The sequence below is a fragment of the Arthrobacter sp. V1I7 genome (genome assembly GCF_030817015.1).
Classification (GTDB): Bacteria; Actinomycetota; Actinomycetes; order Actinomycetales; family Micrococcaceae; genus Arthrobacter.
The window spans coordinates 847,887-903,514 of record NZ_JAUSYS010000001.1; the positions used below are offsets into that span (position 1 = coordinate 847,887).

Below are 55,628 nucleotides of genomic sequence, written 5' to 3' on the forward strand. Positions count from 1 at the left end.
CCGGCGACATCCTGGTCGGAAAGGTCACACCCAAGGGCGAGACCGAGCTGACTCCGGAAGAGCGCCTGCTGCGCGCCATCTTCGGTGAGAAGTCCCGCGAAGTGCGCGACACCTCGCTGAAGGTTCCGCACGGCGAGTCCGGCACCGTGATCGGTGTCCGTGTCTTCGACCGCGACAACGACGACGAGCTGCCCCCGGGCGTCAACCAGCTGGTCCGCGTCTACGTCGCTGCCAAGCGCAAGATCACCGACGGCGACAAGCTCGCCGGCCGTCACGGCAACAAGGGCGTCATCTCCAAGATCCTCCCGATCGAGGACATGCCCTTCCTTGCCGACGGTACCCCCGTTGATATCGTCCTGAACCCGTTGGGTGTTCCGGGCCGTATGAACGTCGGCCAGGTGCTGGAAACGCACCTCGGCTGGGTTGCCAAGACCGGCTGGAAGATCGAGGGCGAGCCCGACTGGGTCAAGCAGCTGCCGAACCTGCCGCGCGAGAGTGGCTCGACCACTGTTGCAACGCCGGTCTTCGACGGTGCCCGTGAAGAGGAAATCACCGGCCTGCTCGACTCCACCAACGTCACCCGCGACGGCGACCGCCTGATCAACTCCTCGGGCAAGACCCGTCTGTTCGACGGCCGCTCCGGCGAGCCGTTCCCGGATCCGATCTCGGTCGGCTACATGTACATCCTGAAGCTCCACCACCTGGTGGACGACAAGATCCACGCACGCTCCACCGGCCCGTACTCCATGATCACGCAGCAGCCGCTGGGTGGTAAGGCACAGTTCGGTGGCCAGCGCTTCGGTGAAATGGAAGTGTGGGCGCTCGAAGCTTACGGTGCCGCCTACACGCTCCAGGAACTCCTCACGATCAAGTCGGATGACATCCATGGTCGTGTGAAGGTCTACGAAGCCATCGTCAAGGGCGAGAACATCCCGGAGCCGGGCGTTCCTGAGTCCTTCAAGGTCTTGATCAAGGAAATGCAGTCGCTGTGCCTGAACGTGGAAGTGCTTTCCACGGACGGAACCACAATTGAAATGCGTGACTCTGATGACGCAGTCTTCACGGCTGCGGAAGAACTGGGCATCGATCTGTCTCGTGCAGAGCCCAGTTCCGTAGAAGAGGTCTAGCAGGGGCCCGGAGGAAGGCAGCCGGCCAACCGGCCCAGCTGTCTTCCTCCGGACCTCCTCCCTCTTCCCGTAACCCAAGACTTCAGAATTTAGAGAACAAGAGAGAACAGGGACCATATGTCCAGCGAATCCTCCTTCGGCCTCATGCAGATCGGCCTCGCCACCGCGGAAGACATCCGTGGCTGGTCTTACGGCGAGGTTAAGAAGCCGGAAACCATCAACTACCGCACGCTCAAGCCCGAGAAGGACGGCCTCTTCTGCGAGAAGATCTTCGGCCCGTCCCGCGACTGGGAGTGCTACTGCGGTAAGTACAAGCGCGTGCGCTTCAAGGGCATCATCTGCGAGCGGTGTGGCGTTGAGGTCACCCGTGCGAAGGTGCGTCGTGAGCGCATGGGCCACATCGAGCTGGCCGCCCCGGTTACGCACATCTGGTACTTCAAGGGTGTTCCGTCCCGTCTGGGCTACCTTCTTGACCTGGCACCGAAGGACCTCGAAAAGGTCATCTACTTCGCCGCCTACATGATCACGAGCGTCGACGCCGACAGCCGCCACGAAGAACTGCCCAACCTGCAGGTTGAGCACGACATCGAGAAGAAGCAGCTGATCGACAACCGCGACTCGGACATCGCCACGATTGCCCGCGACCTCGAGAACGAGCTTGCCCGTCTCGAAGGCGAAGGCGCCAAGGCTGCCGACAAGAAGAAGGCCCGCGACTCTGCTGACCGCCAGATGGCTAATGTCCGCAAGCGCGCGGATGCCGAAATCGAGCGCCTCGAGCAGGTCTGGGACCGCTTCAAGAACCTCAAGGTCGCCGACCTCGAAGGTGACGAAGGCCTGTACCGCGAACTGCGCGACCGCTACGGCATGTACTTCGAAGGCTCCATGGGTGCCGAGGCCATCAAGAAGCGTCTTGAGAACTTCGACATGCAGGCCGAGTCCGACATGCTGCGCGACATCATCGCCAACGGCAAGGGCCAGCGCAAGACCCGTGCCCTGAAGCGGCTCAAGGTGGTCAACGCCTTCCTGACGACGAACAACAGCCCGCTCGGCATGGTGCTGGACGCCGTCCCGGTGATCCCGCCGGAACTGCGCCCGATGGTCCAGCTGGATGGTGGCCGCTTCGCGACCTCCGACCTCAACGACCTCTACCGCCGCGTGATCAACCGCAACAACCGCCTCAAGCGACTGCTTGATCTCGGTGCCCCGGAGATCATCGTCAACAACGAGAAGCGCATGCTTCAGGAAGCTGTTGACAGCCTCTTCGACAATGGCCGCCGCGGCCGTCCGGTCACCGGACCGGGCAACCGTCCGCTGAAGTCCCTGAGCGACATGCTCAAGGGCAAGCAGGGCCGTTTCCGCCAGAACCTCCTCGGCAAGCGCGTCGACTACTCCGGCCGTTCGGTCATCGTCGTCGGCCCGCAGCTGAAGCTGCACCAGTGCGGTCTGCCGAAGCAGATGGCGCTGGAGCTCTTCAAGCCGTTCGTGATGAAGCGCCTGGTTGACCTCAACCACGCGCAGAACATCAAGTCGGCCAAGCGGATGGTCGAGCGTTACCGCCCGCAGGTCTGGGATGTCCTCGAAGAGATCATCACCGAGCACCCCGTGCTGCTGAACCGTGCACCCACCCTGCACCGTCTCGGCATCCAGGCGTTCGAACCTCAGCTTGTTGAAGGTAAGGCAATCCAGCTTCACCCGCTGGTCTGTGGCGCCTTCAACGCTGACTTCGACGGCGACCAGATGGCAGTGCACCTGCCGCTGAGCCCCGAAGCCCAGGCTGAGGCCCGCATCCTGATGCTGTCCTCGAACAACATCCTGAAGCCGTCTGACGGCCGCCCGGTGACGCTGCCTTCGCAGGATATGATCATCGGCCTTTACCACCTGACCACCAAGCGTGTCGGTTCAGCTGGCGAGGGCCGGATCTTCTCCTCCGTCGCGGAAGCCATCATGGCGTACGACCTGCACGAGCTGCACCTGAACTCCCAGGTCAAGATCCGTCTTGAGGGCTTCGTCCCGTACGCCGGCTGGGAAGCTCCGGAAGACTGGGAGCCGGGCCAGACCGCTCTCGTCCAGACCTCCCTGGGCCAGGTTCTCTTCAACGAGACCCTGCCCGCGGACTACCCGTGGGTCGAGGATGTTGCCGACAAGGGCGAGCTGTCCCGGATCGTCAACGACCTTGCCGAGCGCTACCCGAAGGTGATGACGGCGGCAACGCTGGACAACCTCAAGGACGCCGGTTTCTACTGGGCCACCCGGTCCGGCGTCACCGTCGCGATCTCCGACATCGAGGTGCCCCAGGACAAGCCGAGGATCCTCGCCGGTTACGAGACCATGGCCGCCAAGATCCAGGGCCAGTACGACAAGGGCCTGATCGACGACGACGAGCGTCGCCAGGAACTGATCGAGATCTGGAACAAGGCAACGAACGAGATCGCCCAGGCGATGCGTGACAACCTGTCCCCGATGAACACCATCAACCGCATGGTGTCCTCCGGTGCGCGTGGTAACTGGATGCAGGTCCGTCAGATCGCGGGTATCCGTGGCCTGGTGGCCAACCCTAAGGGCGAGATCATCCCGCGTCCGATCAAGTCCTCCTACCGCGAGGGCCTGTCGGTGCTGGAATACTTCATCGCCACGCACGGTGCCCGTAAGGGCCTGGCCGACACCGCGCTGCGTACCGCCAACTCGGGTTACCTCACCCGTCGTCTGGTGGACGTCTCGCAGGACGTCATTGTCCGTGAAGAGGACTGCGGCACCGAGCGCGGCCTGGTCACGGCGATCGCCGTGGCTGACGCCAACGGCGAGCTGGTCCTGGACGAGAACGTCGAGAACAGCGCCTACGCCCGTACCCTGGCCGTGGATGTCGTTGACTCCAAGGGCAACGTCCTGGCGGCCGGCGGCACTGACTGCGGCGACGTCGTCATTGCCGAGCTGTTCGCAGCCGGCATCACCGAGGTCAAGGTCCGCTCCGTACTCACCTGTGAGTCCGGCGTCGGCACCTGCGCCCTGTGCTACGGCCGTTCGCTGGCCACGGGCAAGACCGTCGACATCGGCGAGGCAGTCGGCATCATTGCCGCGCAGTCCATCGGTGAGCCGGGCACCCAGCTGACCATGCGTACCTTCCACACCGGTGGCGCTGTTTCCTCCAGCGGTGGAGACGACATCACCCAGGGTCTGCCCCGTATCCAGGAGCTCTTCGAAGCCCGTACTCCGAAGGGTGTCGCGCCGATTGCGGAAGCAGCCGGCCGCATCACCATCGAAGAGTCCGAGCGCCAGATGCGCCTGGTCATCACCCCGGATGACGGATCCGAAGAGATTGCCTACCCGGTGCTGCGCCGTTCACGTCTTCTGATCGAAGACGGCGAGCACGTCAGTGTCGGACAGAAGCTCATCAACGGTCCGGTCGATCCCAAGCAGGTTCTGCGCATCATGGGCCCCCGTGCCGCGCAGAAGTTCCTGGTGGACGAAGTCCAGGGCGTGTACCGCAGCCAGGGCATCGGTATCCACGACAAGCACGTCGAGGTTATCGTCCGCCAGATGCTGCGCCGCGTCACGGTCATCGAATCCGGCGATTCGGATCTGCTGCCCGGCGAGCTCGCCGAGCGCAGACGCTTCGAGGATGCCAACCGCCGCGTTGTCTCCGAGGGCAAGACGCCGGCTTCCGGCCGTCCTGAGCTCATGGGCATCACGAAGGCGTCCCTGGCGACCGAGTCCTGGCTGTCCGCGGCTTCCTTCCAGGAGACCACCCGCGTCCTGACGCAGGCGGCCATGGAAGGCAAGAGCGATCCGCTGCTCGGCCTCAAGGAGAACGTCATCATCGGTAAGCTCATCCCGGCCGGCACGGGTCTCCCGCGCTACACCGAGATCACGGTGGAGCCGACTGAAGAAGCAAAGGCCAATCTGTTCACCGGCCCCAGCGCCTTCAGCGACTTCTCCTACGACTCCCTGGGCGGCGACGGAGCTCCTGAGTTCCACGCCATCCCGCTGGATGACTACGACCTGGGCAGCGACTTCCGCTAACGGGCAGGGCGGGCCCTTTCGTGTCGCGTTCCGCGCCACGTAGGGACCCTGCCGCCCAGCCCTTAGCCTGAGGAGAGGCCCCGTTTCCACGCTGTGGAGGCGGGGCCTTTCCCGTGGTAAACCCCGCCGATTAAGGGCTGGGAGCCGTCCGTGTTAGACTTGAGACTAATTGTTATTGTGGCAGTGGATGAGTGCGCCGGTTGAAGCTGAAAGGCTTGGCCAGGACGACGTTTCCGGTTTGCAGGGTTCTTGTGCAACGTATGCCACATTTTCGCATGCCTAGGGGAAGTCCGGATGGAAGTCCATGGATCCCGGCGTGCGGTCCGACTATTAAGGCTTCGCCTCAGCCGCTATGGAGAGATCTTCACAGCTCGAGCGGCGAGGCGCAGCGACAAGAGAGCGGCCGCCAACGGCCGCTCCGGATAAAACGGAGAACACGAGAGTGCCTACGATTAACCAGCTGGTCCGTAAGGGCCGCACGCCGAAGGTCAAGAAGACCAAGGCCCCCGCGCTTAACGGCAGCCCGATGCGCCGCGGTGTTTGCACCCGCGTATACACCACGACCCCGAAGAAGCCGAACTCGGCTCTGCGTAAGGTCGCCCGTGTGCGCCTCAACGGTGGCGTTGAAGTCACCGCTTACATCCCCGGTGTAGGCCACAACCTCCAGGAGCACTCCATTGTGCTCGTACGTGGCGGCCGTGTTAAGGACCTTCCGGGTGTCCGCTACAAGATCGTCCGTGGCGCCCTCGATACCCAGGGTGTCAAGAACCGTAAGCAGGCTCGCAGCCGCTACGGCGCAAAGATGGAGAAGAAGTAATATGCCTCGCAAGGGTCCGGCCCCCAAGCGGCCGCTAGTTCTAGATCCCGTTTACGGCTCCCCGCTGGTCACCCAGCTGATCAACAAGGTGCTGGTTGACGGCAAGAAGTCCACCGCAGAGCGCATCGTCTACGGTGCCCTCGAAGGTGCTCGTGCCAAGTCCGGCGGCGACCCGGTTGCAGCCCTCAAGAAGGCCATGGAGAACGTCAAGCCTTCCCTCGAGGTCCGCTCCCGTCGTGTCGGTGGCGCCACCTACCAGGTTCCGGTTGAGGTCAAGCCGGGCCGCTCCACCGCCCTCGCGCTGCGCTGGCTGGTCGGCTACTCCAAGGCCCGCCGCGAGAAGACGATGACCGAGCGCCTCCAGAACGAGATCCTGGATGCCTCCAACGGTCTCGGTGCCGCTGTGAAGCGTCGCGAAGACACCCACAAGATGGCCGAGTCCAACAAGGCCTTCGCACACTACCGCTGGTAATACTTCCCGGACGCCGCCGGCTCAACCGAGCCGGCGGCGAACGTGCAGTCCATCCGAAAGGGAGACACCGTGGCACAGGACGTGCTTACCGACCTTAGCAAGGTCCGCAACATCGGCATCATGGCCCACATCGATGCCGGCAAGACCACTACTACCGAGCGCATCCTGTTCTACACGGGTGTGAACCACAAGATCGGCGAAACGCACGACGGCGCGTCGACCACCGACTGGATGGAACAGGAAAAGGAACGCGGCATCACCATCACGTCTGCCGCCGTGACCTGCTTCTGGGAAAACAACCAGATCAACATCATCGACACCCCCGGACACGTGGACTTCACGGTTGAGGTCGAGCGCTCCCTGCGCGTCCTCGACGGTGCAGTTGCCGTGTTCGACGGCAAGGAAGGCGTGGAGCCGCAGTCCGAGACTGTCTGGCGCCAGGCTGACAAGTACAACGTTCCGCGCATCTGCTTCGTCAACAAGATGGACAAGCTCGGCGCTGACTTCTACTTCACCGTCGACACCATCATCAGCCGCCTCGGTGCCAAGCCGCTCGTCATGCAGCTGCCGATCGGCGCCGAGAACGACTTCATCGGCGTCGTCGACCTGCTCTACATGCGTGCGCTGGTCTGGCCCGGCGATGCCAAGGGTGACGTCACCATGGGCGCCAAGTACGAGATCCAGGAGATCCCGGCTGACCTCCAGGCGAAGGCCGAGGAGTACCGCGCGAACCTCGTTGAGGCCGTTGCTGAGTCCTCCGAGGAACTCATGGAGAAGTACCTCGAAGGCGAAGAGATCACCGTTGACGAGCTCAAGGCCGGCATCCGCAAGATGACGATCAACTCTGAGCTGTACCCGGTCTTCTGCGGTTCTGCCTTCAAGAACCGTGGCGTCCAGCCGATGCTTGACGCTGTTGTCGACTACCTGCCGAACCCGCTCGACGTCCCGCCGATGATCGGTCACGATCCCCGCGACGAAGAGAAGGAACTGACGCGCAAGCCTTCCTCCGAAGAGCCGTTCTCGGCTCTGGCGTTCAAGATTGCCACGCACCCGTTCTTCGGCCAGCTCACCTTCATCCGCGTGTACTCCGGTCACGTGGAAGCAGGCTCCCAGGTGGTCAACTCCACCAAGGGCAAGAAGGAGCGCATCGGCAAGCTGTTCCAGATGCACGCCAACAAGGAAATGCCGGTTGACGGCGCTACCGCCGGCCACATCTACGCAGCGATCGGTTTGAAGGACACGACCACGGGCGACACCCTGTGCGACTCCAGCAACCAGATCGTCCTCGAGTCCATGAGCTTCCCGGAGCCCGTGATCTCTGTTGCGATCGAGCCGAACACCAAGGGTGACCAGGAGAAGCTCTCCACGGCCATCCAGAAGCTCTCCGCCGAGGACCCGACCTTCCAGGTCTCCCTCAACGAAGACACCGGCCAGACCATCATCGCCGGCATGGGCGAGCTCCACCTGGACATCCTGGTGGACCGCATGCGCCGCGAATTCAAGGTCGAGGCAAACGTCGGCAAGCCGCAGGTTGCTTACCGCGAAACCATCAAGCGTGCTGTAGAGCGTCACGACTACACGCACAAGAAGCAGACCGGTGGTTCGGGCCAGTTCGCAAAGATCCAGATTGCGATCGCGCCATTGGACACCGCCGATGGCGAAATGTACGAGTTCGAGAACAAGGTCACCGGTGGGCGCATTCCTCGCGAATACATCCCGTCGGTTGACGCCGGGATCCAGGATGCCCTGAACGACGGCGTCCTGGCCGGTTACCCGGTTGTCGGCATCAGGGCCACGCTGATTGATGGCGCGTACCACGATGTTGACTCTTCGGAAATGGCATTCAAGATCGCCGGCCGGATGGCGTTCAAGGAAGCCGCACGCAAGGCGAACCCTGTCCTGCTTGAACCGCTGATGGATGTCGAGGTCCGCACCCCTGAGGAATACATGGGTGAAGTTATCGGTGACCTCAACTCCCGCCGTGGCCAGATGCAGTCCATGGAAGATGCCCAGGGCGTCAAGGTAATCCGTGCGCACGTCCCGTTGTCCGGCATGTTCGGCTACATCGGTGACCTGCGCTCGAAGACCCAGGGCCGCGCTGTGTACTCCATGACGTTCAACAGCTACGCCGAGGTCCCGAAGGCAGTTGCCGACGAGATCATCCAGAAGAACCGCGGCGAATAGTCCCCAGGACGCTCGCAGCGGCAAACTCGGGTGCGTTTCCGATTTCGGAGATTCGCCTGGTGCAGACGGCCGGTCACCGGTTAGACGCAATCCGGTCAAGCCGGGCCCGGCCGTCCGCACCGACAGACTCGAGGGACTAGTATTAGTTCCTGAATCTGCAATTTCACCAATCCAAAGCCCCCCAAGTAGACTTACTGGAGTTTCTGCCGCGACAAGCGCGGTCGAAGGGTAAGTCATTTGAAAACGTTCTAGGAGGAACCTGTGGCAAAGGCAAAGTTCGAGCGGACTAAGCCGCACGTTAACATCGGTACCATTGGTCACGTTGACCACGGTAAGACGACGTTGACGGCCGCCATTTCCAAGGTGCTGTACGACAAGTACCCGACTCTCAACGAGCAGCGCGACTTCGCGTCTATTGACTCTGCTCCCGAAGAGCGTCAGCGCGGCATTACCATCAACATCTCCCACGTTGAGTACCAGACCGAGAAGCGCCACTACGCACACGTAGACGCTCCGGGTCACGCTGACTACATCAAGAACATGATCACCGGTGCTGCACAGATGGACGGTGCAATCCTCGTGGTTGCCGCCACTGACGGCCCGATGGCTCAGACCCGTGAGCACGTTCTGCTCGCCCGCCAGGTTGGCGTTCCCTACCTGCTGGTCGCGCTGAACAAGTCGGACATGGTTGATGACGAAGAGCTCCTCGACCTCGTCGAAATGGAAGTTCGCGAGCTGCTTTCGGCTCAGGGCTTCGATGGCGATGAGGCTCCGGTTGTCCGCGTCTCCGGCCTGAAGGCTCTCGAAGGCGACCCGGTTTGGGTCAAGTCCGTCGAGGACCTCATGGCAGCTGTCGACGAGTCCGTTCCGGACCCGGTACGTGACCGTGACAAGCCGTTCCTGATGCCGATCGAAGACGTCTTCACAATCACCGGCCGTGGCACCGTTGTAACGGGCCGCGCCGAGCGTGGAACCCTCGCCATCAACTCCGAGGTCGAGATCGTCGGCATCCGCCCGGTCCAGAAGACCACGGTGACCGGTATCGAGATGTTCCACAAGCAGCTCGACGAAGCATGGGCCGGCGAGAACTGTGGCCTCCTGCTCCGCGGCCTGAAGCGCGACGATGTCGAGCGTGGCCAGGTTGTCGTCAAGCCGGGTTCCATCACCCCGCACACCGACTTCGAGGCTAACGTCTACATCCTCTCCAAGGACGAAGGCGGGCGTCACAACCCGTTCTACTCCAACTACCGCCCGCAGTTCTACTTCCGCACCACGGACGTAACCGGCGTTATCACCCTGCCGGAAGGCACGGAAATGGTTATGCCTGGCGACAACACTGAGATGACCGTTGCGCTCATCCAGCCCATCGCCATGGAAGAGGGCCTCGGCTTCGCTATCCGCGAAGGCGGCCGCACCGTTGGTTCGGGACGCGTCACCAAGATCAACAAGTAACTGTTTGCTGATCTTTGCTGGATCCCTGATCGGTTTGGCCGTCTGACGGTCCCCGTGAAGTAAGGAACAGCCCCGCTGCATCGCAGCGGGGCTGTTCTTTTTTTGAGCAGGTTCCGGCCGTGCCCTGCGATACGGTGTCCGGGATGGTCTTTCCTGTTAAGGTTGCAGGATCAGCCGTGCAAGAAGTGAAGGGAGTCCGGCATGGAATGGCTAATATTCCTCGTGGTGGTGGTGGCCGTCGTCGCAGGTGTCTTTGGGGTGCGTAAGCACTTCCGCCAGGAGATTGAGCGGGCAAAGCGGATCAACCGCGCTAACAAGAACCAGTAGGTCCGGGCGTCAGTCCGGCCGGGCCCGGCTGAGCGCCTGGTACCAGTAGTAGGAATCCTTGGGCGTGCGCCGGAGTGTCTCAAAGTCCACATGCACCAGGCCGAAGCGCTGTGAGTAGCCGGCCGCCCACTCGAAGTTGTCCATCAGGGTCCAGACGTAATAGCCCAGGAGCTTGACGTCCTCGGCGATGCCACCGGGACCCGTCGCTTCGAGGGCCTGGCTGAGGTGGGACGCAAGGTAGCTGATCCGCCGGCTGTCCTGGATGGGACCCGTGACATGGTCCGGTTCCGGGAAACTGGCGCCGCTTTCCGTGATGTACACCGGAGGCAGGGCTTCCCGGTACCGGTCTTTGAGCTCCCGCAGCAGAATCCCCAGGTGATCGGGGGCCACCGGCCAACCGAACCCGGTGGTTCCATTTTCGGGGTAGCCCACCTCGTGGAAGGGCAACCGCGCTACGGCCTTGTGGGGATTCGCCGGGATGGTAATCGCGCCCCGCCCCAAGGCGACCCTGACCGGGAAGTAGTAGTTGAGGCCGTAGAAGTCCAGGGGCTGGTGGATGGTCCTCAGGTCATCGTCGGAAATCCTGCCGAGTGAGCGGAGCCACGGACGGGCCACTAGGGGCAGGGAGGGATAGCGCCCCAGTAACACCGGATCCGCGTAGATCCTGTTCATGAGCAGGTCATAGAGCTTCGCAACGATCCTGTCCCCGGGCTTTCGACTGGCCGGGCGAACGGGGGAGTGCAGATTCGTAACCCCCACGGCGCCTTTGACTCCTGCCGTGCGCAGCGCCTGTACAGCCAGACCGTGGGCCAGGAGCTGATAGTGGATTGCAGGGACCGCGTCGAACATCAGGGCCTTCCCCGGCGCGTGGACCCCCAGCGCGTAGCCGTTGAGGGTCACGGAGACCGGCTCGTTGAGAGTCACCCATTGCGCGACCCGGTCACCGTAGCGCTGGCCGGCGGCCGCGCTGTACTCCGCGAAGCGTTCCGCCGTCGAACGGTTCAGCCAGCCGCCCCGGTGCTCCAAGGGCAGCGGCGTGTCCCAGTGGTAGAGCGTGGCCATGGGGGAGATGCCCGCCGCGAGCAGCTGGTCAATCAGCCGGTCGTAAAAGTCGAGTCCTTCCTTGTTGTACGGGCCGGTACCGTCAGGCTGGATGCGGGGCCAGGAGATCGAAAAGCGGTAAGAGTCGATGCCGAGGTCCCGCATCAGCTCGACGTCTTCCGGCGTCCGGTTGTAGTGGTCGCAGGCCATTGCGGGGGAGTGCCCGTCGAGGATGCTCCCGGGCTTCTCTGCGAAGGCGTCCCAGCCTGAGGGGCCGCGGCCGCCTGCCGAGAGGGCACCTTCGATCTGGAAGGCGGCGGAGGCCACTCCGAGTTTGAACCCGGGGCTCAGGCGCGCGGCAAGGGCCTGAACTGCAACAGAGTCCTGCACAGTCATGTCCTTAATCATCCATTCACCGATTACTGAAGGCAATGACCAGGAATCCGGCCGTGTGAGTTTCGCCACTGTCCGGTTTCGCGCGGGGGCGCCGCGTGGTTCCTGATTCGCTTCTGCCCGATAATTCCGGCATACTAGATGAGTTGTTCAAGCGCTCCTTCGCGTCCCGATCCGGATAATGCCGGGTGTCAGGGTCCAGGTAGGAGACCAAACATAACCCACTCCCCATGGAACTGCGGACGAGTACGCGGGCAAACCGCGACACGCCCGACCGCGGGGGTCGGTTACGCCGGCAGGTTGAGGAACCCGGATTCTTCCGGATTCAGCTTGTGCGGCGGGTGGTAGTTACGACTTCAAATGCTTCGGCAGCCACATGCAACACGCAAGTAAACAGAGCAGCCCGAACTGGAGCAGCACTAACTGAAAGAGAGTCAGGCGACATGGCGGGACAAAAAATCCGCATCCGGCTGAAGTCATATGACCACGAGGTCATTGACGTTTCAGCACGGAAGATCGTTGAGACGGTCACGCGCGCAGGCGCCACGGTTGTAGGCCCCGTGCCGCTTCCGACGGAGAAGAACATCTACTGCGTAATCCGCTCTCCGCACAAGTACAAGGACAGCCGTGAGCACTTCGAAATGCGTACTCACAAGCGTCTGATCGACATCATCGATCCCACGCCGAAGGCAGTTGACTCGCTCATGCGTCTCGACCTGCCGGCCGACGTGAACATCGAAATCAAGCTGTAGGGAGGTGCTGAGAGACTATGACCGCAACCCGTAACGTAAAGGGCCTGCTGGGCACGAAGCTCGGCATGACCCAGGTCTGGGACGAGAACAACAAGCTCATCCCCGTCACTGTGGTCCAGGCTGACTCGAACGTCATCACGCAGCTGCGCAATGCAGAGACTGATGGCTATGTCGCCGTTCAGATCGGCTACGGCCAGATCGATCCCCGCAAGGTCACCAAGCCGCTGGCTGGTCACTTTGAAAAGGCGGGCGTCACGCCCCGCCGCCACGTCGTAGAACTGCGCACTGCAGATGCTGACTCTTACGAGCTGGGCCAGGAGCTCTCCGTAGAGCTCTTCGAAGCCGGCCAGAAGATCGACGTCGTTGGCACCACCAAGGGTAAGGGCTTCGCCGGTGTTATGAAGCGTCACGGCTTCCACGGCGTTGGAGCCTCCCACGGTGCCCACAAGAACCACCGTAAGCCCGGTTCTATCGGTGGCGCATCCACCCCGAGCCGCGTCTTCAAGGGCATGAAAATGGCCGGCCGCATGGGCGCCGTCCGTCACACCACGCTGAACCTCACGGTCCACGCGGTTGACGTCGAGAAGTCGCTGCTCCTGATCAAGGGCGCCGTTCCCGGTGCCCGCGGCCAGGTCGTACTCGTACGCACCGCCGTGAAGGGAGCCTAGTTCAATGACTAGCACTGTCAAGGTTGACCTGCCTGCAGAGATCTTCGACGTACAGACCAACGTGCCGCTGCTGCACCAGGTCGTCGTTGCCCAGCTCGCTGCTGCTCGCCAGGGTACCCACAAGACCAAGACCCGCGCCGAGGTTTCCGGTGCAGGTCGCAAGCCGTTCAAGCAGAAGGGCACCGGCCGCGCCCGTCAGGGTTCAATCCGTGCTCCTCACATGACCGGTGGTGGCGTTGTCCACGGCCCCACGCCGCGTGACTACAGCCAGCGCACCCCCAAGAAGATGATTGCTGCTGCACTGCGCGGCGCTCTCTCTGACCGCGCCCGTAACGGCCGCATTCACGTTGTCGCTGAACTGGTGGCCGGCACCAAGCCGTCCTCCAGCGCCGCACTGGCAACGCTGCGCGGTGTCTCCGAGCGCAAGAACCTGCTCGTCGTCATCGAGCGCGCCAACGATGTTGCCGCACTCTCCGTGCGCAACCTCACGGATGTTCACGTTCTGTACGCAGACCAGCTGAACACCTACGACGTACTCGTTTCCGATGACGTCGTCTTCACCAAGGCTGCCTACGAAGCATTCGTTGCTGACAAGGCAGTGGCAAAGAACGAGGAGGATGCCAAGTGAGTGCAGCCACCATCAAAGACCCGCGCGACGTCGTGCTTGCACCTGTCGTCTCGGAAAAGAGCTACGGCCTGATCGATGAGGGCAAGTACACCTTCCTGGTGGACCCCCGCTCGAACAAGACCGAGATCAAGCTGGCCGTGGAGAAGATTTTCTCCGTCAAGGTCGAATCGATCAACACCATCAACCGTGCCGGTAAGCGCAAGCGGACCAAATTCGGATGGGGTACCCGCAAGAACACCAAGCGTGCAATTGTGAGCCTCAAAGAAGGCACTATCGACATCTTCGGCGGTCCGCTCTCGTAGCGGAGACCACTTTAACGAGGAAATAAATTATGGGAATCCGTAAATATAAGCCGACTACCCCGGGCCGTCGCGGCTCGAGCGTAGCGGACTTCACCGAAATCACGCGGTCGACGCCGGAAAAGTCGTTGGTACGTCCCCTCCCGAAAAAGGGTGGCCGTAACAACACCGGTAAGATCACGACCCGTCACAAGGGTGGTGGCCACAAGCGCCAGTACCGTCTGATCGACTTCCGTCGCCATGACAAAGACGGCGTCAACGCCCGCGTTGCTGAAATTGAGTACGATCCGAACCGTACGGCTCGCATCGCCCTCCTGCACTACGTTGATGGCACCAAGCGTTACATCATCGCCCCGAACAAGCTGGCCCAGGGTGACGTCGTAGAGGCAGGTGCCGACGCTGATATCAAGCCCGGCAACAACCTGCCGCTGCGCAACATCCCGGTCGGTACCGTAATCCACGCAGTTGAACTGCGTCCGGGTGGCGGCGCCAAGATGGGCCGCTCCGCCGGCGCGTCGATCCAGCTCGTGGCAAAGGAAGGCCGTTTCGCCCAGCTGCGTCTGCCTTCCGGCGAAATCCGCAACGTTGACGTGCGCTGCCGCGCAACCGTCGGCGAGGTCGGCAACGCCGAGCAGTCGAACATCAACTGGGGTAAGGCCGGCCGCATGCGCTGGAAGGGCGTCCGCCCGACCGTCCGTGGTGTCGCCATGAACCCGGTCGACCACCCCCACGGTGGTGGCGAGGGTAAGACGTCCGGTGGACGTCACCCCGTCAACCCGAACGGCAAGCGCGAAGGCCGCACCCGCCGTCCCAACAAAGAGAGCGACAAGCTTATTGTTCGTCGCCGTCGTACTGGCAAGAACAAGCGATAGGAGCCTGGACACATGCCACGCAGCCTGAAAAAAGGTCCTTTCGTTGACCAGCACCTCTTTGTGAAGGTAGCAAGGGAAAACGAAAAGGGCACCAAGAACGTCATCAAGACCTGGTCCCGCCGCTCGATGATCGTCCCCGACATGCTCGGCCACACGATCGCCGTGCACGACGGACGCAAGCACATCCCGGTGTTTGTCACCGAGTCGATGGTCGGGCACAAGCTCGGCGAATTCGCTCAAACGCGGACATTCCGCGGCCATGTCAAGGACGACCGTAAGGGCAAGCGCCGCTAGGCGCCTGCACTTACGTCATAGACGAGAGAAGGAAAGCAATGGAAGCCAAGGCAATTGCGCGTCATATCCGCGTAACGCCTATGAAGGCCCGGCGCGTCGTCAACCTTGTTCGTGGTAAGCAAGCGAATGAGGCTCTGGCAATTCTGAAGTTTGCCCCCCAGGCAGCTTCGGAGCCGGTATTCAAGGTAGTACAGTCAGCAATCTCCAACGCCCGGGTCCTCGCGGACCGCGACGGTGTGGCGTTTGACGAAGGTGACCTCATCATCAGCGAAATGTATGTTGATGAAGGCCCGACCATGAAGCGGTTCCAGCCGCGGGCCCAGGGTCGTGCATTTCAGATCAAGAAGCGCACGAGCCACATCACCGTGGTAGTCGCTACCCCGGAGAAAGAGGAGGCTCGCTAAGTGGGACAGAAAGTTAACCCGCACGGGTTCCGACTCGGTATCACCACCGATCACGTATCGCACTGGTTCGCCGACAGCACCAAGGCCGGCCAGCGGTACAAGGACTTCGTCCGCGAAGACATCCGTATCCGTCAGCTCATGTCCACGGGCATGGAGCGCGCCGGTATCGCCAAGGTCGAAATCGAGCGCACCCGTGACCGCGTCCGTGTGGATATCCACACGGCACGTCCGGGCATCGTCATCGGCCGCCGCGGCGCAGAAGCAGACCGCATCCGCGGCGAGCTTGAGAAGCTCACCGGCAAGCAGGTCCAGCTGAACATCCTCGAGGTCAAGAACCCCGAGATGGAAGCGCAGCTTGTTGCCCAGGGCGTTGCTGAGCAGCTGACTTCCCGCGTGGCGTTCCGCCGTGCGATGAAGAAGGCCATGCAGTCCGCACAGCGTGCCGGTGCCAAGGGCATCCGGATCGCTTGCTCGGGTCGACTGGGCGGCGCAGAAATGTCCCGCTCGGAGTTCTACCGCGAAGGCCGTGTGCCCCTGCACACCCTCCGCGCGAACATCGACTACGGCTTCTACGAGGCCAAGACCACCTTCGGCCGCATCGGCGTGAAGGTGTGGATCTACAAGGGTGACGTTACCGCCAAGGAACTGGCTCAGCAGGCAGCTGCTGCGCCGTCCCGCGGCCGTGGTGCCAGCGACCGCCCGGGCCGCCCGGGTGGCGCCGGCGGCGCTGACCGTGGTGACCGTCGTCGTCGTACCGACCGTCCGGCAGCGGAGGCAGCTCCGGCTGCCGAAGCTCCGGCAGTTGAGGCTGCACCTGTTGCAGTAGAAGGAGGACAGGCTTAAATGCTTATCCCACGTCGAGTCAAGCACCGTAAGCAGCACCACCCGGGTCGTTCCGGCGCTGCTACGGGCGGCACCAAGGTCTCCTTCGGTGAGTGGGGCATCCAGGCGTTGAGCCCGGCATACGTCACGAACCGTCAGATCGAATCTGCCCGTATCGCAATGACCCGCCACATCAAGCGTGGCGGCAAGGTCTGGATCAACATCTACCCGGACCGTCCGCTGACGAAGAAGCCTGCCGAGACCCGCATGGGTTCCGGTAAGGGTTCTCCGGAATGGTGGGTCTCAAACGTCAAGCCGGGCCGGGTTCTCTTTGAGATCTCCGGTGTCGAGGAGTCGGTTGCTCGCGAGGCACTGCGCCTGGCAATCCACAAGCTCCCGTTGAAAGCACGCATTCTGCGTCGCGAAGGTGGTGAATAGAAATGGCAGTAGGATCCAAGGAACTTGCATCCGCACAGCTGGACGGTTTCGACAACGAGCGCCTCGTTGAAGAACTCCGTAAGGCAAAGGAAGAGCTGTTCAACCTGCGTTTCCAGTCCGCCACCGGGCAGCTGGAGAACCACGGTCGTCTGCGCGCGGTAAAGAAGGACATCGCACGCATCTACACCGTTCTCCGTGAGCGCGAGCTGGGCATTCGTGCCGAGGTTGCCGCACCGGTTGTGGAAGCCAAGGAAGAAAAGAAGTCCAAGAAGTCCGCAGCCAAGGCTGAGAAGGCTGAACAGCCGGCCGAGGCCGAGGCTGAGGAGGACGCCAAGTGAGTGAAAAGGACGAGAACGTGACGGAAACTGTTTCCGACGCAGCTACGGCTGACGAGCGCGGTTACCGTAAGACGAAGCGCGGCTATGTGGTCTCGGACAAGATGGAAAAGACCATCGTTGTCCAGGTCGAGGACCGTGTGAAGCACGCCCTCTACGGCAAGGTCCTTCGCCGCAACACGAAGATCAAGGCTCACGACGAAGAGAACAGCGCCGGCATCGGCGACCTCGTTCTCCTCGCCGAGACCCGCCCGCTCTCCGCTACCAAGCGGTGGCGCCTGGTGGAGATCCTCGAGAAGGCCAAGTAACACCTGCTGCTCCGCTCAGCGGATGCTGTACGGAAACCCCCGGTCCCCTTGTGGGAGCGGGGGTTTCTCCGTGTCCGGTGAGCCGCCGCGGCGCCGTCGTCTGTGGTATGGGCTGATTCTGCCTGAGGGCCCAACCGTGCTAGGATATTGAGTTTGTATGGCGCCCCCTGTGCGCCATCGTCAACCTCGTAAACAATCGTGCCACGGCATAGTGCCCCCTTGCGTCCCGACTCGTCGGGACTGGCCTGGGATGCAAATGTTTTTGGCACGGGAGTTTAGGCCTGGTCTGGCAAAATCCAGGCAGGTCAAGAGACACCCCGATCAACCGTTCCGCAAGGCTCATTCCGTAGGAAGATTTTCGGTCTGAGAACCAGCGCGACGCAAGGAGTAAATAGTGATTCAGCAGGAGTCGCGACTCAAGGTCGCCGACAACACGGGTGCTAAGGAAATCCTTACCATTCGCGTTCTCGGTGGATCTGGCCGTCGCTACGCAGGCATTGGCGACGTAATCGTCGCTACCGTCAAGGATGCAATTCCGGGCGGCAACGTAAAGAAGGGCGATGTCGTCAAGGCTGTCATCGTCCGTACCAAGAAGGAACGCCGCCGTGCGGATGGTTCCTACATCAAGTTTGACGAGAACGCAGCTGTGATCCTGAAGGCTGACGGTGACCCCCGCGGTACCCGTATCTTCGGACCGGTTGGTCGTGAACTTCGCGACAAGAAGTTCATGAAGATCGTTTCTCTGGCTCCGGAGGTGCTCTAGTCCATGGCTAAGATCAAAAAGGGTGACCTGGTTCAGGTCATCACCGGCGCCAAGGCTGAGCGCGGCGGCGACCGTGGCAAGCAGGGCAAGGTTCTGCGCGTATTCCCGGAGACCAACCGCGTGTTGGTTGAAGGCATTAACCGCGTGACCAAGCACTCCAAGGTCGGTCAGTCGCAGCGCGGCACCAAGACCGGTGGCATCGAGGTCGTCGAGGCTTCAGTCCACATCTCCAACGTGGCTCTGGTTGACCCGTCCACCAAGAAGCCCACCCGCGTCGGTTTCCGCACCGAGACCGTTGAGCGCGATGGCGTGAAGCGTGAAGTGCGCGTCCGCGTGGCCAAGAGCTCCGGGAAGGACATCTAATGACTGAGACTCTCGAGACTCCGGCAAGCAAGATCGTTCCTCGTCTGAAGACCAAGTACGCCGATTCCATCAAGGGCTCGCTCACCGAGGAATTCAAGTACCAGAACGTCAACCAGGTTCCCCGCCTGGTGAAGGTCGTTGTGAACATGGGTGTTGGAGATGCCGCCAAGGACTCCAAGCTGATCGACGGCGCTGTCCGCGATCTGACCCTGATCACCGGCCAGAAGCCGATGGTAACGAAAGCCCGCAAGTCGATCGCACAGTTCAAGCTGCGCGAAGGCATGCCGATCGGTGCACACGCTACTCTGCGTGGAGACCGCATGTGGGAATTCCTGGACCGTCTGGTCACGCTGGCCCTGCCGCGTATCCGTGACTTCCGTGGCCTCAGCGGCAAGCAGTTCGATGGCAACGGCAACTACACCTTCGGTCTGACCGAGCAGGTTATGTTCCACGAGATCGACCAGGATTCCATCGACCGCGTACGCGGCATGGACATCACTGTCGTGACCACTGCCAAGACCGACGACGAAGGCCGCGCGCTGCTCAAGGCGCTTGGCTTCCCGTTCAAGACCGAAGATTAATCTAGCTACGTAAAAGGTCCGTTGCGCTCGTTCCCAATTTTGTTTGGGAAACAGTACGACGGAAACCGTTATGAGGAAGGGCAAGAGCCCACCATGACAATGACAGATCCCGTCGCAGACATGCTTACGCGTCTGCGCAACGCAAACTCGGCATACCACGATTCCGTGTCTATGCCGTACAGCAAGCTCAAGGCACGCGTTGCCGACATCCTGAAGGCCGAGGGTTACATCGCCTCCTGGAAAGAAGAAGACGCTGAGGTCGGCAAGAAGCTGACCCTCGAGCTCAAGTTCGGTCCGAACCGCGAGCGTTCAATCGCTGGTGTTCGTCGTATTTCCAAGCCGGGACTGCGCGTTTACGCAAAGTCCACCAACCTGCCGCACGTGCTCGGTGGCCTGGGTGTCGCAATCCTGTCCACCTCTTCCGGCCTCTTGACTGACAAGCAGGCCGGCAAGAAGGGCGTGGGCGGCGAAGTCCTCGCTTACGTCTGGTAACGGGAAAGGAAGAGAATAATGTCACGTATTGGACGTCTCCCCATCACCGTTCCTGCCGGCGTTGAGGTCAAGGTTGACGGCTCTGTCGTCAGCGTCAAGGGTTCCAAAGGCGAGCTGAGCCACACTGTGGCCAGCCCGATCGAGGTATCCCTGGAAGAAGGCACCCTGACTGTCGCCCGCCCGAACGACGAGCGCGCCTCACGTTCGCTGCACGGCCTGACCCGCACCCTGATCGCCAACATGATCCAGGGTGTCACCGCAGGCTACGAGAAGAAGCTTGAGATTGTCGGTACCGGTTACCGCGTCCAGGCCAAGGGTTCTGACCTGGAGTTCGCTCTGGGCTACAGCCACCCGGTCAACGTCTCGGCACCGAACGGCATCACCTTTGCAGTTGAGACCCCGACCAAGCTCTCTGTTTCAGGTATCTCCAAGCAGCAGGTCGGCGAGGTTGCTGCCAACATTCGCAAGCTGCGGAAGCCGGACCCCTACAAGGGCAAGGGCATCCGTTACGCAGGCGAAGTCATCCGCCGCAAGGTCGGAAAGGCTGGTAAGTAACCATGGCGATCGCAATTAACAAGAAGCGTACGAACAAGAGCAAGTCTGCCCAGCGCAGCCGCCGCCAGCTTCGTATCCGCAAGCGCATCTCCGGAACGGCTGTACGTCCTCGTCTGGTCGTCAACCGCTCCGCACGCCACGTATTTGTCCAGGTTGTCGATGACACCAAGGGCCTGACCGTAGCGAGCGCCTCCACATTGGAAGCCGACCTTCGTGCATTCGACGGTGACAAGACCGCCAAGGCCAAGCGCGTTGGCGAACTGGTCGCCGAGCGTGCCAAGGCTGCCGGTATCGAAGCTGTTGTCTTCGACCGCGGTGGTAACAAGTACCACGGCCGGATCGCCGCCGTCGCTGACGGCGCACGTGAAGGTGGACTGGCACTGTGACCGAAAATAACGAAAAGGACATTCAGGTGACTGAAGCTGTAGCTGCTCCGGCAACTGAGACCGCTGCGCCTGCTACCACTGACGACCGCCGTGGTGGCGCTCGTCGTGGCGAGCGTGGCGACCGCGGCCAGGGCCAGGGCCGCGGAGACCGTGGTGGCCGTGGTGGCCGCGACGGTGGCCGCGAAGCCGAAAAGAGCCAGTTCGTAGAGCGCGTCGTAACCATCAACCGTGTTTCCAAGGTCGTCAAGGGTGGTCGTCGCTTCAGCTTCACCGCCCTCGTCGTCGTCGGTGACGGCAACGGTATGGTCGGCGTCGGCTACGGCAAGGCTAAGGAAGTTCCTGCCGCCATCGCGAAGGGCGTTGAAGAAGCCAAGAAGTCCTTCTTCCGTGTTCCCCGCATCGGCAGCACCATTCCTCACCGCGTACAGGGCGAAGCCGCTGCCGGCGTTGTAATGCTGCGTCCGGCTTCCGCCGGTACCGGTGTTATCGCCGGTGGTCCGGTCCGTGCAGTACTGGAGTGCGTGGGCATCCACGACATCCTCTCCAAGTCGCTCGGTTCCTCCAACGCCATCAACATCGTTCACGCGACCGTTGATGCCCTGAAGCGTCTTGAAGAGCCGGCAGCCGTGGCAGCACGCCGCGGCCTCCCGCTCGATGAGATTGCTCCGCCGGCAATGGTGCGTGCACTTCTGAACCAGAAGGCAGGTGTCTGAGTCATGGCTAAGAACCTGATTCCCTCCGACGACACGTTGGAGATCACTCAGATCAAGTCCGCCATTGGCGGCAAGCAGAACCAGCGCGACACCCTGCGGTCCCTCGGCCTGAAGCGGATCGGACACACCGTTGTCCGGACCGCCGACGCCGTGACCGTCGGAATGCTCAACACGGTTCCGCACCTGGTAAAGGTAGAGGAGGCGAAGTAAATGGCAGAGAAGAACACCGCCGAAAAGGCACAGGGCGCCGCTGCTGAGAAGCAGAACGCTCTGAAGGTTCACCACCTGCGTCCCGCCCCGGGTGCCAAGACCGCCAAGACCCGTGTTGGTCGTGGTGAAGGTTCCAAGGGTAAGACCGCCGGTCGCGGTACCAAGGGTACGAAGGCCCGTTACCAGATCAAGGCTGGCTTTGCCGGCGGCCAGCTGCCGCTGCACATGCGCCTGCCGAAGCTGCGCGGCTTCAAGAACCCGTTCCGGGTTGAGTTCCAGGTAGTAAACCTGGACAAGCTCAACGAGCTGTTCCCGGAAGGTGGCGCAGTCACCGTGGAGAACCTGGTCGAAAAGGGTGCCGTTCGCAAGAACCAGCCCGTCAAGGTGCTTGGCACCGGCGACATCACCGTCAAGGTTGACGTCACCGTCCACGCATTCTCGGCCAGCGCCGCAGAAAAGATTGCCGCAGCAGGCGGAAGCACCACCGCCCTCTAAGAAGGCGGCGGGGCAGTAGACCGTTGTTGAAACTCCCGGTACCGAGGGGCCCAGGCCTCCGGTGCCGGGAGTTTTCTCATTTCCGCGCCCCGCCGATTGTCCGCAGGGCGCATCCACCCGTTAGACTCTGTTGTTGGGTTTATTTGACCTGCCTCACACGGCTTTACTTACCACTCAGGAGGACGCTTGCTTAGCGCATTCGGCCGGGCCTTTCGCACGCCTGATCTGCGACGCAAGTTGTTGTTCACGCTGGGAATCATCACAATCTTCCGCTTGGGTGCTTTCATCCCCTCGCCTGGTGTGAACTACCAGAATGTCCAGCAATGCTTGCAGACCGGTCAGACCACGGGCGGCATCTATCAGCTCGTCAACCTGTTCAGCGGCGGTGCATTGCTGCAGGTCTCGATCTTCGCGCTCGGGATCATGCCGTACATCACGGCGAGTATCATCGTGCAGCTGCTCCGGGTGGTCATTCCCCGCTTCCAGATGCTCTATGAGGAAGGCGCGTCCGGCCAGTCGAAGCTGACGCAGTACACGCGTTACCTCACCATCGCCCTGGGCCTCCTGAATGCCACGACCCTGGTGTCTTTGGCCCGTTCCGGCCAGTTGCTGCCCAACTGCCAGCTGCCGATCATCCCGGACACGAGTATCATCACCACGATCCTCCTCATCATCACGCTGACGGCCGGCACCGGCCTGATCATGTGGATGGGCGAACTCGTCACCGAAAAGGGTGTTGGCAACGGGATGTCGCTGCTCATCTTCACGTCCATCGCAGCCGGTTTCCCCGGATCGCTCGGCGCGATCTGGACGGCTCAGGGCCCGGGCACCTTCTTCATGGTCCTGGCCATCGGCCTGCTGACCGTGGGGCTCGTGGTCTTCGTCGAGCAGTCCCAGCGCAGGATCCCGGTGCAGTATGCCAAGCGCATGATCGGCCGCCGGACCGTCGGCGGTACCAGCACGTACATCCCCATCAAGGTGAACATGGGCGGCGTCGTGCCTGTCATCTTCGCATCCTCGATGCTGTACCTGCCGGGCCTGGTTTCCCAGTTCAACCAGCCGGCGCCCGGCGAGCCGCTGGCGCCCTGGGTTGAGTGGATCAACAACAATCTGACCCGTGGCGACCACCCCATCTACATGGCGCTCTACTTCGCCATGATTGTGTTCTTCACGTACTTCTATGTTGCGATCACTTTCAACCCTGAAGAAGTTTCTGACAACATGAAGAAGTACGGCGGCTTCATTCCGGGGATCCGTGCCGGCAAGCCGACCGCAGACTACCTGCAGTACGTGCTTTCCCGGATTACCCTGCCCGGTGCCATTTACCTGGGCCTTGTGGCGCTGATCCCGCTGATCGCACTGGTCCTGATCAACGCCAACCAGAACTTCCCGTTCGGTGGCACCTCGATCCTGATCATGGTCGGCGTCGGTTTGGAGACCGTCAAGCAGATTGACGCGCAGCTACAGCAGCGTCACTACGAAGGGCTTTTGCGATGACGAGAATGTTGATTATCGGACCTCCCGGATCCGGCAAGGGGACGCAGGCGGAACGCATTTCGGAGCGCCTCGGCGTCGTGGCGATCTCCACCGGCGACATCTTCCGCGCCAACGTCAAGGGTGAGACTCCGCTGGGCATCGAAGCCAAGAAGTACATGGACGCAGGGGACTTCGTTCCGGACAGCGTGACGAACAAGATGGTCCGCGACCGTCTCAGCGAGGACGACGTCGAAAGCGGCTTCCTGCTGGACGGCTACCCCCGCACGACCGCGCAGGTGGATTACCTCGACGCGATTCTGGCCGATGGCGACCAGAAGCTTGACGTTGTCCTGCAGCTCACGGCCGATGACGAGGAACTCATCTCACGTCTCCTGGGCCGTGCCAAGGAAACCGGCCGCAGCGATGACAACGAGGCCGTCATCCGGCACCGCCTAGACCTGTACCACGAGCAGACGGAAGCCGTGGTGGCGAAGTACGCCGACCGCGGCATCCTGACGCGTGTCGACGGGATCGGCGGCATCGACGAGGTCACCGACCGCGTCATGCAGGCCATCAAAGAGGCCCAGAAGGCCTGAGCCTGAACCCTTGATCTTGAGGCCCTTCCCGGACCACCGGGAGGGGCCTCAGCCATTTGGCCGCGCAGCCCCGGAAACAAGCGCGGCTCCATTGAAAGGACGCTGCTGATGGCCTTCGGCCAGCCCCGCATCGAATACAAGACCAACGCCCAGATGCGCACCATGCACGAGGCCGGACTGGTGCTCAGCCGCGCCCTGGATGCTGCCGTGGCCGCCGCGGTGCCCGGCAGGACCACCCGGGACCTCGACGCCGTCTTCGCGGCCGTCCTCGAGGATGCCGGCGCAACATCGAACTTCCTCGGCTACCACGGCTTCCCGGCCACCATCTGCACCTCGGTCAACGAGGAAGTCGTCCACGGCATCCCCGGCGACCGTGTGCTGCGGGACGGGGACATCATCTCGATCGACGGTGGCGCGATCCTGGACGGCTGGCACGCCGATTCGGCCCGGACCGTGATCGTAGGGACCGGGGACCCGGAGGACCAGCGTCTCTCCGACGTCACGGAGACGGCGATGTGGCATGGCATTGCCGCCCTCGCCACCGGCAAGTTTGTCGGTGACATCGGCTCCGCCGTCGACGACTACGTCTCATCGGTGCCGGGGAAGCCGCTCGGGATACTGGAGGACTACGTGGGCCACGGCATCGGCTCCGAAATGCACATGGCCCCGGACGTGCTGAATTACCGGACCAGCCACCGGGGGCCGAAGATCCGGCCGGGGCTGTGCCTCGCCATCGAACCCATGCTGGTGCGCGGCAGCATCGACACCGCCGTGCTGGCGGACGACTGGACCGTGGTGACCACCGACGGCAAGCGCTCCTGCCAATGGGAGCACTCCGTGGCGGTCCACGAGAACGGCATCTGGGTGCTGTCGGCGGCGGACGGGGGAGTCGCGAAGCTGGCGCCGCTCGGCGTCGTGCCTGTCCCGATTCCCTGACCGCTTCCCGCGCGTCGGCGACCCGCAATGTCATCCCCGATGCGGAAAATCCCTGGCGAGGCCGGCAATCCGGCGTCGCCAGGGATTTTGCGTGTCACCCGGACTGCTGCGCGTCGAAGGCTGCCAGCGCGCCGAAGGGCACAATGGAGCCATGACTGCGATTACCGATGTGCCGGGAATCAGGGTGGGCCACGCCACCAGGACCGCTGACGGGTGGCTGAGCGGCGTGACCGTGGTCCTGCCGCCGCCGGGCACGGCCGGGTCCGTGGATGTGCGCGGCGGCGGCCCCGGAACCCATGAAACCGACGCACTGGACCCAACCACCCTGACGGCCCGGGTCGACGCCGTGGTGCTCACCGGCGGCAGCGCCTACGGCCTGCTGGCAGCCCACGGCGCCCAGCGCTGGTGTGAAGAGGACGGGCGCGGCTTCCCCGTGACCGGCGGGGTGGTCCCCATCGTGCCGGCCGCGGCGATCTTCGACCTGGGCCGCGGCGGGGACTTCACGGCCCGTCCGGACCTGGCCATGGGATACGAAGCCACCGCAGCTGCCGCCGCCCGGGAGTTCGGGCACGACGTCGAACGCGGCAACGTCGGTGCCGGCACCGGAGCGGCAATCGGCCGGGGACAGTTCAAGGGGGGAGTGGGAACAGCGTCCGTCACCCTCGAGAACATTTCCGGCGAGGGCTCTGTGGTTGTGGGGGCCATAGCAGTAGTCAACGCGCTGGGACTGCCATGGGGCACATCGCCGCGACGGGCGGAACCCGGCAGCGTGCGTCAAAGCTGGGGCCACGACGGTGGGGTTCCCGGGCCGAGCTTGCGAGGCGAGGGGGTCGGTGGGGAGGAACGAGCGAGCACTCCGAGGGTTTCGGCTGTCACGGCGGAAGCCGAGTCGGGCGCACCCCGTGGCGCTTCAGCCCCAGCGCCGCCGCCGCTCAACACCACCCTCGTCGTCGTCGCCACCAACGCCGTGCTGGACGCCGCCGAATGCAAGCGGACCGCATCCGCGTCGCACGCCGGCCTGGCCCGGGCGCTGAATCCGAGCCACACCCTGGTTGACGGGGATACGGTGTTCTGCCTCGCCACGGGCGGCATCGCCCTGGACCGCAGCAGCGAAGCCATCCGGCAGCTGAGCCTCATCACGCTGCAGAGCGCGGCTGCCGACGTCGTCCGCCTGGCCATCCTGGACGGAGTCGCCAGCGCGCACGCCGTCGTCACCCCTGCCGGCGAATTTCGTGCATACCGGGACGATGTGCGCTAGCATTGCTGGATTTAACATTCCGCCGGCAATGGCGTAGTGTTGTCTGTTGGTTGTCTGCCCTGTTGTGCCCTTTTGGGTACCGGGAGGCATCAGCCAAACAATCAAAAACGTCCGCGGTCCTTTCCGGTGCAATCCGGGAGGCCGTGGCAAACAACAGTTAGCGGAGGGTATGGCCAAGAAGGACGGGGTCATTGAGATCGAGGGCGTTGTGACTGAGGCGCTGCCTAACGCGATGTTTCGCGTTGAGCTCACCAACAAGCACATCGTTCTGGCACACATCTCTGGAAAGATGCGCCAGCACTACATCAGGATTCTCCCTGAGGACCGGGTAGTGGTGGAGCTGAGCCCGTACGACCTGACACGTGGTCGTATCGTCTACCGCTACAAGTAAACACTGGGCGGCCAGAGCAACAGCCGAAGGCCGGTCCAGCTGACCAACTGCAACACGCAAAGGAACGCCATGAAGGTCAAGCCGAGCGTCAAGCAGATCTGCGAAAAGTGCAAAGTGATCCGCCGTAATGGCCGGGTCATGGTGATCTGCGAGAACCCGCGCCACAAGCAGCGCCAGGGCTAATTTCCCTTCCGGGAAAACCTGGGTTGCTAACCCACGCAAGTAAATAAAGGCAGCACAAGCTGATCTGGGACATTGAGCAACAACGAGTCCGGACAGCTAACCCCCGGTCGGAGGCTGGGGCCGCACGGAACGTGCGGGTGTACTGCCTACGACCTCCGGCTTATTCAAGGAGCACTGCCACTATGGCTCGTCTCGCTGGCGTAGACATTCCCCGCGAAAAGCGGTTGGAAATTGCGCTTACTTACATCTACGGCGTGGGCAAGACCCGTGCACACGAAACCCTGGCTGCCACCGGCATCAGCGCTGACGTTCGGGTCAAGGATCTGTCCGACGCCGAGCTGGTCCAGCTTCGTGACTACATTGAAGGCAACTACAAGGTTGAGGGTGACCTTCGCCGCGAGGTAGCCGCTGACATCCGCCGCAAGGTTGAGATCGGCAGCTACGAAGGCCTGCGCCACCGCAAGGGCCTGCCCGTACGCGGACAGCGTACGAAGACCAACGCACGTACCCGCAAGGGCCCGAAGCGTACCGTCGCCGGCAAGAAGAAGACCCGCTAAAGCCCATTTGCCCCCTAAAATCGCTAACGCGATTTCAGGGAACCCGGCAAATGAGGGAATAGCGGATCTTTCCCCCGATAACTTTCTGTAGGAGAAAAAATGCCCCCGAAGACTCGTGGCGCGGTTCGCAAGCCGCGTAAGAAGGACAAGAAGAATATCGCGCTGGGCCAGGCGCACATCAAGAGCACCTTTAACAACACCATCGTTTCCATCACGGACCCGAACGGTGCTGTCATCTCCTGGGCGTCGTCCGGTGAGGTTGGCTTCAAGGGCTCGCGTAAGTCCACCCCGTTCGCTGCCCAGATGGCCGCCGAAGCCGCCGCGAAGCGTGCACAGGAGCACGGCATGCGCAAGGTTGACGTGTTCGTCAAGGGACCGGGCTCCGGACGCGAAACGGCCATCCGTTCACTGCAGGCTGCTGGCCTCGAGGTTGGATCCATCCAGGATGTAACCCCCAGCGCCCACAACGGCTGCCGTCCGCCGAAGCGCCGCCGCGTCTAAGGCTTTCAAGCGCTCAGGAGCTTGCCCGGACCCTCACCGGTCCGGGCAGGCCCAGCCGCGTTAAGTCTTCAGACCGATCTTTCCACCACCTGTGTTGCGTCATATAGCGGATGCTCGCCGAAAGGAAACCTAAGTGCTCATTGCACAGCGCCCCACCCTCTCCGAAGAGGTCGTCTCCGATAACCGCTCCCGTTTCATTATTGAACCGCTGGAGCCGGGATTCGGTTACACCCTCGGAAACTCCCTCCGCCGTACCCTGCTCTCCTCCATCCCCGGTGCCTCTGTCACGAGCCTCCGGATCGATGGCGTGCTGCATGAGTTCACCACGGTTCCGGGTGTCAAGGAAGATGTCACTGAGATCATCCTGAACATCAAGAACCTGTCGGTTTCCTCCGAGCACGATGAGCCGGTTGTTGCTTACCTGCGCAAGCAGGGACCGGGAGTCGTCACCGCCGCGGACATCGCTCCGCCGGCCGGCGTCGAATTCCACAACCCGGATCTGCACATTGCCACGCTGAACTCGAAGGGCAAGTTCGAACTCGAACTGACCATCGAGCGCGGCCGCGGCTACGTTTCGGCAGCTCAGAACAAGTCCGGCGATTCCGAGATCGGCCGCATCCCGGTCGACTCGATCTACTCGCCGGTTCTGAAGGTTACTTTCCGCGTGGAAGCTACCCGCGTTGAGCAGCGCACTGACTTCGACAAGCTCATTGTCGACGTCGAGACCAAGCAGGCCATCGCCCCGCGCGATGCGGTTGCTTCGGCAGGTACCACCCTGGTGGAACTGTTCGGTCTGGCCCGCGAGCTGAACACCGCAGCTGAAGGTATCGAGATTGGCCCGTCGCCGACGGATGCTGCCCTGGCAGCTGACATGGCCCTGCCGATCGAGGATCTGGACCTCACAGTCCGTTCCTACAACTGCCTCAAGCGTGAGGGCATCCACACCGTGGGTGAACTCGTGGCTCGCTCCGAGGCTGACCTCATGGACATCCGTAACTTCGGTGCGAAGTCCATCGATGAGGTCAAGGCAAAGCTGGTTGAACTGGGCCTGTCCCTCAAGGACTCGCCTCCCGGTTTTGACCTCGCAGCACGCGCTGCCGCAATTGAAGAGGACGACGCCGCGTTCAGCGACGACGAACTCTAACAAACAGATCTTGGCCGGCTGGCTGGATGCACCACGGTGTGCGCAGCCAACTGGCTTCCATATGAGGAGAAACTATTATGCCTACCCCCGCTAAGGGTCCGCGCCTCGGAGGCGGAGCGGCTCACGAGCGTCTTATGCTCGCGAACCTGTCCGCCGCACTGTTCGAGCACAAGCGGATCACCACCACGGTGACCAAGGCCAAGCGACTGAAGCCGTACGCCGAGCGCCTGGTGACTTTCGCCAAGCGTGGCGACCTGGCTTCCCGCCGTCGCGTGCTCGGCCTGATCAGCAACAAGGGCATCGTCCACGAGCTGTTCACCGACATTGCACAGGCAGTGGAGAACCGCGACGGTGGCTACACCCGCATCACCAAGATCGGCAACCGCAAGGGCGACAACGCTCCCATGGCTGTCATCGAACTGGTTCTCGAGCCGGTTTCCGCCAAGCAGGCCGTGGTAGCCGAGGCTACCTCCGCTGCCAAGCGCGATGCCGACAAGAAGGACGCTGACACGGCAGAAGCCGCTCCGGTTGCTGAAACCGAAGTTGCCGAGACCGAAGAGGCTCCTGAAGCTGAAGCTGCTGCTGCTACCGAAGAGGCTCCGGCCGCCGAGGAAGCAGCCCCCGAGTCCGAGAAGGACGCGAAGTAGTTCGCTGATTTCTTCGCATAGACTTAAGTCTATGAACGACCAGAAACCCGCTGCCCCCGTTAGAGGGGGCGGCGGGTTTTTGCGTATCCGGCTTGATCTGGCGTACGACGGCGGCCCCTTCAGCGGGTGGGCCGTCCAGCCGGGACGGCGCACCGTCCAGGGGACCCTCGAGCAGGCCCTTGAGCTGCTGATACGGCGCCCGATCCGGGTGACCGTCGCCGGACGCACCGACGCCGGCGTACACGCCCGGGGACAGGTGGTCCACCTGAACCTCAGCGAGGCGGAATGGCTGGGCCTGAACCGGGGCGTTGAACTGGACCCCGCCGTCGCCCTGCTGCGCCGGCTCCGCGGCGCGCTCAGCCGCGGCCTGGGGGACCTCGCGGGGGCGATTGAGGTGCACCGGGTCAGCGTGGCTCCGGAAGGCTTCGACGCCCGGTTCTCGGCCCTTTGGCGCCGCTACAGCTACCGGATCGCGGACGGCCCGGCCCTCTGGGATCCGCTCGGGCGCACGTGGACGCTCTGGCACAAGGAACGGCTCGACGTCGGCTTGCTCAACGAGGGGGCCTCCCAGTTGCTGGGGTTGCAGGACTTCCGGTCCTACTGCAAGCCGCGGGAGGGCGCCACGACCATCCGCGAACTGCAGCGCTTCGAGTTCGCCCGCGGTGCCGACGGCGTCATCGTCGCCACCGTGCAGGCGGATGCGTTCTGCCACAATATGGTGCGCTCCCTCGTGGGGTCGGCCGTGTATGTCGGGGCGGGAGTCGAGGCGCCGGGGTGGCTGCACGAGCGGCTCCTGGCGCGGTCGCGGGACGCCAAGTCCGTCCTGGCCGCCCCGCACCCTCTGGTTCTCGAGGAAATCGCCTACCCCTCCGACGCAGGGCTCCTGGCCAGGGCAGTACTGACCCGGGCGCGGCGCCTGTAAACGTTGCTGCCCCGGCTGGCGTTACTGCTCGAGCTGGGTCGGGGCCTCTTCCGCCGGCAATGTCATGGTGAATGTTGTGCCGGAACCGGGTGTGCTGACGCAGGAGATGTCTCCACCGTGCCTCTCGACGATGGACTGCGTGATGGAAAGGCCCAGGCCGACGCCGGGGATGGCTGACTGCCTGGCTGCGCGGGTGCGGAAGAACCGCGTGAAGATCCGGGTGGCTTCCTCTTCGCTGATGCCCATCCCGGTGTCCTGCACCTTGAGCTGGACCCACGAGGCGTCGCTGGCGGGCGCTGACGGTCACGGAACCACCCGCGGGCGAATACTTGATGGCGTTTGACACCAGGTTGTCGAGGGCCTGGCCGATGCGGAGTGGGTCCGCGTGCGCCCAGAGAGGCACCGGAACGTCGGTGCTGAGGGAGACGTTGGTGGCGTCGGCCTGGGCCTGGGCGGATCCGATGCTGGTCTCGACCAGTCCGGAGAGGTCAGTCCGGCGCGGATGGACGGCCAGGACTGTTGACGCGGATACGAGCAAATCGGAGACGAGCGACAGCAGCCTCTCGGCGTTGCGCTGGACCACCTCCAGCCTCCGGACGGCCACCGGCGAGTAGCCTTCCACCTCGCTCAGCACCAGGTCCACGTTGCCGAGGACTGACATCAGGGGACTCCGGAATTCGTGGGAGACGTTGGAGATCAGGTCTTCCTTGGCGGCCAAAGCCTCTACGAGGCCTGTGACGTCGCTGGAGACGATGACGGCCCTGCTGAAGCCGCCGTCGTCGTTCTTGATGATCCGTGCTGCTGTTGAGATGGCGCGCTGGTTCGGACCCTCGCCAGTCCAGACGAGATAGTCCGCGAAGGTTTCCCCCGCCACCGCCCGGTGAATCGGCCGCTTGTCCTCGGGAAGGGGCGTCACCCGGTCCTGGCCGAACATGAGCTGCCGCGACTCCTCGGCCGCCGTACCCGAGGCGGTAGGGGAGGCGGCCTGCTGGAATATTGCCTGCTGCCCATTGACCAGGATGGTCCGGCCGTCTGCGTCGACGGCGACAATCCCGACGTCGATCGTGTCCAGAACGGTCTTGAGCAAGCGTTCGCGCTTCCTGCTTTCAACCAGCAGTTCGCGCAGTTCTTCGTCCTTCTTCTCCAGCCGCTGGCGTTGAACCCGGACGTTGGCACTGGCGAAACGGATGGCCAGCGAGATGGTGAGCATCATTAGCGGCAGCAGAACTGCGCTGGTGATGTCGGAGGGTGAAATGTTGGGAAATTTTTGGAGTACCGACGGCAGCGTGACCAAAAGGGTGCAGAAAAAGCTCAGGAAGACCGTGGTGCGGGCAAAAGCGGTGGAGGTGGACAGCCAGATCACGGGGAATATGGCCAGAACTCCGAGGCCGGCAACCGCCGGAACGGCGCCGTTGCGTGCGAGGCCAATGACCACGAAATCGAGAATCGGAATCACGAGGAAGGCATTTGCCGGCAGCCGTTCCCACGGAACTAGGAAGCAGGCAATAAATAGGCCCGCCATGAGGACAATGGACGCAATGAATGTGCCGTTTTGTATCAGGGTAGGCCAGACCGCGGGCGCCGCCACGGCCAACGCCGCGAGAAGGACCGTTACCGGAAGCTGGCAAAACGCGACCTGGACGCGGGGTTTTAGTCGTCGGAAAAAACGGTCCGTGTCGCGGACCAGCAGCTGCTCACCCAATGTTGTACCGGCCGGAACGGGTGCAGGGGCCGGGGCCGGGGGAGGCGCCGGGCCGGGTGCAGGTGCGGAGGCCAGTGCGGGGGTAGCGGCCACGGCCCCTGCGGCGATGGCGGCCGCTGAGCACGATTTCGGCTCCGCTCTTGATCCCGGGCTGCCCGCGGGGGGGGGGGGGGGGGGGGGGGGGGGGGGGGGGGGGGTCCTGCGCCATAATGGCCTTTTGCTGAACGTTGCAACCCGGACGGTGGTCTCGCGGGGCACGGAATTGGTGCTGACCCGAAGCGAATTCGACCTGCTCCATGAGCTTTTGCGGGGGACCGGCGCGGTACGGACCCGATCAGACCTGGTGCGTGGCGAGCACTACCGGGATGACACTTATATCAGCGGAGCCGATGAACGGGCGGTGGAGGTCCACATCGGAAATCTCCGTCGCAAGCTCGGCGAAGATCAGCAGGACCCCCGATGGCTGATCACTTTTCGCGGGGTGGGCTACCGGCGGGCGCCCAAGCGCGCGGAGTGATTCAGCTCCGGGCTGCGGGCTATTCGTCCCGCGAGAGGTAGCACTGCTGGAGTGCATGGATTGTGGCCTGGCCGACTTCGGCGATAAAGGCCACCTGCGCCGGCGCCTGCGCCTGCGGCGAAGGCAGGTCCCCGTTCCGGATCATGCCTTCCAGCTCGACGGCCAGGCCGGCGAGCCGCGACCCTCCCACCATGAAGGTGGAGTTCTTCAGGCTCAGTACGGCGTCCATCGCGGCATCAGGGTCAAGGTCCGCCACTGACCGCATCAGATACTGGAGCCGCTTGTCCCAGATGCTGATGTAGTCCCTCGCGAAGGACCGGGCTACGCCCGAATCGCCCAACTCCTCTTCCAGCTGCCGGAGCACGGCCAGGTCAAGCAGCGGCAATCCGACCTCCGGACGCCCTTCCTGTGCAGCGTTTTCAGGGACCCGAGGCACCGACAGGCAGACGCCATTGCTGCTGCCGTCGGCTGCGCCGGACCTTGAAGTGGACATGACCTAAGGCTACTTTCTGGCCTTGTAAAAACCTTTGGTGACAGTGGCTCTTGCGGAAACCCTGCGGATTCATTGTGCTTCGCAGCCCGGTCCCGCCGGGCGGAGCGACGTTCGGAGGAATCTCAATGATGTTGTCAACGGATTCCTCGGGTGCCGACTATGGCGTGGGGTCCCTCGCGGTGGGCGTTACTACTTGGGGTTTGTGCGCCTTGGTGTTGCACGGCTCCAGCCGGCCAAGCGGGCCGCGTCTTCAGCGGTCCTCCCCTTTGCGCGGGCGTCTTGTGCGATCGCTAACTTATCGGCAATAACCGTAGGATCAGACATTGGCCGGCCGAAGCGTGTTCCGTTCTGCCTCGCGGCGGCGATGCCGGCGTTGACCCGCTCCACGCTCATACTCGGCCAGGGTGGCGAGCATGTTTAGCATCAGCCGGCCTGTCGAGGTCGCCGGGTCGATCCCGTCCGAGATGGATTGGACATGGACGCCGCGTTCTCGGAGCAAATTCACTGTGTTGAGCACGTCGATCAGTGACCGGCCCAACCGGTCCACCCGCCACACCACGACGGTGTCGCCCTCCTCGGCATACTCGAGGAGCCTCTTCATTCCGGGCCGCCCGATTGCCGTCCTACTCCCCGAGGTCACGTCGGCGAAGACGTCGCGTCTCTGCACGCCCGCGGCGACAAGAGCATCGAACTGCAGCTGAGCATCCTGGCTCGAAGTACTCACTCGCGTATAGCCCAGTTGTCTCAGGGGTCAATTCTGACTCAAAAAGTCCTCAGCGTACCGCCACTGAGACAATTCACTGTGAGACGCTTTTCCGAACAAAGATAGTCCCGCGCTCAGCGCCTCGTCTCGTACCTGGTTAGGACCACGCCGCCGGGAAACGTCCGCGTCTCCACTAGGTCCAGGTTCACCCAGCTGTCCAGCGCGGTGAAGAACGGCGTTCCGCCGCCCACCAGGACCGGATGGGTGGCCAGCGCGTACTCGTCGATCAGCCCGGCCCGCATGGCCGCCCCGGCGAGCGTTGCGCCGCCGACGCTCATCGGGCCGCCGTCCTCGGCCTTGAGCCGGGTGATCTCGGCGATCGCGTCGCCGGTGACTAGGCGGGTGTTCCAGTCGACCTTGTCGATCGTCGAGGAGAACACCACCTTCGGCGTGTCTCGCCAGTTCCGCGCGAACTCGATCTCCGCCGGGGTGGCGTTGGGCTGCTGGTCGCCAGTCGGCCAGTAGGAGCTCATTGTCTCCCAGAGCTTGCGTCCGTAAAGCGACAGGCCGCTCGCCCGCTCCTGGTCGAGCCACCATTGGAACAATTCGTCGCTCGGCCCGCTCCAGCGAATGTCGTCGCCGGTCGCGGCGATGTAGCCGTCCAGGGTCAGGTTCATGCCGTAGATCAGTTTCCGCATGGCGCCAGCCTTCCGTCAGTCGGTCTCCAGAGTATAGATCGGGCCCGGCGCGGGAAACTCATCGGTGCGCGGTCTGACTCGCAGGTAGTCCTCGTGCTCAGGGCTCAGCGCGGCATACTCGAGCGCCTCACGCCGCGACGCCCCGTCGAACATGAGCACGCCCAGCCCGGTGGAGGATCCGCCAAGGGCGGCAGGGGTGACATTTATCGCTGCTAAAACGCCGCCCTTTATCGCTCCGATTCACAGACTTTCTCATCTACCCGCTGGCCCCGCCGAGGTCCAGGGCAGTGTCTTGAGAGTCTGAGACAGCAGGTGCGTTACTTCTTTATACCGGTTCGCGTCAGGCGGTTTCTGCCCTGACGGTGTTGGTGATGCTGCCGACTCCTTCCACGGTCACGGTGATGGTGTCGCTGTCTTTGAGGAACAGTTGGGGGTCTCGGCGGTATCCGACTCCGGATGGTGTGCCGGTGAGGATGACGTCCCCTGGCTCCAGCGTGGTGAATTCGGTGATGGTGGCGATGAGTGTGGGGATGCTGAAGATCAGGTGGGAAAGGTCAGATTTTTGTACAACTTCCCCGTTCAGGGTTGTGCTGATGCCTGCCTTGCTGATGTCGGCTTCTGTCCGGGTGACGATGTAGGGGCCGACCGGGGTGGTGTTGTCCCAGACCTTGCCCTGCAACCATTGGTGGGATCTGTTTTGGTAGTCGCGCATGGTGACGTCGTTGGAGACGCAATAGCCTAGGACGTGGTCCATGGCGTCCTGCTCGGCGATGCGGCGGCCTGTCCTGCCGATGATGACGGCAAGTTCGCCCTCGAAGTCGACCTGGGTGGATTCCGGGGGCAGGATGATGTCGTCGGCTGGTCCGATGAGCGTGGATGTGTACTTGGGGAAGAGGACGGGAAAGCGGCCGTGCTGGCGTCGTCGGCATGGTCTTTGTAGTTCAGGCCCACGCAGAGGATCTTCCCGGCCCTTGGTGACGCCGCTCGGAGGGTGACTTCGGATAGGGCAACCCGTGATTCCGTCAGACGGGCAGCACTGGCAAGGAGATCTGCGGATGTTTCCGGTCCGACGTCGGTGAGCCCGGCCAGCGGGATGAGGTGTTCGCCGTGAACTTCGCCGATGAAGTTGTGACCCTTGTATCGGTAGTTTGCGTAGGCCATTCGTTTTCTCTTCCTGATCTTGGTTGCTGTTTACGGCAGTGCGCGGACGTGCGAAGGGCGTGTTTTGTTCGCCATGGGCACCCACGCCAGCCGTGGGCAGCGTGGGCGAGGGCGTTAGAGTGCCGGTTGCACCCCAAAGGCAACTGCGAGCTTCAGGATCTTCTCGGCGCGGCCCAGGCGTGGCAGGTCCGAACCATCGCGGATCACGCGGCCGCTGGCCTCGAAGTCGTTCATGAAGTCGGTGGCCCACGCGACGTCCGAAGGCGTGGGGCTGATGACCTCGTTGATCACCGGGGTCTGGTCGATGGCCAGGCAGAGCTTGCCGGTCATGCCCATCATCACGGTGATGCCGGTCTGCTCGCGCAGGATCGGGTGGTTGGTGCCCACGGTGGGACCGTCGATGGGGCCCGGGAGGTTGCCGACACGGCTGGCGACGACGAGCTTGGCGCGCGGGTAGGCCATGGCCTCCGCCGTGGCCACCATGCCCGTGTCGCGGCGGAAGTCGCCCGAGCCGAACGCCAGGCGGAACGCGCCCTGCGCCTTGGCAATGTGGTTGGCTTCCTCGATACCCACGGCGGACTCCACGAGCGGAATGACCGGCGTCTTGCCGTCCATGCGGTGGAAGCTCTCGGTCACCTGGTCCGCGGACTCGGTCTTGGCCAGCATCACGCCGAGCAGCCCCGGGGTGCCGCGCAGCCCTGCAAGGTCATCGGCCCAGAACGGGCTCGTGGCATCGTTGATCCGGATCCAGGCCTTGCCGCCGCCGGAGAGCCACTCCACCACGTTGCCGCGGGCCTGGTCCTTCTGCGACGGGTCCACGGCGTCCTCGATGTCCAGGATGATGGGGTCCGCGCGGGAAACAGCCGACTGGTCAAACAGTTCCATTTTCATGGCGTTCACCAGCAGCCAGGAGCGGGCGATTTCAGCTGGAATGTTACGTTCCGGGATGAAGTCCGGGAGCACATCACTTAGCACTGGGGTGGCGTGGGAGGTGTCTTCGGTGCTTTGGGGCATGTAGGTGTGCTGCGTCATGGGTCTCCGTGCTAAGTCAGTTATGTGATGGTGCTGTAGATGTCATCCGGTAGCAGAGCCCGTCTTCGGCTTCTTCCGGTTCTGTCCACACCTCGATCCCGTGCGGCTTCGTACATGGTGCGTTGTTGGGCGGCGTCGCCTGCGATCCAGAGCGCTGTGGAGTCTGCCATGGCATCATCTGGGTTCCGGTGCGGATGATTTGGCCGTGCTGGCGGATCTGGACGGTCGCTCCGATATACCGGCGCCAGTGGATGTACTGGCGGAGCATGATCCGCTCTTCGTAGGCGGGTGCGTGCAGGTTGCGGGGGCCGGTTGATGGGGTCATGGCGCGGACAGGGCCGATGCCACTGCTTTGCCCAGTTCTTCGGTGGTGGCGTTGCCGCCCATGTCGGGTGTGAGGGCTTGTTGCCCGCGGGCGAGCACGGTTTCCATGGGGGTGGTGATGGCGGCCGCGGCTTCGGGTTCTCCCAGGTGTTCGAGCATCATGGCGGCGCACCAGATTTGCCCGATGGGGTTGGCGATGCCTTTGCCGGCGATGTCCGGGGCGGAGCCGTGGACGGGTTCGAACAGGCTGGGGAATGAGCGTTCGGGGTTGATGTTGCCGCTGGGGGCGATGCCGATGGTTCCGGTGCAGGCCGGCCCGAGGTCGGAGAGGATGTCGCCGAAGAGGTTGCTGGCGACGACGACGTCGAACCAGTCGGGGTGCATGACAAAGTTAGCGGCCAGGATGTCGATGTGGTACTTGTCCACGTTGATCCCTGGGTAGGCGGCGGTCATGGCCTGCACGCGTTCGTCCCAGTAGGGCATGGTGATGGAGATGCCGTTGCTCTTCGTGGCGGAGGTCAGGTGCTTCTTGGGCCGGCTTTGCGCCAGGTCGAAGGCGTATTTGAGGATCCGGTCCACGCCGGTGCGGGTCATGACTGTTTCCTGGATGACGGTTTCGCGGTCGGTGCCTTCGAAGATCTTCCCGCCGATGCTGGAGTATTCGCCTTCGGTGTTTTCGCGCACGACGTAGAAATCGACGTCGCCGGGAACATGGCCGGTCAGGGGGCTGGGCACGCCGGGCAGGAGTTTGACCGGGCGGAGGCTGACGTACTGGTCGAAGTGGCGGCGGAACTGCAGGAGGCTGCCCCACAGCGATACGTGGTCGGGGACGACGTTGGGCCACCCGACGGCGCCGAAGAAGATGGAATCGAACTGGTTCAGTTCTTCGAACCATCCGTCTGGCAGCATTTTCCCGTGCCGGGTGTAGTAGTCAGCCGAGGCGTAGTCGAAGTGTTCGTAGTTGAGGTTGAGGTCGAAGGCTGAGGCTGCGGCGTCCAAAACGCGCAGCCCTTCGGGCACGACTTCGGTGCCGATTCCGTCGCCGGGAATGACTGCGATGCGGTGGGGTTTCGACATCAGGATCCTTCTTCGTCTTTGTCCGGTGTGCGGGGTTAGTCGTCGACCGGGTGTGCCGGTTCGCGGTTTTCTAGGACGTCGATGACGGCGTGCGCGGCGGCCAGTCCGGCCCGTGTCCGGGCTTCGGCTGTCTGGCCGGCGAGGTGGGAGGTGATGAGCACGTTGTCCAGGCCCCGAAGAGGGCTGTCGCCGGGTAGGGGTTCGCTCTCAAGCACGTCCAGCGCGGCGCCGGCAATGGTGCCGTCGGAAAGTGCTTTGGCCAGGGCCTCTTCATCAATGAGTGAGCCGCGGGCCGTGTTGATGAGGACGGCGGTGGGCTTCATTGCTTGCAGCCGGGGCGCGTCGATGAGTTTGCCGATGCTCTGGCCTCCACGGGTGTGCAGGGAGAGGAAGTCAGCGCCGCGAGTGACGGTGTCGAGATCGGTGAACTGTACCGCGCTGTTATCGCGGTCGGGGTGGGCGGTGCTGACCAGGACGGTCATGCCGAGGGCGACGCCCAGGCTTGCCGTGGCGCGTCCGCTGGGGCCGTAGCCGATGATGCCCAGGGTGGAACGGCGCAGTTGGTGGCCGGCTTCCCGGGGCCAGTGGCCTTGGCGTACCGCGGTCGTGACCTCCAAGAGGCGGCGTGCGGCCATGATGATCAGTCCGATGGTCAGTTCGGCGACCGAGTGGTGGTTTGTTCCGGGGGCGTTGCAGACCCTGATTCCTTGCGCGGCCGCGGCCTGGACGTCGATGGAGTCGTACCCCACTCCGCTGCGCGCGATGACTTGCAGGGAGGCAGCGCCGGTGAGCATGTCGGCCGTGACTGGCTCGCTGGCGAGGATCGCGCCGGATATGCCGTCGAACAACGAGCGACGTTCCTCAAGGGTCCGCGGCCCCCGGGATGGCGAGTAGACCGGTTCCAGACCGCGTTCGCGCAGGAGCTGGTCAACGGTATCTCCCGGGTGGAGGTAGTCGGTGGTGATCAGGATGCGTCGGGCCATGGTGCGGTGGCTTCCTATTTTTGTTTGGTGCGGATGAGCTGCAGTCAACGGGCGGGAGTTTATGGTTTGCGCGGCTCGGGGCCGCCGCGGTGTGCGCGGCGGCCCTGCCGGGTGCGGTGTTAGTAGATGTCGACCTTGTCCGCTTCCACAACGGTCGGTGTCTTTGATTCGATTTCGTTCTTTTTCTGGCCTGAGGCGTGCAGGGCTTTGCGGGCCTGTTCGGGGTCGTAGTCCTTTTCCCATTTGCCGACGACGACGGCTGCCATCACGTTGCCAAGGACGTTGATGAACACCCGGCCTTCGTTCAGGAGCCGGTCGATGCCGACGATGAGGGCGAGAGCGGCCAGCGGGATGCCGCCGACTGAGCTGAGGGTGCTGGCCAGGACGATGAACGCGCCGCCGGCGATTCCAGCGGTGCCCTTGCTGGTGAGCATCATGACTCCGACCATGACGAGCTGCTGTTCCCAGGAGAGGTCCATGCCGACGGCCTGGGCCAGGAAGACTGAGGCCATGGTGAGGTAGACGGCGGATCCGTCGAGGTTGAAGGAGAACCCGGAAGGGATCACGATGCCTACGGTGGACTTGCCGACGCCCATGGCTTCGAGCTTCTTGATCAGCTGCGGGAGTACGGCTTCGCTCGAGCAGGTGCTCAGGGCGATCAGCAGCTCGGCCTTGAAGTAGCGCATTACCGTGAAGATGTTCAGTCCGCAGGCACGGGCGATGGTGCCCAGGACCACGAGGACGTAGAGGATGCAGGTCGCGGTGAACAACAGGACGAGGTAGCCGAGTTGCTGCAGGCTTTGGGTGCCGTAGTTGGCCACCACGGCCGCCAGCGCGCCGAAGGTACCGATGGGAGCAAGGCGCATGACCCAGTTGACGATCTTGAAGATGACCACGGACAGGGCCTGGATGCCCTTGGTGAGGAACGCGCCGGATTCGCCGGAGACGTTCATGGCGGCACCGAACACGATGGAAACCATCAGCGCGGCGATGATGGCGTGGCCGGTCAAAGCCCCAAACAGCGATTCGGGAATGATGTTGTTGACGAACTCGAGGCCGTCGAAGCCCTTATTAGCGGCCGCTGGCACCTTGCTGGCGTCCAGCTTGTCCGGGTCGATGTTCATGCCTTCGCCGGGGCGGAAGACGTTGGCGACGACCAGGCCTATCAGCATCGACACCAGCGACAGGACGACGAAGTAGCCCAGCGCCTTGACGCCGATGCGGCCGGCTTTGCGCAGGCTGTCCATCGAGGCGATGCCTAAGGAAACCACGCAGAACACCACAGGGATCACGATCATTTTCACCAGGGCGATGAACCAGTCGCTGAGCGGGGTGAGCTGTTTGCCGACTTCCGGCAGGAGGAAGCCAACGGCGATGCCCAGGGCTGCACCCAGGACGACTTGGAACCAGAGTTCGCGCAGCAGCCGGCCGAACCGGGATCGCTGCTTGGGCGGGTGGGCGGAATATTGCGGGTTCTGCATGGTGTGGGACGACATCTTGGGTGCTCCTTTGCACGTCAGACAGCGAGTATTGGAGAGGCGCGGTCCCGGGCAGTGATGCTGCCCGGGACCGGGGCACTACCGGATTGGTCAGTTGTGCAGTGCGTGCAGGATCTTGTAGAACTCGGCCTTGCCTTCGAGCCCGATGCCCGGCAGGTCGCCCGGGGCCACGCGGCCGTTGACGATGACGGCATCGTCGGTGAAGCCGCCGGTGGGCTGGAACTCGCCCGGGTAGGACTCGTTGCCGCCGAGCTTGAGGGCTGCGGCGATGTGCAGGGAGAACTGGTGTCCGCCGTGGGGGATGCAGCGGCGTGAGGACCAGCCGTGCTGGGCCAGCATGTCCTGGATCCGGCGGTATTCGGTCAGGCCGTAGCTCAGGGCCGGGTCGACCTGGATGAAGTCGCGGTCCGGGCGCATCCCGCCGTAGCGGATCAGGTTGCGGGCGTCCTGGAGGGAGAACAGGTTCTCTCCGGTCGCGATCGGGTTCTTGTAGTGCTCGGAAAGGGTGGCGTTCAGGCAGTAGTCCAGCGGGTCGCCGACTTCCTCGTACCAGAACAGCCCGTACTGGTCGATGGCTTTGCCGTATTCCAGCGCGGTCTCCAGGTCGAATTTGCCGTTGACATCCACCATCAGGCGGGAGCCGTCGCCGTCGAGGACCTCGATCACGGCTTCGATGCGCCGGAGATCTTCGGCGAGGTCGGCGCCGCCGATCTTCATTTTGACAACGTTGTAGCCCTTGGCGAGGAAGCCGCGCATTTCGTTCTGCAGGTCTTCGAGGCTCTTGCCGGGTGCGTAGTAGCCGCCGGCTGCGTAAACGAAGACGTCCTTGTCCGGGTTTCCGTCGCCGTAGTGGTCCGAGATCCATCGGTAAAGCGGCACGCCGGCGATCTTGGCAGCGAGGTCGTGCAGGGCCATGTCGGCGACGCCGACGGCGACGGAGCGTTCGCCGTGGCCGCCGGGCTTCTCGTTGGACATCATCAGGTCCCACGCCTTCTCCGGCGAGAGCTGGCCGTCCTCATCAAGCAGATCCTCGGACGGGGCATCCATGATGCGCGGCAGAATACGGTCTTTCAGGATGCCGGTCGCGTTGTAGCGGCCGTTGGAGTTGAAGCCATAGCCAACCAGAGGCTTTCCATCGACGAACACATCGCTGACGAGCGCGATGATCGTGCAGTCCATCTTGGTGAAGTCAATGAACGCGTTCCGGATCGAGGAACTGATGGGAATGGTGCCGACGTGGGCGGAAACGATTTTCATCTTTGAATCTCTCCCTGACTGGGTATCTTATTTCTTATAAGACTTAGATCAAGGCTAACCCGAGGTCTCGAGGGTCATGGGTCCCTTCAAGCGAATATCTTATAAGAACTTGCGCTCAAGATTAGCCCGGGAGTGACGGGGAGCACAAGACCTGCGACTGAATTTCTTATAAGATGTCTCCAGAACTACTCTGTGAGTAACGGGGGCCACAACCCCGATGAGGGATTCGGAGCGGCAGATGAGCACCACGAACGTCTTTTCCAGTAAGGGCAGTCTGGCGTACAGCGAGCTCCGCCAGCTGATCCTTTCCGGCGGCCTTGCCCCTGGCTCGCGCGTCTCCCAGTACGAACTGGCGGACAACATGCAAATGAGCATCACCCCCCTGCGGGAAGCGATCCGCCGACTCTCAAGCGAGGGCCTGATCATCATGGACACTCACCGGGACTCCCGCGTGGCTGATGTAAGTGCTTCGGAGGCCCGCGAGCTGCTGGAGGTCCGCCTCTCTCTGGAGCCGTCGGCGACCGAGCTGGCGGCATACCGCAGGACCGAGGCTGACATCGACGCCATGCGAACGGCAGCGGAGAAACTGCTGCCGGTCACCCGGGTCTGGGGCGAGGACGCCATCACGGCACACCGCGAATTCCACCGCGCCGTCTACACCGCCTCCCACAATGCCACTATGATCAAGCTCCTGGATGACCTGTGGGACAAGTCCGACCGCTACCGCCGCCTTGGCCTGGAACTTCCTTCCGGTGATGAGCCCCGCACCATAGACCTGAACCAGCACCACCAGATACTCGTACTTGTAGCCTCCGGTGATGGTCCCGGCGCGGCCGAACTCGCACGGACCCACATCGCCAACAGCCTCACAGCCTCAGTAACCGGAGCCCTGGAGGAACGCGAGAACGTCCAGTCAGCAACCCTGGAGAAAAGCGCCTTAGTACCCGGTGGCGGCTTCCCTCCGACCGTCAGGAACCGGCCGCTGCCGCCGCCATGACGGCCGTTTGTGAACCAAGCCAGCTGTCCAGTGCAGCAACGAAGGCCGTTCAAAGCCCGGGACGGTCTGTCCTTCAGGTTGCCAAAGGGGCAGTCTGTGCCGCGGTAGGGGTGTACGCAGTGCATCGCGCAGCATAGCCCACAGAACGTTGAGCCGGCCCGGGCGAGGGAAAGCATCGCCTGGATATGGGTCTTAAGGGCAGCAGTCCGTCCACGGCTCGAGCCAGGTCGTCGTGCCGACCACTATTGGCCACTGAAGGTGTTGATGGCGTTGATGACGGCCGGGCCCAGGATGGCGATGAAGAGCACCGGGAAGATGAAGAACAGCAACGGGAACAAGATGGTGACCGGCAGCTTCATGGCCTTTTCCTCGGCCCGCTGCCGGCGCTTGACGCGCATGACTTTCGCCTGGATCCGGAGCACCCGGCTGATCGCGATCCCGTAGGTGTCCGCCTGCACCACCGCCTGAACGAAGCGGCGCAGCTCCGGGATGTTGGTCCGCTCGGACAGCGAAAGGTACGACTCGCGTCGGCTTCTGCCTACCTGCATGTCCTGCAGTGTCCTGACGAGCTCCTCGGCGAGGGGTCCCTTGCCGTTTTCTCCGGCCCGTGCCATCGCGCCTTCGAAACCCAGGCCTGCCTCCACCGAGATGAGCATCTGGTCCAGGGTGTTTGCCAATTCAAGCTGGATGGTTTTTTGGCGTTCCTGGCCCTTGCTGTAGAGCAGGAGGTCCGGGATGAAGTAGCCCAGGAGCAGTACAAAGATCCCCACAGGCTTGAGCATCGACGTTGGCGAACTGGCGCTGATGTAGAAACCCAGCAAGGCGTCGGTCAGGCCCAGAAGCGGCTTGGCCGCCAGCACCCGCCCGAGCGGCAGCGAAACCGGCCGTCCGGCAAGGGACAGCAGTTTGTCGAGTTTCCGGACGTAGCCGGCAGGCGTCAGCCGGTAGCCGACCTGCGCCAGGACGTTGCTGCGTTTCCGTTCCGGGAGCCCGGCAGCGTCCGCGCCGAGCGTGAGTATCCCCCGGATGGCCCGTTGCGATTTCCGGTCAACGGAGAGCAGGGTCCAGACGAGATAGCCGAGTGGCAGGCAGACCAGCAGGAGGGCGAGAAATATCCGAGGATCCATCCCGGCCTCAGAACTTCAGGTCAATGATCTTGCGCATCCACAGACCGCCGATGGTCATCAGAATGACGGACGCCACGATCATGGTCCAGCCCAGCGGGTTCGTGAACATAACGTCCATGTAGCCAGGGTTAACCAGCATCAGCATTGCCACGATGCCGATCAGCATGGCCATCAGGATGTAGGCCGAAAACTTTCCTTCGGCGGCGAGGGACTTGATGTGCCCCTTGATCTCGCTGCGCTCTCGGATGGTCTCGTTGACCTGGTCCAGCACCTCAGCCAGGTTGCCGCCCACCTCCCGGTTTATCTGGATGGCCTGGGCTATCCAGATGAAGTCCTCGTTTGCATCCGGTCCGCCGTGTCGTTGAGGGAGGACAGGAGATCCCGCCCCAGGCTGGTTTCCGTGACTACCCGCCGCATCTCTTCCGACGTCGGGCTTTGAGATTCGGTAGCCGCCGCGTCAATGGCGCGCAGGATACTGTGCCAGGCCCGCAGGCCCCCAGCCAGCACTTGGAGGGTGTCCCCGAGCTGCTCATCGAACTTCGCCCGCCGCTTGCCGGCCAGGAAACCGAAACCGACCACGAGGTGCCCCACGAGTGGCGCCAGCGGGACGAAGAGGACCGCCAGCAGGGGACCGGCGACAACCAGGCCCGCCAGCGCCCCGACGAGGGCTCCGGCCCCAAGCAGCACGAAGAAGTCGGCCTGGCTCAGACGAAGTCCCGCGTTTTCGAGGGATTCCCGGTTGAACAGCCGGACCTTCCGCTGCGAAAAGTACCCGTCGGCCAGATGCACCGCAGAACCGGCAAAGCGGGTCAGCTGGGAATCGGGCTGGTTCTGGGCGGGGCGCCGACGGTCCAGCGGCACGTTGGACCCGGGGGAGAGCACCACGATCCCCAGCAACAGCACGGCGGCAAAGAGCAGTCCGATCCCGATAGGCAGCGTCACGGGCGGCTTACACCCGTCCGGCCTGGGTCAGCGGGGCAGCGAAGACGCCGGGAGATACGTGGATGCCCAGGTCCACGAAACGGTCAATGAAACGTGGGCGGATGCCCGTGGGGACCGGCTTGCCCAGGAACCGGCCATGGGCGTCGACGCCGGCGGCGTAGTCGAAGACGAAGGCATCCTGCAGCGTGACGATGTCCCCCTCCATCCCCTGGACCTCGGTGACGTGGGTGATCCGGCGGGTGCCATCGCGGAGACGGGAGATCTGGACGATCAGGTTGACGGCCGAGGCGATCTGCTCCCGGATGGCGCGGAGCGGCAGATCCATGCCGGCCATCAGCACCAGGGTCTCGAGGCGAGCGACGGCCTCCCGGGGCGAGTTCGAGTGGACGGTTGAGAGGGAGCCGTCGTGGCCGGTGTTCATGGCCTGGAGCATGTCCAGAGACTCGCCGCCGCGGACCTCGCCCACCACGATCCGGTCCGGCCGCATACGCAGGGAATTCCTCAGCAGCTCGCGGATGGTCACTTCGCCCTTGCCCTCGGTGTTCGGCGGACGGCTTTCGAGCCGGACCACATGGCGCTGCTGGATCTGGAGTTCGACGGCGTCCTCGATCGTCACGATGCGCTCGTCAGCCGGAAGGAAGGACGAGAGCACGTTCAGCAAAGTCGTCTCGCCGGTGCCGGTGCCGCCCGATACGATGATGTTCAGCTTCGCTTTCACGCAGGCGTTCAGGAGTTCGGCCATTTCCGGTGTCAGCGTCCCGAACTCGATGAGGTTCCGGACCGTCAGCGGCACTTTGCTGAACTTGCGGATCGTCAGCGATGACCCTCCGACGGCGAGCGGCGGAATGACGGCGTTGACGCGCGACCCGTCCTCGAGCCGGGCATCAACCAGCGGCGAGGACTCGTCGATCCGGCGGCCCACCTTGGAGACAATCCGCTCAATCACCTTGCGCAGGTGGTCTTCTGAGCTGAAGCGGGATTCGGTCAGGGTCAGCTTGCCGTGCCGCTCGACGTAGATCTGGTCCATCCGGTTGACCATGATTTCGGTGACGGCAGAATCGTCAAGGAGCCTTTGCAAGGGCCCGTAGCCGAGCACGTCATCCGCGACGTCCTGGACCAAACGTGTCCGTTCCTCGGCCGAGAGCGGGACCTGCTCGGCGTCGATGATCCGAATGAGTTCCTCCCGTGCGGAGGTACGCAGTTCGTCCTCCTTGACAGCGGAATCGTTGAACCGGGTCCCCATCCGCTCGAACAGGGCAGTCGCGGCGCGCTGCTTGAGGGCCGCGAAGACATCGACCGGCTGCGGACCCTTTGAACGGAAGTTATCTGCCGACTCAGCGAATCCTGCAGGAACCGCGGGCTGGGGCAGACGCTCGACGATGGAGGCTGGCTTCCGGGGTGCGACCGCGGCGGCCGTGACCGCTGTCGTGGGCTGAGCGCGTGGGGGAGACTGCGCCGGCGGTGCCGGGGCAGTGGGCGGGGCCACCGATGGCTGGGTGCCCTCGGCGCTCCTGAGCCGTTCGGAGAGTTTCAACTAGACCACCACCCGCCGGTGCAGCTTCTTCTGCGTCGTGGCCCGCCAGGCTGGATCGAACCGTGCCACCAGCTGACCGAGTCCCTTGACGGCAGGGTCCTTGCGGCCACTCTGCAACACCGGGACGCCGCGGTTAGTCGAAAACGCCACGGCTTTGGAGCGGGGATGCTGACATCCACGGGAGCTCCGATGGTGGCCTCCACGTCCTGCACGCTAAGACCTGACTTGGAATCGACTATGTTCAGGACCACATGGCGTGTCTCCGGCAGCAAGTCCAGCCGGCGAAGGATCTGGAGCCCGGAGCGGAGCCCCCGGATGCTCGGGACGTCCATGGCCGTGACCCAGACGACATCCGTGCACTGTTCCATGGCTGCCAGGCCCACCTCCGGCAGTCCCGGGGCGGTGTCCACGACGACGTACTGGAATTGCTCTGCGAGTTGCTCCAGGAGGCGGGACACTTGTTGCGGGGTGATGTCATCGGCTTCCTCCGGACTCCGCGGCGCACAGAGCGCGTAGATGTTGCTGGGGTGGACTGCCAGGAACGCCTTGAGGACCAGGGAGTCGTGGCTGGCCGTGGCGGAGACCGCATCGGTGACGGTGTGCTCGGGGTTCAAGTAGAGTCCGGAGGCCACATCGCCGAACTGCAGGTCGAGATCCACGATGACGACGCCCATCGGGGCCACCTTTCCCAGCCCGATGGCGATGTTGGTGGCGATGGTGGTCTTACCGACGCCACCTTTGGGGGAGAAGACTCCGATCACCAGGCCTTTGGGAGTCTCGGACTGTTGGACGGCTGTGCTTCGGCTCCGGCTGATGAACGACTGGCAGGCGCGCTCGAGCAGCACGCGGATCTGCGCCGGATCAGAGTCGGGGCTGAGGATGTCCCGGATGCCGGCGCGCATGGCCAGCACAACAAAGGCCGGGTCAGGTTCACCGACGAGGACGACGCTGAGTTCCGGAAGCTGCACGTCGAAGACCGTGGCGAGCCGGAGTGCATCTTCCACTGGCACGTCAGGGCCCAAGATGAGCACCTCGGGCCGCTCCTGGTCCAGATTTGCGAACAGTTCACCGGGATCGGCCGGATTGACGAAGGCGAACGTCTGCAGTCCGCCGGGAAGTCCTCCGGCGAGGGCCTGGCGCACCCGCGCGTCGAAGTGGGTATTGGGTGTAATCAGTACGAAGCGGCTCACTTGTAGACCTCCGGTTTCGTGATGATTCCTGGGCGGCCGCTGTCTGTTGCATGAGCGGCTCCTTGCTCAGCCAGATGCTGGCGGTTTCCGTAAATTCCGAGGCATAGACGATCTTGCCGGCGTCGACGTCGTTCACCGCAACGGTCAGCAATAGGGATCCGGTAGGCAGCGTCGTGTCTTCAGCAGGTGCAGTACTGCCGTCCGTCGCGGGCTGCGTGGGCGTAGTGACTACGGGGGCGCGCTGCACTGCGGTCACCAGGACCTTGTGGATGGTCAACTGGGTCGTCTCTTTTTCCGGCTTGGCTTCAAGCCCGCCGTTCTTCAGGGAAATGAAGATTCCCACATGGTCACCTGGTACCAGCCGGCCACCGACGACCCGCTGCGGTTCCAGCTGGAAGGAGACCTCCTGCAGACCCTCCGGGACCTGCACGGAGCCGCTGGCCCGGAGCTCCTCCGGCGCTATCAGCCGCTCAGCGACGAGCTGTTCACCCGGGAGCAGGTCGACGGCGGTTACCTTCCCGGTAAGACCATCGAAGTTCTTCAGCGCCGATTTTGTGACCGCCTTGCCGGGAAGTTCCTCGCTGGCCACGAAGGCTTTGAGGGCGGCTACTGTAGTGCCGGCGGGAACAGCCTGCTTGACCACGAGAACCGAGACCGGCTCCAGGTTCTGCACGGCCCGGGTGTCGGCTCCTTGCGCGTAGCTGACCACAAGGATGGCTCCGACGATGGCGAGCACTACGGCCGCCAATCCTGCCAATAAGCGTGACTTCAAAGACTGCTCCTGAACTGCTGGGTCGAAAACGTGCTACTGGATGAGCCGGACGATAGTTGCCCCACTGGCGTCCACGCGGCCGAGAGTGAATCCGTCCGCCAGGGAGACATACTCGATGAAGCTGCCGATGATCCCCCTGCAGCTTCCATCGCAGGCCACCGAGGAAGAAACGTAGGCTGTGCTGTTCCGGAATGTTTTGGGGAGGTCGTCGTTACCGCTGAACTTCCAGCCGGCCACCTTGAATGATGCAAAGTACTTCAACCCGTAGACGGCGCCCGATCCGGTGCCGCTCACGTCGTCGAAGACCGGCAACAGCACGACAACGTCCTTGCCGGCCGTGATGTCGCTGGCCCAACGCTGCAGGATCGCCAAGCAGATGTCCGGCGCCCCGCTGTTGCCCGGGTCGCTTCCGCCCTCGGCGACGTCGAGGTCTATCAATCCGCCACAAACGCCCGGATCACTGGTCAGCCAGCCAAAGCCACCTGAAACCGGGGCGCCGGATGGACTGTAGAAGCAGTCCGGGTTGGCGTTGCTGCCGTGGTTCTGAAGCAGCTGCAGCGTCCCGTCGACGTGGTTCTGGACCTGGCAGATCGAGAAAGTGACGGGAAACGCCGTAGGACCCGCCAGCGGGCTGCCCCACTGGACCGTTGAGGCGGCAGTGACTTCGGTGGTGTTGATGCCGAGAGCGCGGGCGAAGAACAATGAAACATGGTTGGGTTCCTTGCCGGCTTCCTGGGCTCCGGCAGCGACGGTAACGGTGTGGGTGGCCGTGTCCAGGGTCAACGACTGGACATTGCTGAGCCGGTCCCCGGCGTTGCTGCTGGCGAGGCTTCGTGCAAGCGCTGAGATGGCCGAGCATTCGGGGTCGTTGGCGTCTTTGGCGCATTTCTGCGCCACGGCCAGGGCCGCGGCGTCCGACCCGTTGCGAAGCTGGGTCCGCTCGGAGTAGAGCATGCCGACGTCGATCGCGAGGGCAGTGAATCCCAGCAAGGCAACCATAATGATGGCGACGATGACGCTGATGCCGCCGCGCTCGCCGTCCTCGCGACAAGGTTTCTTCCTCAACCGCCGCACAGCATCACACCCCTGCCTTCCATCGCGAACGGCGCAGCAATGCCGGTCATGGTTGAAAACGAATAGGTGATCGTAAGTGAGACCTGCGCGCCGGGGGTACATGTCGAAGGAGTCACAGCGATGTTGGCGTCCGTCAACGCCGGCTGCAGCCCCGTGGCAGCGTTTCTGACTGCGGTGCGGGCGGCCGTTGGCGTGTTATTGATGGCCATGACGCGGACGCCCTCGCGGGCGGCGCTGGAGAGCGTGATCTGGGTGTTGTAGGCCCGGCCGAACTCCATAATTCCCAGCAGCAGCAGTACCAGGACGGGGGCAAGAAGAGCGAACTCCACCGCGACGGCGCCCCGTTCGGATGTTTTGGACAAGGGGCCGCCTTCCTGAATGTGCCAGTTGCAAGAAACGAATGTGTGGTGGCGGCTCAGGGCCGCCACCACACGCTCGAGGTCCAAAAAGGTCGGGCCAAGCCGATTACGTGCACTTAGCCGGAACTGCGGCAGTGCTGGCCGTGGCCGCAGTGCCTGCGACGAAGGCGCCGCCGCTGATCGAGCACTTCGCTTTCGTGAAGGTGTCGGCCAAGGTCCCGCCCAGTAGCGTGACGGCGACGATGATCACGACGGCGATGAGCGACACCATGATGCCGTATTCGACGGCGGTGGCGCCGCGCTGATCGCGGCGAAGACGGGTTGCGAGGTTGGCGAAAAAGGAACGCATGGGGACTCCTGAGCGAGTTGGGGGCTGGCCCTGCACCAGCACTGAGAGCAACTTAGCAAGCACCGACACGCTCAATATTGGACGTGGGTGCATCCTGTGCTAAGTCTTCCCAAACTGCACTCTTTCTGTGCGTTCCCTGCGCAGATCCTGCATTGGAGCTGCAAATTCCCGGGCCTGCACTGGAGCCCACTGGGAGTCAGGGCATCAAGAGGATGACCGTCAGGGCGGCGCAAAGCATGGACGGGCCGTGAGCGACTTCCCGTGGCTTGTTTCCGCGGTTTCTCAGCATAAGGACGAGGGAATACCAGGCCACCCGCAACGAAGCCCAGGGCGCCGCCGTAGAACAGCTGAGACCAGCCTTGGTAGCCCAGGTACAGTCCGAGTGGTGCTGCGAGCTTGACGTCGCCCATTCCGAGGCCGTTTCGGCTGGCCAGAGCAAGAATCAGGTAACCCGCGAACAAAATTACGGCGCCACCGACGCCACGCACCAGGTTTTCTGCTTCGCCGGCTGCTCCTGCTGCGAGCGTCAGCAGTAGCAGCCCGGCGCCCAGCAGGGGGAGTACTAGCCGGTTCGGAAGCAAGTGGTGAAGGACGTCGATCCGCGCCAGCTGGACCCCGGCGATAGCGAGCAGCAAATAGGCCGGCAGCTCAGCTGCCGCGCCGAAGCGCCATGCGAGCAAAGCGGACAGCCCGAAGGTGACGGCCGCCGTCGTGATCCTGGCTATCGTGGATGGTGTAGCCGCCAGATGGGGCAGCAGGCGCCGGATGAGTAATTCGGCCAGCAGCCCGAGGAGCAGCCCGAGAGCACCGATCGCCGTCATAAAGAACGGGAGAGCGGAGCCTGTTGCGGCGGGGTCGGACACGGTTCCTCCAGGGCTGCAGCGGGCCGGAGCCGGGCAGGACGCCCCCGGACACCCCATTTTGACCCAAGGCCCCGTCTTCCGCTATTCTTGGTAGTCGTTGTGCGTGTCCTTTCCGATGATGCGTGCCCGTATGAGAATCCGGTTGCAGGATAGCTACTCATCGTGCACATTCGGGACCATAGGACTACTGGTTACATAGAGCCCTCACCTCTGTTCCGGTAGCGCATAGATAGTAGGTGCACTTTCGCGTGACGCCTAAAACAAGAACGCCAGAACAAGAACGAGGCAAACACCGTGCGTACGTACACCCCGAAGCCCGGCGATATCAACCGCCAGTGGCATGTCATTGACGCCACAGACGTTGTCCTTGGTCGTCTCGCGAGCCAGACCGCAATCCTGCTGCGCGGCAAGCACAAGGCCACCTTTGCGTCCCACATGGACATGGGCGACTTCGTCATCATCATCAACGCTGAAAAGGTCGCCCTCACCGGCGCCAAGCTGGAGCAGAAGCGCGCATACCGCCACTCCGGCTACCCGGGCGGCCTGACCTCCGTCAACTACGCGGAGCTGCTGGAATCCAACCCGGTCCGCGCTGTGGAGAAGGCCATCAAGGGCATGCTCCCCAAGAACTCCCTCGCTGCACAGCAGCTGGGCAAGCTGAAGGTCTACCGCGGTGCAGAGCACCCGCACGCCGCTCAGCAGCCCAAGACTTTCGAAATCACCCAGGTCGCCCAGTAGTCCTGGCCACCAACCAACTTTTTATCAAGGAGAATCGTGGCTCAGAACGAAGAACTGACCACCGAAGCCGTTGAGGCTGAGGAAAACCTGACCAGCTACACCTCGGAAAGCGGTCCTGTTGAAGCAGAAGCGCCGAAGAAGGAACGCCCGGCCCTCACGGTCGCCGGCGCAGCAGTTGGCCGCCGCAAGGAAGCTGTCGCCCGCGTGCGCATCGTGCCCGGCACCGGCAAGTGGACCATCAACGGCCGCGAACTGGCCAACTACTTCCCGAACAAGCTGCACCAGCAGGATGTCAACGAACCCTTCAAGATCCTCGATCTTGATGGCGCCTACGACGTCATTGCCCGCATCCACGGCGGCGGCATCTCCGGTCAGGCCGGTGCCCTGCGCCTCGGTATCGCCCGTTCCCTGAACGAGATCGATACCGAGAACAACCGCGCGACCCTCAAGAAGGCCGGTTACCTTCGCCGTGACGCACGCGTCATCGAGCGTAAGAAGGCTGGTCTCAAGAAGGCCCGTAAGGCTCAGCAGTACTCCAAGCGCTAAAAATGCGCCTTCCCGACCATCGGCCGCTGGCGCGACCGGTGGGTGGGGCCCTCGGCGCTTTTTAGCGCTCGGATCCACAAGCGCTAAAGTCCGCTTGCGAAAGCCCGTTCCGCCCTCGTGGCGGAGCGGGCTTTTGGCATTAAGCCGGCTGAACGGCGCGAATCCACCCGGCACCAGGACGCCGGCCGGCGGCGCCGGGCAGAATGTTCGCACTCATCGACTAAACTTGATCCGATGTCGAGATTATTTGGAACAGATGGTGTCCGAGGTTTGGCGAACGGCCTACTGACTGCGGAGCTGGCGTTGCAGCTGGCCCAGGCCGCCGCCGTCGTGCTGGGACACAACCGCACTACCAGCCGAGCACGACCCCGCGCCGTGGTCGCCCGCGACCCGCGCGCCAGCGGTGAGTTCCTCGCGGCTGCCGTGGAAGCAGGGCTCTCCAGTTCCGGCATCGACGTATACGACGCGGGCGTGCTCCCGACGCCGGCAGCGGCCTACCTGGTGGCCGACCTGGACGCGGACTTCGGCGTGATGATCTCCGCCTCCCATAACCCCGCCCCGGACAACGGGATCAAGTTCTTCGCCCGCGGCGGCCAGAAGCTGCCCGACGACGTCGAGAACGCCATCGAGGAGCGGCTGGGCCAGGAGCCCTTCCGTCCCGTCGGCGGCGAAGTGGGCCGCATTCAGCGCTTCTCGGACGCCGAGGACCGCTACATCGTGCACCTCCTCGGGACGCTTCCGCACCGCCTGGACGGGCTCAAAGTCGTCCTGGACTGCGCCCACGGTGCAGCCAGCGGCTGTTCCCCGCAGGTCTTCAAGGACGCAGGCGCGGATCTCGTGGTGATCGGCGCCGAACCCGACGGCCTCAACATCAACGAGGGCGTCGGCTCCACCCACCTGGGACCACTGAAGCGCGCTGTGCTGGAGCATGGCGCCGACCTGGGCATTGCCCACGACGGCGATGCGGACCGCTGCCTCGCCGTGGACCACGAGGGCAACGAGGTTGACGGCGACGAGATCATGGCCATCCTCGCTGTCGCCCTGAAGGCCGCGGGGAAGCTCAAGGACAATGTCCTGGTCGCGACCGTGATGAGCAACCTGGGACTCAAGATCGCGCTGCGCGCGGCCGGTATCAGCCTGCGCGAGACCGGAGTGGGGGACCGCTACGTCCTCGAGGGAATGCGCGAAGGCGGCTTCAACCTCGGCGGCGAGCAGTCCGGGCACGTCATCTTTGCCGACCACGCCACGACCGGCGACGGCGTCCTGACGGGTCTCCAGATTGCGGCCCAGGTGGCCCTCACGGGACGGCCCCTGAAGGAGCTGGCCACGGTCATGACCAAGCTTCCGCAGGTCCTCATCAACGTCAAGGGCGTGGACCGCACCCGGGTGCACGGCGACGAGGCCGTGGCCGCGGCCGTTGCGCGCGCCGAAGCCGAGCTCGGCGACACCGGGCGGGTCCTCCTGCGTCCTTCCGGCACGGAGCCCGTGGTGCGGGTGATGGTCGAGGCCGGAGACGAAGGGACCGCCCAGGCCGTCGCTGAACGCCTGGCTCAGGTGGTCCGGACCGAACTGGCGCTGGCGCTCGTTCCGGACTGAGGATCCGCCCTCGCGCAGCATTTTAACTCTGCCCAGGGTGGTGTCCGCTGCCGGTTACAGGTAGGCCGGGGCGGCTTCCAGGCCGAAGTACTCCTCCAGCGTGCCGATGCCACCGTTCTTCATCTCGGTGGCCACCTCCGGGCCGATGTAACGCAGATGCCAGGGCTCGTAGTAATAGCCGGTGATCCCGTGCAGCATCCAGGGGTAGCGCACCACGAAGCCGAACAGGTGGGCATTGGCCTGCGCCCAGACTGCTGCCGGCTGCTGGGCGAACCGGGGCGTGAAGCTGTCCGCCCCGCTGCCGTCGCCGATGTCGAAGGCCCAGCCGGTCTGATGCTCGGAATAGCCCGGCCGGGCCGAGGCGGTATCCGCAGCGGCTTGTCCTTGCGATTTCACGTAGCCGCTGTACGTGGCCGCCTGCGTGACATAGGAACGGTACCCGCTGGCAAGAGTCAGGGTCACGCCGGCCCCGGCCGCGGCCGCGAACATCTTCTCCGCAGCTGCCGCCGTCGTGCCGTTAAGCAGGGAGGCCTCACCGGCCGCGGCGAGACGGACGGCCGGCCGGACAAGGTCCGTCGGCTTGAACGTGGAGGGCGCCAGCGGCCGGTGCTTGTTGACCACAACCCAGGGACTCGCCGGATCGATGAGCGAGTGCCGCGGCGCCGCCGGGGCGGTTGCTGCGGGCGGTGCCGGTGCGGGGGCGGCAGCCGCGGACGTTGCCGCGGCCGCCGGGGTTGATGCCAAAGGTGGCACCAGCGGGCTGGCGCTGGATGCCGGAGCCGCCTTCGTGGTGGCAATGCCGGCCGCGGACGACGGCGGGGGAGGAGTTTCGGGGGCGCAGGCGGCAAGGGCCGCCAGTCCGGAACCGGCCATCAGCAGGCGGCTGAAGGCCCGTCGGGTGGGGCCGGCCGGTCCGGATTCCGGGCCTGGTTCCTGCCCGGCGGAGCCATCGTGGCACACCGCTGCTAGACCTTCCTCAGAAGCATCCGCCGGATGGAGTGGTCTGCGTCCTTCGTGAGGACCAGCTGCGCCCGCCCCCGGGTGGGCAGGACGTTCTCCTCCAGGTTCGGCTCGTTAATGCGCTTCCAGATTTCGCGGGCAGTCAGCTCGGCCTCGGCATCGGAGAGTGTGGCGTAGCGGTGGAAATAGGACTCGGGCTGCGCAAAGGCGGTGGTTCGCAGCTTCCGGAAACGGTCCACGTACCACTCCTCGATGTAGCTCGTCTTGGCATCAACATAGATTGAAAAGTCGAAGAAGTCACTCAGGGCCAGGCCCT

At 63.4% G+C, this 55,628-nt stretch carries 63 protein-coding genes and 5 pseudogenes (2 of these 68 cut by a window edge); 44 read left to right on the forward strand and 24 right to left on the reverse strand.

The genetic code is table 11. The features are described from left to right. The 7 genes from rpoB to QFZ69_RS04085 all read left to right on the forward strand — a co-directional run. A protein-coding gene (gene rpoB, locus QFZ69_RS04055) for a DNA-directed RNA polymerase subunit beta (RefSeq protein WP_306915766.1) crosses the window boundary here: on the forward strand, positions 1–1,127 show its 3' end. 2,392 nt of this gene lie to the left of the window's left edge; only the last 1,127 of its 3,519 coding nucleotides appear in the window; the start codon falls outside the window, past its left edge; its stop codon occupies positions 1,125–1,127. A 117-nt stretch (positions 1,128–1,244) separates the two neighbouring features. Continuing rightward, entirely contained in the window at positions 1,245–5,144 is a 3,900-nt protein-coding gene (locus tag QFZ69_RS04060) for a DNA-directed RNA polymerase subunit beta' (protein ID WP_306915768.1), read from the forward strand. A gap of 442 nt (positions 5,145–5,586) precedes the next feature. Then, a complete protein-coding gene (gene rpsL, locus QFZ69_RS04065; RefSeq protein ID WP_011692814.1) occupies positions 5,587–5,961 on the forward strand; it encodes a 30S ribosomal protein S12 in 375 nt (124 codons plus the stop codon). A 1-nt stretch (position 5,962) separates the two neighbouring features. Further along, positions 5,963–6,433, forward strand: a complete 471-nt coding sequence (rpsG, locus tag QFZ69_RS04070) for a 30S ribosomal protein S7 (protein WP_011692813.1) — start codon at positions 5,963–5,965, stop codon at positions 6,431–6,433. 69 nt (positions 6,434–6,502) lie between these two features. Next, the gene (fusA, locus tag QFZ69_RS04075; RefSeq protein WP_306915770.1) at positions 6,503–8,617 is read left to right on the forward strand and encodes an elongation factor G; all 2,115 of its coding nucleotides are present in this window, start codon (positions 6,503–6,505) and stop codon (positions 8,615–8,617) included. 261 nt (positions 8,618–8,878) lie between these two features. Continuing rightward, positions 8,879–10,069, forward strand: a complete 1,191-nt coding sequence (gene tuf, locus QFZ69_RS04080; protein ID WP_306915772.1) for an elongation factor Tu — start codon at positions 8,879–8,881, stop codon at positions 10,067–10,069. Positions 10,070–10,270: 201 nt separating this feature from the next. After that, positions 10,271–10,396: a hypothetical protein gene (locus QFZ69_RS04085; RefSeq protein ID WP_306915774.1), complete on the forward strand. Its 126-nt coding sequence runs from the start codon at positions 10,271–10,273 to the stop codon at positions 10,394–10,396. 9 nt (positions 10,397–10,405) lie between these two features. Here the strand turns inward: QFZ69_RS04085 and QFZ69_RS04090 are convergent, their stop codons facing one another. After that, a complete protein-coding gene (locus tag QFZ69_RS04090; RefSeq protein WP_306915776.1) occupies positions 10,406–11,833 on the reverse strand; it encodes a GH1 family beta-glucosidase in 1,428 nt (475 codons plus the stop codon). A 440-nt stretch (positions 11,834–12,273) separates the two neighbouring features. On the opposite strand from QFZ69_RS04090, the gene rpsJ reads away from it, so the two are divergent. From rpsJ to QFZ69_RS04245, 31 genes are all read left to right on the forward strand, one after another. Next, positions 12,274–12,582 (forward strand): 30S ribosomal protein S10, encoded by a 309-nt coding sequence (gene rpsJ, locus QFZ69_RS04095; RefSeq protein ID WP_038464699.1) that lies wholly within the window; start codon positions 12,274–12,276, stop codon positions 12,580–12,582. 17 nt (positions 12,583–12,599) lie between these two features. After that, complete coding sequence (gene rplC, locus QFZ69_RS04100) at positions 12,600–13,250, forward strand: 50S ribosomal protein L3 (RefSeq protein WP_003803812.1); 651 nt, start codon at positions 12,600–12,602, stop codon at positions 13,248–13,250. 4 nt (positions 13,251–13,254) lie between these two features. Next, positions 13,255–13,878 (forward strand): 50S ribosomal protein L4, encoded by a 624-nt coding sequence (gene rplD, locus QFZ69_RS04105; protein WP_264354706.1) that lies wholly within the window; start codon positions 13,255–13,257, stop codon positions 13,876–13,878. Next, positions 13,875–14,180 (forward strand): 50S ribosomal protein L23, encoded by a 306-nt coding sequence (gene rplW / locus QFZ69_RS04110; RefSeq protein ID WP_018773664.1) that lies wholly within the window; start codon positions 13,875–13,877, stop codon positions 14,178–14,180. The genes rplD and rplW overlap by 4 nt, the downstream gene beginning before the upstream one ends. Before the next feature lie 29 nt (positions 14,181–14,209). Next, positions 14,210–15,049, forward strand: coding sequence for a 50S ribosomal protein L2 (gene rplB, locus QFZ69_RS04115; RefSeq protein WP_306915780.1), 840 nt, complete (start codon positions 14,210–14,212; stop codon positions 15,047–15,049). 12 nt (positions 15,050–15,061) lie between these two features. Next, positions 15,062–15,343: a 30S ribosomal protein S19 gene (gene rpsS / locus QFZ69_RS04120; RefSeq protein ID WP_120951155.1), complete on the forward strand. Its 282-nt coding sequence runs from the start codon at positions 15,062–15,064 to the stop codon at positions 15,341–15,343. 38 nt (positions 15,344–15,381) lie between these two features. Continuing rightward, on the forward strand, positions 15,382–15,747 hold the full coding sequence (gene rplV / locus QFZ69_RS04125) for a 50S ribosomal protein L22 (protein WP_069949298.1): 366 nt from the start codon (positions 15,382–15,384) through the stop codon (positions 15,745–15,747). Then, positions 15,748–16,590: a 30S ribosomal protein S3 gene (gene rpsC, locus QFZ69_RS04130; RefSeq protein ID WP_306915782.1), complete on the forward strand. Its 843-nt coding sequence runs from the start codon at positions 15,748–15,750 to the stop codon at positions 16,588–16,590. It begins immediately after the preceding gene. After that, positions 16,591–17,007 carry a 50S ribosomal protein L16 gene (rplP, locus tag QFZ69_RS04135; RefSeq protein WP_123257072.1) on the forward strand — a complete coding sequence of 139 codons (417 nt, stop codon included), beginning with the start codon at positions 16,591–16,593 and terminating at the stop codon, positions 17,005–17,007. It abuts the gene before it with no gap. Between the two features lie 2 nt (positions 17,008–17,009). Next, positions 17,010–17,345, forward strand: a complete 336-nt coding sequence (gene rpmC / locus QFZ69_RS04140; protein ID WP_306915784.1) for a 50S ribosomal protein L29 — start codon at positions 17,010–17,012, stop codon at positions 17,343–17,345. Continuing rightward, positions 17,342–17,650, forward strand: coding sequence for a 30S ribosomal protein S17 (gene rpsQ / locus QFZ69_RS04145; RefSeq protein WP_306915786.1), 309 nt, complete (start codon positions 17,342–17,344; stop codon positions 17,648–17,650). The genes rpmC and rpsQ overlap by 4 nt, the downstream gene beginning before the upstream one ends. Before the next feature lie 394 nt (positions 17,651–18,044). Then, entirely contained in the window at positions 18,045–18,413 is a 369-nt protein-coding gene (gene rplN, locus QFZ69_RS04150) for a 50S ribosomal protein L14 (protein ID WP_024366126.1), read from the forward strand. A 3-nt stretch (positions 18,414–18,416) separates the two neighbouring features. Further along, complete coding sequence (gene rplX / locus QFZ69_RS04155) at positions 18,417–18,776, forward strand: 50S ribosomal protein L24 (protein ID WP_306915788.1); 360 nt, start codon at positions 18,417–18,419, stop codon at positions 18,774–18,776. Beyond that, the gene (gene rplE / locus QFZ69_RS04160; RefSeq protein ID WP_264354703.1) at positions 18,776–19,357 is read left to right on the forward strand and encodes a 50S ribosomal protein L5; all 582 of its coding nucleotides are present in this window, start codon (positions 18,776–18,778) and stop codon (positions 19,355–19,357) included. The genes rplX and rplE overlap by 1 nt, the downstream gene beginning before the upstream one ends. A 93-nt stretch (positions 19,358–19,450) precedes the next feature. Next, entirely contained in the window at positions 19,451–19,849 is a 399-nt protein-coding gene (gene rpsH, locus QFZ69_RS04165) for a 30S ribosomal protein S8 (RefSeq protein ID WP_056425243.1), read from the forward strand. Between the two features lie 18 nt (positions 19,850–19,867). Then, positions 19,868–20,404, forward strand: a complete 537-nt coding sequence (gene rplF, locus QFZ69_RS04170; RefSeq protein WP_090575311.1) for a 50S ribosomal protein L6 — start codon at positions 19,868–19,870, stop codon at positions 20,402–20,404. A 2-nt stretch (positions 20,405–20,406) separates the two neighbouring features. After that, complete coding sequence (gene rplR / locus QFZ69_RS04175; protein WP_018773674.1) at positions 20,407–20,790, forward strand: 50S ribosomal protein L18; 384 nt, start codon at positions 20,407–20,409, stop codon at positions 20,788–20,790. Between the two features lie 26 nt (positions 20,791–20,816). Beyond that, positions 20,817–21,503, forward strand: a complete 687-nt coding sequence (rpsE, locus tag QFZ69_RS04180; protein WP_306915791.1) for a 30S ribosomal protein S5 — start codon at positions 20,817–20,819, stop codon at positions 21,501–21,503. A gap of 3 nt (positions 21,504–21,506) precedes the next feature. Next, the gene (rpmD, locus tag QFZ69_RS04185) at positions 21,507–21,713 is read left to right on the forward strand and encodes a 50S ribosomal protein L30 (RefSeq protein WP_306915792.1); all 207 of its coding nucleotides are present in this window, start codon (positions 21,507–21,509) and stop codon (positions 21,711–21,713) included. After that, entirely contained in the window at positions 21,714–22,208 is a 495-nt protein-coding gene (gene rplO / locus QFZ69_RS04190; protein ID WP_058931722.1) for a 50S ribosomal protein L15, read from the forward strand. A gap of 186 nt (positions 22,209–22,394) precedes the next feature. Then, positions 22,395–23,705, forward strand: a complete 1,311-nt coding sequence (gene secY, locus QFZ69_RS04195) for a preprotein translocase subunit SecY (RefSeq protein WP_306999931.1) — start codon at positions 22,395–22,397, stop codon at positions 23,703–23,705. Positions 23,706–23,710: 5 nt separating this feature from the next. Beyond that, on the forward strand, positions 23,711–24,280 hold the full coding sequence (locus QFZ69_RS04200; protein ID WP_306919589.1) for an adenylate kinase: 570 nt from the start codon (positions 23,711–23,713) through the stop codon (positions 24,278–24,280). A gap of 108 nt (positions 24,281–24,388) precedes the next feature. Then, positions 24,389–25,216 (forward strand): type I methionyl aminopeptidase, encoded by an 828-nt coding sequence (gene map / locus QFZ69_RS04205; protein ID WP_306915794.1) that lies wholly within the window; start codon positions 24,389–24,391, stop codon positions 25,214–25,216. Positions 25,217–25,367: 151 nt separating this feature from the next. Then, a complete protein-coding gene (locus QFZ69_RS04210) occupies positions 25,368–26,474 on the forward strand; it encodes a P1 family peptidase (protein WP_306999933.1) in 1,107 nt (368 codons plus the stop codon). A gap of 169 nt (positions 26,475–26,643) precedes the next feature. Then, positions 26,644–26,865: a translation initiation factor IF-1 gene (gene infA / locus QFZ69_RS04215; protein ID WP_009358723.1), complete on the forward strand. Its 222-nt coding sequence runs from the start codon at positions 26,644–26,646 to the stop codon at positions 26,863–26,865. A 69-nt stretch (positions 26,866–26,934) separates the two neighbouring features. After that, positions 26,935–27,048 (forward strand): 50S ribosomal protein L36, encoded by a 114-nt coding sequence (gene rpmJ, locus QFZ69_RS04220; protein ID WP_009358722.1) that lies wholly within the window; start codon positions 26,935–26,937, stop codon positions 27,046–27,048. A gap of 182 nt (positions 27,049–27,230) precedes the next feature. After that, entirely contained in the window at positions 27,231–27,605 is a 375-nt protein-coding gene (gene rpsM, locus QFZ69_RS04225) for a 30S ribosomal protein S13 (RefSeq protein ID WP_264354696.1), read from the forward strand. A gap of 99 nt (positions 27,606–27,704) precedes the next feature. Continuing rightward, a complete protein-coding gene (gene rpsK, locus QFZ69_RS04230; RefSeq protein ID WP_018773682.1) occupies positions 27,705–28,106 on the forward strand; it encodes a 30S ribosomal protein S11 in 402 nt (133 codons plus the stop codon). 133 nt (positions 28,107–28,239) lie between these two features. After that, positions 28,240–29,250, forward strand: coding sequence for a DNA-directed RNA polymerase subunit alpha (locus tag QFZ69_RS04235; protein ID WP_306915798.1), 1,011 nt, complete (start codon positions 28,240–28,242; stop codon positions 29,248–29,250). A 77-nt stretch (positions 29,251–29,327) separates the two neighbouring features. Then, on the forward strand, positions 29,328–29,897 hold the full coding sequence (gene rplQ / locus QFZ69_RS04240) for a 50S ribosomal protein L17 (RefSeq protein ID WP_306915799.1): 570 nt from the start codon (positions 29,328–29,330) through the stop codon (positions 29,895–29,897). Positions 29,898–29,928: 31 nt separating this feature from the next. Further along, positions 29,929–30,819: a tRNA pseudouridine(38-40) synthase TruA gene (locus QFZ69_RS04245; RefSeq protein ID WP_306915801.1), complete on the forward strand. Its 891-nt coding sequence runs from the start codon at positions 29,929–29,931 to the stop codon at positions 30,817–30,819. Positions 30,820–30,840: 21 nt separating this feature from the next. Here QFZ69_RS04245 and QFZ69_RS04250 read toward each other — a convergent pair whose 3' ends face one another. Both QFZ69_RS04250 and QFZ69_RS04255 read right to left on the reverse strand, forming a co-directional pair. Next, complete coding sequence (locus QFZ69_RS04250; RefSeq protein WP_306999935.1) at positions 30,841–31,065, reverse strand: ATP-binding protein; 225 nt, start codon at positions 31,063–31,065, stop codon at positions 30,841–30,843. Positions 31,066–31,411: 346 nt separating this feature from the next. Continuing rightward, positions 31,412–31,753: pseudogene (locus tag QFZ69_RS04255) on the reverse strand (diguanylate cyclase); the annotation flags it as partial. Between QFZ69_RS04255 and QFZ69_RS04260 the strand changes: the two are divergent. Further along, positions 31,700–32,035, forward strand: a complete 336-nt coding sequence (locus QFZ69_RS04260) for a hypothetical protein (protein ID WP_306999937.1) — start codon at positions 31,700–31,702, stop codon at positions 32,033–32,035. The pseudogene QFZ69_RS04255 and the gene QFZ69_RS04260 sit on opposite strands and share 54 nt — an antisense overlap. A 679-nt stretch (positions 32,036–32,714) precedes the next feature. Further along, a pseudogene (locus QFZ69_RS04265) lies at positions 32,715–33,038 on the forward strand (winged helix-turn-helix domain-containing protein); the annotation flags it as partial. A 19-nt stretch (positions 33,039–33,057) separates the two neighbouring features. Here QFZ69_RS04265 and QFZ69_RS04270 read toward each other — a convergent pair. The 10 genes and pseudogenes from QFZ69_RS04270 to QFZ69_RS04315 all read right to left on the reverse strand — a co-directional run bounded on the left by QFZ69_RS04270 (position 33,058) and on the right by QFZ69_RS04315 (position 42,265). Continuing rightward, entirely contained in the window at positions 33,058–33,531 is a 474-nt protein-coding gene (locus tag QFZ69_RS04270; RefSeq protein ID WP_306915804.1) for an Hpt domain-containing protein, read from the reverse strand. Positions 33,532–33,720: 189 nt separating this feature from the next. Then, positions 33,721–34,279 (reverse strand): annotated as a pseudogene (locus QFZ69_RS04275) (recombinase family protein). An 89-nt stretch (positions 34,280–34,368) separates the two neighbouring features. After that, positions 34,369–34,932 (reverse strand): dihydrofolate reductase family protein, encoded by a 564-nt coding sequence (locus QFZ69_RS04280; protein ID WP_306915806.1) that lies wholly within the window; start codon positions 34,930–34,932, stop codon positions 34,369–34,371. Between the two features lie 340 nt (positions 34,933–35,272). After that, on the reverse strand, positions 35,273–36,178 hold the full coding sequence (locus QFZ69_RS04285; protein ID WP_306999940.1) for a fumarylacetoacetate hydrolase family protein: 906 nt from the start codon (positions 36,176–36,178) through the stop codon (positions 35,273–35,275). A 29-nt stretch (positions 36,179–36,207) separates the two neighbouring features. After that, complete coding sequence (locus QFZ69_RS04290; RefSeq protein WP_306915810.1) at positions 36,208–37,125, reverse strand: CoA ester lyase; 918 nt, start codon at positions 37,123–37,125, stop codon at positions 36,208–36,210. A 16-nt stretch (positions 37,126–37,141) separates the two neighbouring features. Next, a complete protein-coding gene (locus tag QFZ69_RS04295; RefSeq protein ID WP_306915811.1) occupies positions 37,142–37,450 on the reverse strand; it encodes a hypothetical protein in 309 nt (102 codons plus the stop codon). Beyond that, on the reverse strand, positions 37,447–38,526 hold the full coding sequence (locus QFZ69_RS04300; RefSeq protein WP_306915813.1) for a tartrate dehydrogenase: 1,080 nt from the start codon (positions 38,524–38,526) through the stop codon (positions 37,447–37,449). The genes QFZ69_RS04295 and QFZ69_RS04300 overlap by 4 nt, the downstream gene beginning before the upstream one ends. 35 nt (positions 38,527–38,561) lie before the next feature. Further along, entirely contained in the window at positions 38,562–39,509 is a 948-nt protein-coding gene (locus QFZ69_RS04305; protein ID WP_306915815.1) for a phosphoglycerate dehydrogenase, read from the reverse strand. Between the two features lie 119 nt (positions 39,510–39,628). Further along, positions 39,629–41,005 (reverse strand): cation:dicarboxylate symporter family transporter, encoded by a 1,377-nt coding sequence (locus QFZ69_RS04310; RefSeq protein WP_306915817.1) that lies wholly within the window; start codon positions 41,003–41,005, stop codon positions 39,629–39,631. Positions 41,006–41,098: 93 nt separating this feature from the next. Next, the gene (locus QFZ69_RS04315) at positions 41,099–42,265 is read right to left on the reverse strand and encodes a mandelate racemase/muconate lactonizing enzyme family protein (RefSeq protein ID WP_306915818.1); all 1,167 of its coding nucleotides are present in this window, start codon (positions 42,263–42,265) and stop codon (positions 41,099–41,101) included. Positions 42,266–42,503: 238 nt separating this feature from the next. Here QFZ69_RS04315 and QFZ69_RS04320 point away from each other — a divergent pair, with 238 nt between their 5' ends. After that, the gene (locus QFZ69_RS04320) at positions 42,504–43,262 is read left to right on the forward strand and encodes a GntR family transcriptional regulator (RefSeq protein WP_306915820.1); all 759 of its coding nucleotides are present in this window, start codon (positions 42,504–42,506) and stop codon (positions 43,260–43,262) included. Between the two features lie 242 nt (positions 43,263–43,504). On the opposite strand, the gene QFZ69_RS04325 is transcribed toward QFZ69_RS04320, so the two are convergent. From QFZ69_RS04325 to QFZ69_RS04365, 9 genes and pseudogenes are all read right to left on the reverse strand, one after another. Continuing rightward, entirely contained in the window at positions 43,505–44,389 is an 885-nt protein-coding gene (locus tag QFZ69_RS04325) for a type II secretion system F family protein (protein WP_306915822.1), read from the reverse strand. A 7-nt stretch (positions 44,390–44,396) separates the two neighbouring features. Further along, positions 44,397–45,325: pseudogene (locus tag QFZ69_RS04330) on the reverse strand (type II secretion system F family protein). 13 nt (positions 45,326–45,338) lie between these two features. Then, on the reverse strand, positions 45,339–46,865 hold the full coding sequence (locus QFZ69_RS04335) for a CpaF family protein (RefSeq protein ID WP_306915824.1): 1,527 nt from the start codon (positions 46,863–46,865) through the stop codon (positions 45,339–45,341). Further along, positions 46,866–48,040: pseudogene (locus QFZ69_RS04340) on the reverse strand (CpaE family protein). Beyond that, positions 47,931–48,827: a Flp pilus assembly protein CpaB gene (locus tag QFZ69_RS04345; protein WP_306915826.1), complete on the reverse strand. Its 897-nt coding sequence runs from the start codon at positions 48,825–48,827 to the stop codon at positions 47,931–47,933. The pseudogene QFZ69_RS04340 and the gene QFZ69_RS04345 overlap by 110 nt, the downstream one beginning before the upstream one ends. A gap of 33 nt (positions 48,828–48,860) precedes the next feature. Continuing rightward, positions 48,861–49,901, reverse strand: coding sequence for a pilus assembly protein TadG-related protein (locus QFZ69_RS04350; RefSeq protein ID WP_306915827.1), 1,041 nt, complete (start codon positions 49,899–49,901; stop codon positions 48,861–48,863). Further along, the gene (locus QFZ69_RS04355) at positions 49,889–50,263 is read right to left on the reverse strand and encodes a TadE/TadG family type IV pilus assembly protein (protein ID WP_306915829.1); all 375 of its coding nucleotides are present in this window, start codon (positions 50,261–50,263) and stop codon (positions 49,889–49,891) included. The genes QFZ69_RS04350 and QFZ69_RS04355 overlap by 13 nt, the downstream gene beginning before the upstream one ends. Positions 50,264–50,366: 103 nt before the next feature. Then, the gene (locus QFZ69_RS04360; protein WP_306915832.1) at positions 50,367–50,609 is read right to left on the reverse strand and encodes a Flp family type IVb pilin; all 243 of its coding nucleotides are present in this window, start codon (positions 50,607–50,609) and stop codon (positions 50,367–50,369) included. A gap of 71 nt (positions 50,610–50,680) precedes the next feature. Next, positions 50,681–51,472, reverse strand: a complete 792-nt coding sequence (locus QFZ69_RS04365; RefSeq protein WP_306915834.1) for an A24 family peptidase — start codon at positions 51,470–51,472, stop codon at positions 50,681–50,683. A 294-nt stretch (positions 51,473–51,766) separates the two neighbouring features. Between QFZ69_RS04365 and rplM the strand changes: the two genes are divergently transcribed. The 3 genes from rplM to glmM all read left to right on the forward strand — a co-directional run bounded on the left by rplM (position 51,767) and on the right by glmM (position 54,352). After that, on the forward strand, positions 51,767–52,210 hold the full coding sequence (gene rplM / locus QFZ69_RS04370; protein ID WP_015937805.1) for a 50S ribosomal protein L13: 444 nt from the start codon (positions 51,767–51,769) through the stop codon (positions 52,208–52,210). Between the two features lie 36 nt (positions 52,211–52,246). Continuing rightward, positions 52,247–52,756, forward strand: a complete 510-nt coding sequence (rpsI, locus tag QFZ69_RS04375; RefSeq protein ID WP_306915836.1) for a 30S ribosomal protein S9 — start codon at positions 52,247–52,249, stop codon at positions 52,754–52,756. Positions 52,757–52,990: 234 nt separating this feature from the next. After that, entirely contained in the window at positions 52,991–54,352 is a 1,362-nt protein-coding gene (glmM, locus tag QFZ69_RS04380) for a phosphoglucosamine mutase (RefSeq protein WP_306915837.1), read from the forward strand. Between the two features lie 54 nt (positions 54,353–54,406). On the opposite strand, the gene QFZ69_RS04385 is transcribed toward glmM, so the two are convergent. Both QFZ69_RS04385 and coaA read right to left on the reverse strand, forming a co-directional pair. After that, the gene (locus QFZ69_RS04385; RefSeq protein ID WP_306999942.1) at positions 54,407–55,225 is read right to left on the reverse strand and encodes a D-alanyl-D-alanine carboxypeptidase family protein; all 819 of its coding nucleotides are present in this window, start codon (positions 55,223–55,225) and stop codon (positions 54,407–54,409) included. A 92-nt stretch (positions 55,226–55,317) separates the two neighbouring features. Further along, positions 55,318–55,628 carry the final stretch of a type I pantothenate kinase gene (coaA, locus tag QFZ69_RS04390; protein ID WP_306915838.1) on the reverse strand. It continues 655 nt past the right edge of the window, so only the last 311 of its 966 coding nucleotides appear in the window; its start codon lies off the right edge, out of view; its stop codon occupies positions 55,318–55,320.

Coding starts and splice junctions, on each gene's coding strand:
- rplP (WP_123257072.1), top strand. CDS start 16,591: ATGCTTATCCCACGTCGAGTCAAGCACCGTAAGCAGCACCACCCGGGT.
- QFZ69_RS04200 (WP_306919589.1), top strand. CDS start 23,711: ATGTTGATTATCGGACCTCCCGGATCCGGCAAGGGGACGCAGGCGGAA.
- QFZ69_RS04280 (WP_306915806.1), bottom strand. CDS start 34,932: ATGCGGAAACTGATCTACGGCATGAACCTGACCCTGGACGGCTACATC.
- rplQ (WP_306915799.1), top strand. CDS start 29,328: ATGCCTACCCCCGCTAAGGGTCCGCGCCTCGGAGGCGGAGCGGCTCAC.
- QFZ69_RS04315 (WP_306915818.1), bottom strand. CDS start 42,265: ATGAAAATCGTTTCCGCCCACGTCGGCACCATTCCCATCAGTTCCTCG.
- QFZ69_RS04295 (WP_306915811.1), bottom strand. CDS start 37,450: ATGACCCCATCAACCGGCCCCCGCAACCTGCACGCACCCGCCTACGAA.
- QFZ69_RS04325 (WP_306915822.1), bottom strand. CDS start 44,389: ATGGATCCTCGGATATTTCTCGCCCTCCTGCTGGTCTGCCTGCCACTC.
- QFZ69_RS04210 (WP_306999933.1), top strand. CDS start 25,368: ATGACTGCGATTACCGATGTGCCGGGAATCAGGGTGGGCCACGCCACC.
- rpsJ (WP_038464699.1), top strand. CDS start 12,274: ATGGCGGGACAAAAAATCCGCATCCGGCTGAAGTCATATGACCACGAG.
- infA (WP_009358723.1), top strand. CDS start 26,644: ATGGCCAAGAAGGACGGGGTCATTGAGATCGAGGGCGTTGTGACTGAG.
- QFZ69_RS04245 (WP_306915801.1), top strand. CDS start 29,929: ATGAACGACCAGAAACCCGCTGCCCCCGTTAGAGGGGGCGGCGGGTTT.
- rpsH (WP_056425243.1), top strand. CDS start 19,451: ATGACAATGACAGATCCCGTCGCAGACATGCTTACGCGTCTGCGCAAC.
- QFZ69_RS04360 (WP_306915832.1), bottom strand. CDS start 50,609: ATGCGTTCCTTTTTCGCCAACCTCGCAACCCGTCTTCGCCGCGATCAG.
- map (WP_306915794.1), top strand. CDS start 24,389: ATGGCCTTCGGCCAGCCCCGCATCGAATACAAGACCAACGCCCAGATG.
- rpmJ (WP_009358722.1), top strand. CDS start 26,935: ATGAAGGTCAAGCCGAGCGTCAAGCAGATCTGCGAAAAGTGCAAAGTG.
- QFZ69_RS04270 (WP_306915804.1), bottom strand. CDS start 33,531: ATGTCCACTTCAAGGTCCGGCGCAGCCGACGGCAGCAGCAATGGCGTC.
- rplO (WP_058931722.1), top strand. CDS start 21,714: ATGGCAGAGAAGAACACCGCCGAAAAGGCACAGGGCGCCGCTGCTGAG.
- rpmC (WP_306915784.1), top strand. CDS start 17,010: ATGGCAGTAGGATCCAAGGAACTTGCATCCGCACAGCTGGACGGTTTC.
- QFZ69_RS04300 (WP_306915813.1), bottom strand. CDS start 38,526: ATGTCGAAACCCCACCGCATCGCAGTCATTCCCGGCGACGGAATCGGC.
- rplB (WP_306915780.1), top strand. CDS start 14,210: ATGGGAATCCGTAAATATAAGCCGACTACCCCGGGCCGTCGCGGCTCG.
- rplE (WP_264354703.1), top strand. CDS start 18,776: ATGACTGAGACTCTCGAGACTCCGGCAAGCAAGATCGTTCCTCGTCTG.
- QFZ69_RS04385 (WP_306999942.1), bottom strand. CDS start 55,225: ATGGCCGGTTCCGGACTGGCGGCCCTTGCCGCCTGCGCCCCCGAAACT.
- QFZ69_RS04090 (WP_306915776.1), bottom strand. CDS start 11,833: ATGACTGTGCAGGACTCTGTTGCAGTTCAGGCCCTTGCCGCGCGCCTG.
- rplF (WP_090575311.1), top strand. CDS start 19,868: ATGTCACGTATTGGACGTCTCCCCATCACCGTTCCTGCCGGCGTTGAG.
- rplX (WP_306915788.1), top strand. CDS start 18,417: ATGGCTAAGATCAAAAAGGGTGACCTGGTTCAGGTCATCACCGGCGCC.
- rplV (WP_069949298.1), top strand. CDS start 15,382: ATGGAAGCCAAGGCAATTGCGCGTCATATCCGCGTAACGCCTATGAAG.
- rplD (WP_264354706.1), top strand. CDS start 13,255: ATGACTAGCACTGTCAAGGTTGACCTGCCTGCAGAGATCTTCGACGTA.
- rpsK (WP_018773682.1), top strand. CDS start 27,705: ATGCCCCCGAAGACTCGTGGCGCGGTTCGCAAGCCGCGTAAGAAGGAC.
- QFZ69_RS04290 (WP_306915810.1), bottom strand. CDS start 37,125: ATGACGCAGCACACCTACATGCCCCAAAGCACCGAAGACACCTCCCAC.
- glmM (WP_306915837.1), top strand. CDS start 52,991: ATGTCGAGATTATTTGGAACAGATGGTGTCCGAGGTTTGGCGAACGGC.
- QFZ69_RS04320 (WP_306915820.1), top strand. CDS start 42,504: ATGAGCACCACGAACGTCTTTTCCAGTAAGGGCAGTCTGGCGTACAGC.
- QFZ69_RS04060 (WP_306915768.1), top strand. CDS start 1,245: ATGTCCAGCGAATCCTCCTTCGGCCTCATGCAGATCGGCCTCGCCACC.
- rpmD (WP_306915792.1), top strand. CDS start 21,507: ATGGCTAAGAACCTGATTCCCTCCGACGACACGTTGGAGATCACTCAG.
- rpsM (WP_264354696.1), top strand. CDS start 27,231: ATGGCTCGTCTCGCTGGCGTAGACATTCCCCGCGAAAAGCGGTTGGAA.
- QFZ69_RS04305 (WP_306915815.1), bottom strand. CDS start 39,509: ATGGCCCGACGCATCCTGATCACCACCGACTACCTCCACCCGGGAGAT.
- rplC (WP_003803812.1), top strand. CDS start 12,600: ATGACCGCAACCCGTAACGTAAAGGGCCTGCTGGGCACGAAGCTCGGC.
- QFZ69_RS04250 (WP_306999935.1), bottom strand. CDS start 31,065: ATGGGCATCAGCGAAGAGGAAGCCACCCGGATCTTCACGCGGTTCTTC.
- QFZ69_RS04085 (WP_306915774.1), top strand. CDS start 10,271: ATGGAATGGCTAATATTCCTCGTGGTGGTGGTGGCCGTCGTCGCAGGT.
- rpsS (WP_120951155.1), top strand. CDS start 15,062: ATGCCACGCAGCCTGAAAAAAGGTCCTTTCGTTGACCAGCACCTCTTT.
- QFZ69_RS04310 (WP_306915817.1), bottom strand. CDS start 41,005: ATGTCGTCCCACACCATGCAGAACCCGCAATATTCCGCCCACCCGCCC.
- rpsG (WP_011692813.1), top strand. CDS start 5,963: ATGCCTCGCAAGGGTCCGGCCCCCAAGCGGCCGCTAGTTCTAGATCCC.
- rplR (WP_018773674.1), top strand. CDS start 20,407: ATGGCGATCGCAATTAACAAGAAGCGTACGAACAAGAGCAAGTCTGCC.